Raw genomic sequence first — 57,671 nt, 5'->3', positions numbered from 1 at the left:
ACTCGATGCCCTTTTAAGTATCGATGCGGACTATATCGTTGGCCCCACTGGTTCATGTGTAGCAATGCTTCACGAATATAAGGATATTTTTAAGGATGATCCTGAATATGCTAAAAAAGCCCAGGTTCTCTATGATAAATCATTTGAATTAACCCAATTCATCTATCGTGTCCTTGGTATCCTTGATTGCGGAGCTGAATTAGATGATACCGCAACTTTTCACCGTTCATGCCATATGACCCGTCTGTTAGGCGAACGGACAGCTCCCATCGTTTTATTGGAACACGTTAAAGGCTTACAGCTAATCCCGCTCCATAATATTCAATTATGCTGTGGATTCGGGGGAACTTTCTCAGTCAAGGAACCACTAATTTCGGAAGCAATGGTTGACGACAAGGCGGATAATGTTCTTAAGACCAAAGCGCACGTTTTAATTGCCTGTGAACAAACTTGTCTGATGAACATCGGAGGCCGGATTAATCGGCGCCATGATGGCTCACACATTAAGATTATGCATATTGCCGAAGTCCTTAACCATAATGTTGATCCTAGTCGGATTACCTATGTTAAGGATACCGATCATGTAATGGTCCCAGCAAATGGAAACGGGGTGTTTTAGATGGGAATTGCAACAAGCGATAAGCCTTTTAACGAACGAATAACAGAAGCGGAAGCCGATAAATTTATGCGTGCTTCTGTTGCCAAAGCACAAGATGCCCAATTCCAAAAGCGGACTGAGGCACGGCGACAATTAGGGAATTGGGAAGGTTGGCGGGATCTTTCGGCTGAAATTCGTCAGCACGTCCTCAAACACCTCCCCGACTACCTTGAAGAATTTAGTGATAATGTTCAAAAAAATGGCGGGCACGTTTTCTTTGCTAAAGACGGCGATGAAGCAAGTACCTTCATTAAGGAATTAGCAATCAAGAAAAAAGCCCAACATATTGTTAAGTCAAAATCAATGGTAACAACCGAAATTGGCTTAGACAAAGATTTACTAACAATTCCTGGCGTTTCATTAATGGAAACTGACTTAGCTGAATTTATTTTACAAGAAGATAACTGGGATGAACCAACCCACATTGTTTTTCCAACGTTGCACAAAAATCGTAATCAAATTCAAAAAGTTTTTGAAAAACTCGGCTATGATGGTGATAATGATCCCGAGCATATGGCACGTTTTGTTCGTCATTACTTACGCAATTATTTCATGAAAGCTGATTTTGGAATTACTGGTTGTAACTTTGCAATCGCAAACAACGGGATGATTAACCTCGTTACTAACGAAGGTAATGCTGATCTGACCATGGCAATCCCCAAGACCCAAGTAGTTGTAATGGGGATGGAACGAATTGTTCCGAGTCTTAAAGAAGCTGAAACGCTTGATAACGTTTTATGCCGGAGTGCTGTTGGTCAAAAGTTAACCAGTTACTGTACCTTCTCCAAGGGCAAAGAGGCTAATGAAGCCGATGGTCCTGATGACTTTTATGTCGTAATCGTTGATAATGGCCGTTCAGAGATGCTTAATACTGATTTTGAGCCAATGCTCCAATGCATCCGTTGCGGTTCTTGCTTAAATGTTTGTCCCGTTTATCGTCAAGTCGGCGGGAAAGGATATGGCTCGATTTATCCTGGTCCAATGGGCGCCGTTCTTTCGCCAATTTTGGGTGGTTACCAGGAATTTAAGGAGTTACCATATGCATGTAGTTTATGTGCTGCCTGTACAGAAACATGTCCTGTTAAGATTCCGTTACATGACCTCATCCGCCACCACCGATATGTTGAAATGGATCAGCTTCACTTAGACCATAGTATGTCTAATACCCTCTTAAAAGCGGTTGGGAAAGGAACAAGTTCTCCAGTGCTCTTCAATGATGCAATGCGGTTCGCTCATATTGCTCTGGAACCATTTGGCAAGAAGACAACACCAGAAGATGTTAAGAACCTCTACCCAGAAGGTAAAATTAATCACTTACCAGCAGTAGCCCCTAAATTAGCTCAGGGCTGGGTAAATGTTCGTGACCTTGCTGTTCCGCCAAAATATCATCAGAATTTCCGCCACTGGTACCGTCATCATGAAGAAGAGGAGGGCCAAAAGAATGACTGATTATTTAAAAGATGCAAATACTAAGCAAAACCAAGAAGATTTCCTTAATCGAATCGCCAAAGCTGCTGATCGTCCCCGCCATACTTTAAAAGATGATCCTTTCGTGCCGGTAAATGATCTGCCAGAAAAGACTCTTTCGGGAAAATCACAAGATGAACTACTTGAAATTGCTAAAAAGAATAGTGAAGAAGTCCACGTTGATTTTCGGATTGTTAAATCCGCTGAGCTAGGACATACGTTAAATGATTTTATTCAAGAAAAAGATATTAAAAGCTTAATGCTTCCTTCTTTTGATGAGAAAAAATGGCAAGACTACTCACTAGGCAACTGGCAAGATAATCTTCGCGTCGATCCCGTCTACTATTGGGAAGAAGAACTTGGCCGGCAAAATATCGTTAATGCCAATAATAGTGACGGTGCAATTGGCTTTGCTGACTTTCTATTAGCAGAATCGGGAACAATCACCATTGCCACATATCCCGAACAAGGTCGGACGTTCCACTTCTTACCAACCCATTACCTTGCGATTATTCCAAAGAGTAAAATCTTACCACGATCGCGCCAAGCAATGGATTATTATCAAAAAGCAATCCAAGATGGAACATTAAAAACTTCAAATATCAACTTTATCACTGGTCCTTCTAATTCTGGGGACATTGAAATGGTTTTAATTGTTGGTGTTCATGGACCGTTAGATATGGAATATGTAGTTGTCGAAGATATGTAGAAATAGTAAAAAGCTGAGAAAAAACTTTTTTGTTTTCTCTCAGCTTTTATTATTTTAAATATGAAAATATCATAAGGCATTAGCTGACTAGCAGATTAACCACCATTTAACCAACCTTGCCTGCTGGACAAATCAGATTATTTCTTTGCCCCTTTTTGCTTATCTTCGGCAGATAATTTTGCGCCTAATTCTTTAATGTATTCGCGCAATTCATCTTTAACTTGTGGGTGTTCCAAACCATATTCAATATTAGTCTTAACCCAGCCGAACTTGTTACCAACATCGTAACGGTCACCCTTGTATTCGCGGGCAAATACTCGTTGTGTTTGGTTTAAGGTGTCAATTGCATCTGTTAATTGGATCTCGCCACCCTTACCAGGCTTCGTCTTTGCCAATACATCAAAGATTTCTGGAGTAAAGACGTAGCGACCAATAATTGCAAGATCACTAGGTGCATCTTTCGGAGCTGGTTTCTCAACAAAACTTGTTACATTGTAAAGTCCTGGAGTTACTTCCTTGCTTGGGTTAATGACACCATATTTTGCAGTATCTTCATGTGGCACCCGCATAACAGCTAGAGTAGAAGCACCTGTCTGGTTGTAGCTTTCGATCAATTGCTTAGTCAATGCTTCGTTCTTATTATTAATGTTATTAAGGTCATCACCAAGCATTACAACGAATGGTTCATCACCAATAAAGTCACGAGCGGTTAAGACCGCATCTCCTAAACCACGAGGGTGTGATTGACGAATAAAGTAAATATTAACGTCAGTTGTCTCTTCAACCATCTTTAACATTTCGTCCTTGTGCTTTGAACGAAGATTATCTTCCAATTCAGGATTGGAATCAAAGTGGTCTTCAATTGAGCGTTTATTCTTACCGTCAACAACAACAATATCTTCAATTCCTGATTTGCGCGCTTCTTCAACGATAAATTGAATTGTTGGCTTATCAACAATTGGTAACATTTCCTTTGCCAATGCCTTAGTTGCAGGTAGAAAACGGGTTCCTAAACCGGCAGCCGGAATAATGGCTTTTCTAACACGTTTCATAATTATAAAACCCTTTCCATATTTTCAATTTCTCTCAATATCCATCCTTTAGCATTTTACCATATTTATTCGTTTTCTGACGTAAGATCTCGACTCATTAATTGAGAAATTGCGGTCTTAATATCTTCGCCTTCGTATAAAACACGGTAAAGGGCTTCTGTAATCGGCATTTGAACTTGGCGCTTTCGACTTAATTCATAGGCTGCCTTAGTGGTATAAACGCCTTCAATCACCATGCCCATATTATCAATAACATCTTGGAGCTTCTTTCCTTGCCCTAATTGATAACCGGCCCGCCAATTACGTGAATTCTTACTCGTTGCGGTAACAACCAAGTCACCAACACCAGAAAGACCGATAAACGTCATCGGATTAGCACCAAACGCAACTCCTAATCGCCGAATTTCTGCTAATCCTCGGGTAATCAAAGCTGCTCTTGCGTTATCATGGTAGCCAAGTCCTTGGATAGCACCAGCACCAATCGCAATAATATTCTTCAAGGCAGCCCCAAATTCCGCCCCAATCACATCATCATTGGTATAAACCCGAAAATATGAATTACTGAATAGTTCTTGAGCTTTTTTAGCACTTTTAAGGTCTTCACAAGCTGCCGTTACTGCCGTCATGTCTTTTATTGCAACATCTTCAGCATGACTTGGACCAGAGAGAACCACAATTGCTTCTCGATTATTAGGAGAAATATCTTCGCTCAACATTTCAGAAGGACGCTTATAGGTATTTTGTTCTAATCCTTTGGTGGCATGAATAATCAACGGCTTTTGGTTCAATTCTGTTAAGATCGCATTTAGCTTTTGAGCAACTTCACGCAATCCCTTAGTGGGGATGACGATCAAGATAACGCTGGCATCTTTAACGGCTTCCTTCATATCAGTTGTCGCTACTAATTTATCAGAATAAACAAAATCTTTCATGTAATGCGGATTAACATGGTTAGTATTTAATTGTTCAACTTGTTCCTTATTGCGGGACCATAGCATAACATTATGCCCATTTTCAGTAAGCATATTTGCTAAAATGCTACCCCATGAACCTGCACCTAAAACAGCAATCTTTTCTGCCATAATCTTTCTCCTTAATTAGTTAATTTTACTTACGCCATATACCACGGTACGTTCTTTTGCCGACGACGAATAATCATTATTATTAACGCACCAATAAAAAAGACGACTGAGAGCATTTGCGAAACCCGAATTTGCCCTAGCATTAAACTATCTGTCCGCATTCCTTCAATAATAAAGCGTCCGCATGAGTACCACATTACATATGATAAAAAGATTTCTCCGCGCCGAAAAAGGTGCTTTCGGTGACGCAGGAGCATCAATAATGCAAAACCGGCAAAATCCCATAATGATTCATATAAAAATGTCGGAATTCGATAATGACCACCAATATACATTTGGTTAATTATCCAGTTAGGAATATGCTGGGCAACCAAGTTTGCACGCGTTGTAACTGCGCCAAACGCTTCCTGGTTCATAAAATTACCCCACCGGCCTATTCCTTGTGCCAAGATTAAGGTGGGTGCAATAATATCCATCATTAACCAACCAGAAATATGGCGGTAATGGCAAAAAATAAGCAAAACCGCAAATCCGCCAAGGATAGCACCATAAATTGCAATTCCACCATCCCAAATTGCAATAATCTCACTAGGATGTTGAGAATAATAATCCCATTGGAAAGTTACATAGTACGCCCGTGCGCAGATAATTGCGACTGGAAGCGCCCACAGTAGATAATCGTAAAAGTCATCTTCAGGAATGCCTTGCCGCTTTCCTTCACGCACTGAAAGCAGCAAGGCTAAAACAACTCCGCTAGCAATGATCACGCCATACCAATGAATCGTAAACGGACCACCTTGAAAGGCAATGGGGTTTAAAACCGCTTTTATTGCTACGTTAGTCATCTAATTCGCAGACCCTTCATTCTTTTTACTATCACGCTCTGAATTTTGCTTGATTAGTTGGTTAAGGTTGCGGTCAAACGTCTCGGTTGCATCATAACCCATCGTTTCAGCACGGTAATTCATTGCTGCCGATTCAATAATAATGGCTAAATTCCGCCCAGTCTTGACGGGAACTGAAACCTTAGGCACGATTACACCTTGAATAGTTTGAGTATCTCCACGATCACCTAAGCGGTCAAATTGAACATCTGGTGTCCACGTCTCAAGGTGAACAATTAAATTAATTTGATCTGATGGCATAATTGCCCCGGTCCCATATAACGTTGAAACATCAATAATACCAATTCCCCGAATCTCCATTAGATTTTTTAGAATTTGGGGAGCTGTTCCAACTAGGATTTGCTCATCCCGAGCATAAACTTCAACTCGGTCATCAGCAATCAGACGGTGTCCACGACGAACAAGTTCAAGGGCCGTTTCACTCTTACCGACTCCCGAATCACCAGTAATTAAAACACCGACCCCGCTAATATCGACTAGTACCCCGTGAAGAGATTTACGTGGAGCTAGCCTTCCCAGCAAATAGGAAGTCATATTACTTAAAATTTGTGAAGACGTAAGGTGCGTTCCTAAAATTGGAATTTTAGCATCATTTGCCGCCTTTTTAAGCTCTTTAGGAATTGGCAAGTTAGTTGAGATAACAAAACATGGTGTTTGTGGCATACACATTCTTGTCATATATTCTTCTCGTTGTTCATGAGTCAAGTCTTTGGCAAAGGAAGTCTCGGTGATTCCTAACAACTGAATGCGGACTGCCGGATAATGCTTAAAATATCCGGCAAATTCCAAAGCGGGGCGTGATATATCACTAGTTGTAATCTTACGTTGTAAATATTCTTCACCTTGTAAGACTTTTAATCGCACCTTCTCAACTAATTCTTGAACCGTAATACTGTTGGACACTTTTCTCCACTCCTTTACATTCTTTCCTCGTGACTGGTAATAATCGTGTTAAAGATTGCCATAATAATTGCAATCAATATTGCAGCACCAAATGACGAGAAATGAAAGTTCGCTGGACCGACAAGCAGCGATGTCAGTTGCAGCATTATTCCATTAATTACAACACTAAAAAGACCGAGGGTCAAAACATTTATCGGCAACGACAATATTACTAAAATGGGTTTGATGAGCACATTTAAGATTGCTAAAACAAAACTTGCTAGCGGTGCAATCCATGCACTAGTAATATAAAACATTCCTGTACCAGCAAATAAACCTGCCAGGGCAATAAAGAGGATCGTATCAATTAATACGCGTTTCCAAAATTCCATTATGATCTTCCATTTCTTTTAATGTCTTTTTCTTCTACATCCGTTAATGTTCGGCGAGAACGCTCTTGGGACTGATGGGACTTTGTTTGTGATTCACTAAATGATTTTAGTATTCCTAATAAATCAGGGTTTTGCGGGTCAGCAGGCATGATTATTACCAAGATAATATAGATAATGACCCCTGGAACAAAACCAGTGAAAATAGTTAATAGGACATATAAAATCCGTAAAATATTTGGTTGAATCTTAAAATATTGACCAATTCCGCCAAAAACACCAGCAACCATTTTATCTGACCCAGAACGCGTTAATCTTTTACGTTGACTCTCACGCATTCCATTCACTTCCCTTCTAAACGAAACCAATTATTGCGGATTCTTTTGACTAAGTTTCCATTGCAAAAAGGCATTAATAAAAGGATCAAGATCGCCATCCATCACCGCTTGACCATTATGCGTCTCATAACCGCTCCGATTATCTTTAACAAGGGTATAAGGATGGAAGACGTATGAGCGAATCTGAGAGCCCCAGCCAATATCAAGCTGTTCTCCTTCGATTTCCGCCCGCTGCTTAGCCTTTTTTTCTTCTTCTAATTCATAAAGCTTTGATTTTAGCATGTTCATTGCCGTTACCCGGTTTTGCAATTGTGATCGCTCTGCCTGGGATGAAGTGACAATTCCCGTTGGAAGATGGGTAATGCGAACTGCTGACTCTGTCTTATTAATGTGCTGACCACCGGCCCCGCTAGAACGAAAGGTATCGATTCGTAAGTCAGATGGATCAATCTCAACTTCAACACTATCATCTAATTCCGGCATTACATCAACCGAAGCAAAGGATGTATGACGACGACCCGCGGCATCAAAAGGAGAAATCCGTACTAAACGGTGAACACCCTTTTCGCTTCGTAAATAACCAAATGCATTATGACCTTTGATTAATAAGGTAACGCTTTTAATTCCAGCTTCTTCACCGGCTTCATAACTAGCTGTTTCTACCGTAAAACCATGTTGTTCTCCCCAGCGGACATACATCCGCAAGAGCATTTCACCCCAGTCCTGTGCTTCCGTTCCGCCAGCTCCAGGATGAATTTCTAAGATTGCATTTTTGGCATCATACTCACCAGCTAATAATTGGTTAAGCCGATACTGTTTAAGAGCTTGTTGCGTCTCATCAAATGATGTTTCAAATTCTTCTTGTAAGTCCGCATCAGGTTCAACGGTTAATAGCTCAATCGACGTCTCTAAATCAGCAATTTGATCGCGCAGATTGACAAACGTATCGCGTTTATCCTTTAAATTATTATTTTCGGTAATAATTTTCTGTGCTTTTTCATTATCATTCCAAAAGTCAGGTTGTGCCATCTCTTGTTCAATTTCAGCAATACGTTCATCTAACGCATCAAGGTCAAAGAGACCTCCCGAAGTGCGTAACTTCTTTTTGCATTGCTTCTACTTGTTTTTTTGCTTCGCTTAATTCCACAATAAAACCTCCGTAATACAACAATACGGCAGCGGTACCGCCATGGGTTACCTTACTGCCGTACCTAGTAGTAAATTTATAACTATCGGGTTACATTTTGCCGAATTTCGGACTTCATAAAGAGACGAGTCGTTTCATACTCAATATCCGCAATCATTTGCTCAAACATGTGATAACCTGCAGTTTGATATTCAACTAACGGGTTTAACTGACCGTAACCCCGTAAACCAACTGATTGACGGAATTGATCCATAATATCAATATGGTCTGTCCAGTGTGAATCCACCACCCGTAAGATAACAACTTTTTCAAACTCAAGCATTTGTGCTGGATCGTAGAGCTGTTTTTGCTTTTCCTTGTAGACACCCTCGGCAAAGGTCATTAAGTAGTCTACAATCTCGTCTGGTGTCTTACCTTCAAGGTCCTTAACCGTAATTGTATCAGGTTTGATCAAAACTTCTTCGGCAAAGTCAACAATTCCTTGTAAATCCCAATCTTTCTTTTCACCAAGAGTGTGCTGATCGACTTCACGTTTGATTGTACGCTTAAACATGGGCATCAAAACCCATTTCAGCGATTTATCTTCTGTGATAATCTCTTGCCGTTCTTTATAAATAATTTCACGCTGTTCACGCATTACGTCATCATATTGCAAAACGTTTTTCCGTGAATCATAGTTGTTACCTTCAACTCGTTTTTGAGCCGATTCAACTTGGTGAGTTAAGAAACGGCTACGAATAACCGCATCTTCATCATTAACTTTCATCCGCTCTAAGAATGACTTAATTCGGTCACCACCGAAACGTTTCATCAAGTCATCCTCAAGGGAAAGATAAAATTGTGATAAGCCAGGGTCTCCTTGTCGACCAGAACGTCCCCGCAGCTGGTTATCAATCCGCCGCGACTCATGACGTTCAGTTCCAATAACCGCTAAGCCGCCGATTTCACGAACACCAGGTCCTAATTTAATATCAGTTCCCCGACCAGCCATGTTAGTAGCAATTGTAACTGCACCTTTTTGACCGGCATTTTTAACAATCTCAGCTTCCTTAGCGTGGTTTTTAGCATTTAAGACAACATGAGGAATGTTTTCTTTATCAAGAAGTTGCGAAAGATATTCGGACGTCTCGACAGCCACAGTTCCGACTAAGATTGGCTGACCCTTGGCGTGGAGCTTTTTGATTCGTTCAACAACTGCCGCAAATTTGCTTTGCAAGGTTGGATATAATAAATCTGGCTCATCTTTACGCTGAACCGGACGATTAGTTGGGATCGTAATAGTTTCCATGTTGTAAATTTCACGGAATTCTTCTTGCTCCGTCTTAGCTGTACCAGTCATCCCTGCTAGTTTATTGTACATCCGGAATAAGTTCTGGTATGTGATGTTAGCCATCGTCTTGTTCTCTTCTTGAATTTCAACGCCTTCTTTGGCTTCGATTGCTTGGTGCAATCCATCAGAGAAACGCCGTCCTTCCATTACCCGTCCAGTAAAAGAATCAACGATCAAGACTTCACCATCTTGAACAACATAGTCCTTATCAAGAAGCATGATGTAATTAGCACGCAATGCTTGATCTAAGTGGTGCGTCAATGCAGTATTTTCAGGGTCGTAAAGGTTCTTTAAGTTAAAGTATTTTTCAGCCTTTTTAATTCCTTCATCAGTTAAAGAAACTGTCTTTGATTCAAGATCAACCTTATAATCGACATCCTTTTTTAATTGTTTAACAAACCGGTCTGTCTGTCGATATAGCTTTGATGTTCCTGTCCCTGGACCAGAGATAATCAATGGCGTCCGCGCTTCGTCAATCAAAATTGAATCAACCTCATCAACTAAGGCATAATTTAGTCCCCGTTGAACTTGATCTTCTTTGTAAACCGCCATATTATCACGAAGATAATCAAATCCGATCTCACTATTAGTTGAGTACATAATGTCAGCCTTGTACGCTTCCCGCTTTTGATCAGGGCTCATTTCAGAATTATTAACTCCAACAGAACAGCCTAACCAGTTATAAAGCTGTCCCATTTCTGTTGCATCACGTTTTGATAGGTATTCGTTAACCGTAATAACGTGAACTCCCTTGCCAGAGATAGCATTCAAGTACACTGGCATCGTAGCAGTCAAGGTCTTACCTTCACCAGTACGCATTTCCGCAATGTTACCTTCATGCAGAACGATTCCCCCCATAATTTGGACATGGAATGGATACAAGCCTAAAACTCGCTTAGCTCCTTCACGAGACACCGCAAAAGCCTCGGGAAGCATATGATCCAGTGATTCTCCTTTTTTGTAACGATCTCGGAATTCGTCAGTTTTTGCCTGAAGTTGTTCATCAGTCAATTCTGACATCTGCTTAGCATAACTTTCTACTTTATTTGCTATTTTATTAATTCGCCGTAACTCACGACGATCGCTTTCAATCCATTTTTTTAAAATATTGGCCATAAAAGCGTCCTTCCTACTTTCTGGCTTAAGTCCAATATCAATAAAAAAGTACTACTCAAGCCAATTATATTTTTATTCTAACCATAATATTTTACCACGTTCATAACGTAAATAAAAATTTTCAACACAATTATAACTACTAAAATAGCCGTCCAACCGATATCAGAAATAAAAAACGCCAATGATTTCTCATCCGCGCTTTTCTTAATTATTTAGCATTGACTATTCTGCTTCAATTAAGCCATAACGACCATCATTACGACGGTAAACAATGCTAATGCCATCAGTATCAGCATCTTGGAAGACAAAGAAGTCATGTCCTAACATGTCCATTTGAAGGACTGCTTCTTCTGGGTCCATTGGCTTTAATGAAACCTGCTTCGTCCGTACAATCTTTAATTCATCATCAGCTTCGTCTACAACATCATTGTCAGATGGGATGAATTCAAGGTTCTTTAAGCCCTTTTCACGTGACTTACGGTTTACCTTTGTCTTGTACTTCCGAATCTGCCGTTCAAGCTTATCTGTAACTAAATCAATGCTTCCGTACATATCATTAGAAGTCTCTTCTGCCCGCAACGTCAAGTATGGTAAAGGAATAGTTACTTCAACCTTGTACGTACGGTTTGGATAAACTTTTAAGTTCACGTGGGCGGTAGCTTCAACGCTATCTTCAAAGAACTTTTGAAGTTTGCTGATCCGTTTTACCACGTAATCACGGATTGACTCAGTAACTTCGACATTTTCACCACGAATATTGAACTTTAACATTGTACTTCTCTCCTTTCAGCCAAGCCATTGCTTGATCTGATATCAGAAGGACCACTCTTCTCATATCCTATCTTTATTATAGATTAGTTCTGATTAATTAACAAATTTTATTAACGGATCTTAAGAAGATTTTAACGTGCTAAAGAAACGCTTCCAACCCAATCACCGCCTGCTTGATGAAATAGTTCAGCAGCATGATAAAGTGTTCGTCCAGTGGTATAGACATCATCAATTAAAAGAATCTTTTTATGCTTAAATTTTGCTGGCGTTTTAAGGATAAAAGGTTGTGATGCCGCTAATCGTTCTTGTCTATTTTTACTTGATTGAGGCGCCTTTTTTTCTATTTTGGTTTGAAGTGCTGTTAGGTATGGAACTTCTCGTAATAACCCAACTACTTGATTAAACCCTCGTGTTTGCCACGTTGTCGTTGTTATCGGAATTGGAACTATATAGTCAGTAGGTATCTGCCGAATATATGTACTGAATTCACATTGAAATACTTTGCGCAAGCGATAATCACCATCAAATTTATAGCGACGCATGTATTCTTTCATCATCGAATTATAACGATATATTCCGTGGTGATGAAGATACCAGCCGTACATTTGCTTCCAATAATTACATTCACTGCATAACAGTTGTCCTTTTTCCATTCCTGATCTTCCGCATCCCCGACACCGATTTACCGTTTGCCAATGGACAAATTTATTCGTACATTCTGGACAAGTTGCTTGGTTTAAAATCTCGCTCGGCCAAAATATATCTCTTATTGTTAGCCGAACTGAAATTATCTTATTGCATAACAGACACTTCATCTTTTATCCGTTGTCCTTTCCGATTCATATAATTTATCTGTTGGGTTGCTTGTCGTACTTGTCGGCAATTACTGCTCACCCATAAGATTACATTTCCGGTCGGCCGGCTCTGTGCACGACCAGCCCGCCCCGCAATTTGGACTAGTGCCGAAGAAGAAAAAACGGCTTCGTCAGCTCCTAACACATATACGTCAATTTCAGGAAAGGTGACCCCACGTTCAAGGATTGACGTTGTAATTAAAAAGTCATACTCACCATCACGCATGCGCTGAACTTTTATTAGCCGGTCAGGGTCATTGGCATGGACCGTTGCGAAACGATAACGCGGAAAATATGCTTGGAGGGTTATGAAAACTGATGACAAATCAACAACGTGCGGTACAAATAATAGGAAACGGTGATGGCGAACTAAGCTTTTGTTCATTCTTTGCACACATCGTCTTGGCAGTTGCCGGTGCTTTAACCGTTGCCGCCAACAAACAAGCTGAACCTTTATCCGTGGTAAGAGATGACCATGATACCGTAACGGTAAATAACTAACCGCTAAACGGCGCTGCCTCACCTCACGTAATAAAGCATCACCAGGTGTTGCCGTCAAGTATAGGCAGCCGCCATCGGCCTTCAGAGCATGCTTAGTGGCATAAAGCAGTGATTTATCAGCCGCGTAGGGAAAAGCATCGACCTCATCAATAATTAAATTATCAAAGGCATGGTAGAACCGCAATAACTGGTGGGTCGTACAAATTGTTAATTGAGCATAATGGTATGGTAATTCTTGCCGCCCATGCAATAAGGCAATCTCGCAATTAGCAAAGGCCGCTTGCAGGCGCGGAAAAAGCTCCAGACAAACATCGACCCGCGGTGAAGCTATTCCAACGCGTTCACCACGGCGGATAGCTGCTGCAATCCCTGCAAACATCATCTCCGTCTTGCCAGCTCCTGTCACTGCCCATAATAACTGGTGCTCGTGGCGAGCCATTCGCTGGGCAACCGTCAGTGAAACCTGCTCTTGCAACGGTGATAACTTACCGTGCCATGTTAATATTGGTTGCTTAATTGGCAGAAATTGATTTGGTTCGGGAACATGATAAAATTTATTTAACGTTGAAACCCGCCCCAGGTTAATACAGTGAGGACAATAAAATTCGTTATGCGGTAAGGCAGCGATAGTTTTCGCTGTCAATTGGTTACAACGATAACACCGAATATTCCGTGACCTCACCTCAATTGTCGGTAAAACTCGAACACCGGCAGGAACCGGCGCCAAGCGATTTACCAAGACTTGCCGGCCATAATAATAACTAAGATCCATCATTTACTACCCCCCTATAAGTATATATACGTAAAAAAATTAAAAATGCACGAAGGAAGTTTAAAAATGACAGAACCCTATTTAACAATTGCTCACGATACCACCAACGAAAAAGTAATTAAGAAATCACGATTTATTTGTTCAATTGCTCGGGTATCATCTGACGAAGAAGCTCAAGCATTTATCAGTAAGATTCAAACTGAAAACCGCAAAGCAACCCACAACTGTTTTGCCTACATGATTGGCGACAACGACCAAGTTCAACGTGAAAGTGATAATGGTGAGCCAAGCGGTACCGCTGGGATTCCGATTCTTGAATCGCTAAAGCTTGCCAAAATTCATGACGTGGCAGCCGTTGTAACTCGTTATTTTGGCGGAATTAAACTTGGTGCCGGTGGTCTTATCCGTGCATATAGCAATACAACTACCGAGGCTATTCAGCAAGCAGGACTAATCCAACGCGTTAAACAGGCAACTCTCCAGATTACTGTTGCCTATTCCCAACATGACTCACTCTTGTACTACTTGAAAGAAAATAACCTAGAAGTCGCGGGCGAAGAATACGGTGTGAATGTTTTAACCACCGTCTATGTTAACGAGGACGAATTGGCAACTGTAAAGCAAGCGCTAACGAACCGGTTTAACGATCAATTACAGATTACGGAGGGACCTAAGCGATTTAATGAAATTCCATACCAAAATTAATGTACAGTTGAAAAATGACCCATTCAACAAGGTGATTGTGATTTAACTTTATAATATTTAAAAAGGGGCTGGCAAAAAATTTTTTCCAGTCCCTTTCGTATTTTTATTGTTTAACTGACCGGTAGTAACTAATCCATACAATAACCGCAAAAACTGTCAGTAATGCAAATGCTCCTTGTGTGCCGACCGCTGTCGAAATGCTGCGGTTAACGTGTAAGTGAGCCTGGCTTGTGGCAACAATCATCGCTACCAATGATGTTCCAATTGCACCAGCAAACTGTTGGAGGGTATTCAAGATTGCATTGCCTTGCGGGGAATTTTCCTTACCAACCACTGTTAAGGCACTGGTCATTACACTTCCCATACACATCCCCATCCCAGCCATATAAAAGATGTATACAATCGCAATAAACAGGTTACTCAAATGGCGGCTCATTACGGTAAAAAGCAGCAACGATAGCAAGCATAGCGTTATCCCTAATAATATTGGCTTTCGTGCACCAAAACGGTCTAAGATCCGCCCGCCTAACGGAGCAAAAAGAGCCCCGGCAAAACCTGCTGGCAAAACAACTAAGCCTGCCACCATTGCAGTATTACCATTAACTAGCTGAATATAGTTCGGTAATAAGAACGCAAATCCTAATGAAATCAACTGGGTAAGGAAAAATCCCAATACATGCCCAGTAAATAACGGATTTTTGAATAAGCGTAATTGTAGAATCGGTTGGTTAATTGTCAACGAACGCCAAACCAAGCCACTCATGCCAGCCAGTCCTACTAGGATCGCTCCACCGACGTTCAAACTAATAAATGGCTGGCTACCGAGATTACTAAATCCAGTTACTAAACCAGTGAAAAGGCAGATAATCATCAGCATACTAAACAGGTCAACATGTTGACGGCGAATAACAGACTTTTGCGTAATCCCCCATTCTCCTAGCAATAGTGAAATAAAGAGCAATGGAAGCAAGAGATAGAAAACCCAGCGCCAATTAAGCTGACTGGCAACAATCCCGCCAAAAGTCGGACCAATTGCTGGGGCAACTCCGGTAATTAAGTTACCAACGCCCATCATTAGGCCAATCTTACTTGCTGGAACCTGCTCCATAATAATATTAAACATTAATGGTAGGGCAATTCCCGTACCAATCCCCTGAATTGCTCGGCCAATCAATAACACGGTAAACGTTGGCGCTAGTGCATCAATCACTACTCCGCCAATAAAGAGTAAAATTGCTGCCGTAAATAAGCTTTTAGTTTTGAATGAGCTTTTTAAAACCGCCGACAACGGCACAATAATTGCTACTAGCAATAAATAAATTGAAGTAATCCATTGAACCGTATTCGTTGTAATCGCAAATTCACGCATCAAAATTGGAAACGTGACATTCATCGAAGTTTCCACAATGACGCCACAAAAGGACATTAACCCTGTTGCCACAATTGCTGCAATAACTTTTGGTGAAATTTTATCATTCATTATCCTAGTTCCCCCTTGATAATTGACGTTAAAAATTGCTCAATTACGGTAATTTCATCTTCACTAAATGTAGCTTTAATTCGGGCTTCATAATCTTTTAAATATTGACTGACAATCGGCACCAACTCTTTCCCAGCGGTTGTCAGCGCTACTACTTTTTGCCGATGATCGCTGGGGGAAATATCACGGGTAATAAGACCTTTTTTCGCCATCCGTTGTAATAGCACCGTTGTCGTTGACCGCTTAATCCCAAATTCAGATTCAATTTGGTGTTGGTCGCAACTATTTCCCGGGAAATGAGTTAAAAAATCAATAATTGACATTTGCGTTCCCGTCAAATCATATTGCTGAGCAAAGACGTTCATTTCGTGATTTATTTTATTATTGGCCTGTTTTATCAGGCGCCCCATCATCTCGTTCATTTTTTCTCCTTTTTGTTAGCAAGCTAACAAAATTATATAACATTCGCTTATAAAATCAATAAAAAAAAGAGCCTTAGCAGCTAGGAATCACCCTAAGCACTAACGACTCTTTGTTTAACTTAATACTATCTCAGCAATATCTAAAACTACTATTAAGGCTAAAATACAACTCAAGACTAGTAAAATCCGCCGAGTATGCTGATCTTTATTTTGGAGTTTTTTCCAGTTTAGCCCCGCATACGAACTAAGGATAAGGCCACATCCAATAATCCCGTATATTCCTGAATGAAAGCCCCGATTGTCAATGGAATAGCTGGCAGCGAGGAATAAACCAACTGCAAATAATAATCCCCATAGAACCTGTTTTTTATTCATAGTAATCAACGCTTTCTTAATTAATCTAGAAAGTATTATTCTTGCAAGTGGTAATTATAACTGGCAACAATAATATTTTCCCGGGAATTTAATAGTGCCCGCAACCGAACACTAGTCTGGTTATGGAGGGCTAATTGCCATGGCCGCTTAGGAATAAATTGCGGTACCAATACTGTCGTAGAGTAATTTCTTGCCTCTGCTCGTTTAGCAATCACATCGACAAACCGTAACGTTGGTTTAGCAATTGAACGGTAAGAAGAATGAATATCAACGAATCGTACATCTGGATATTCAGCTTTGAATTCGTTAGCGGTCTTATGCTCCTTACCAGGGTTCTCGTCAAACGAGACGTGCATAGCAATTACATAATCACCAATTGAGCGAGCGTAGTTGATTGCGCCGCGGGTCACTCGGGTAACATTACCAACAAGCACAATAACTGTTGCTCCATCATAATCATGCAATTGCACTTTTGTTTTCTCCGCAACTCTTAATTGTGCCGCAACCTTAACGTAATGACGATGGACCGTATGGAACATCCATAATAGTAACGGCATAATAATCAAGTAAGGCCACACATTAGCAAAGTGTTGCCAGAAAAGGCAGATAACAAGGGCAAATGAGATTAAAGCCCCCACAAGGTTGATGAAAGCCTTACCGAGCCAGAAACCTTCTCGTTCACGGAACCAGTGAATAATCATTCCTGACTGTGACAAAGTAAATGGCACAAATACCCCGACTGCATACAACGGAATTAACATGTTAGTCTGACCATGGAAAATTAAAATTAAAATAATCGCACCGATAGCTAATGAAATAATCCCATTGGAATATCCTAAACGGTCACCACGGTCCATAAATGCGTGGGGCATATACTTATCCTTTGCCATATTGAAGGCTAGAATTGGGAAAGCAGAGAACCCAGTATTAGCAGCGACTGCTAAGATCATAGCTGTTGACAACTGCAACATATAGAAGCCAAGCCCGTGACCACCAAAAATTTGCGCCGCCATCTGGGAAAGAATCGTCGTCCGCGAATTAGGAACCACTCCTAGATAAAAACTAAAGAAGATAACTGCAATAAAGAAGAAGGCCAAAATGGCACTCATAATTGCAAGCGTAGTTGACGCATTCTTTTCTTTAGGCTTGTTAAAGTTAGGAACAGCATTACTTACCGCTTCAACCCCCGTCAAGGATGAAGAACCAGCAGAAAACGCCCGAATCAGCAAGACAAATGACATTCCTGAAACCGGGGTACCATAATCAACAATTGCCTTGTAATGGATATGGCCCGTAGCTATATTATAGCCACCCCAAATGACCATGATAATCATCATAATGACAAAGAAATAAACGGGGATTGTCAAGAAATTAGCACTCTCACTCATCCCCCGTAAGTTCATAAACATAATTAACAAAACAATAATAATCCCAAGGGGAATCGAAAATTTATACAATGCTGGAACAGCTGAAGTAATCGCTTCAACTCCTGATGTCGTCGATACGGCAACAGTCAACATATAGTCAACCAACAAGGAGCCTCCAGCGAACAAGCCACCATTGCTCCCCCAGTTTCTTGTCGCAACAACATACGCACCCCCACCACTTGGATAGGCATGAATAATTTGCTGATATGATAACGTAATCGCCAACAATAGGATCAAAACAATCGCCGCAATTGGAATTGAATACCAAATTGCAGCTGCCGATAAAGTAACTAAAACAGTCGTAATCTGTTCCGGTCCATAAGCAACTGACGATATCGCATCAGATGAAAGCATTGCTAATGCTTTAAACTTGGTTAGATGTGTCTGCCCCTCATCAAGGGTTTTTAACGGTTTCCCGATCAAAACACGTTTTAAATAGCGCCACATACTATCCTCCTTCAATCTTTACAATTTTTATAGGTGACCATACTACAATTTCTGATCAAATTTTGCAATACACAAATGGCTAAATTAATCTTCTAATGGTAGTTTTACCTTTGCATTTACCTTTTCTGCCGCAGGATCAATCTTTTTCATGCGACTAGCAACTGCCCACCAATAAAAGCCAAGGGAACAAATAATAATTATAACAAAGTCCCATGGATATTTAAGCCAATCCTGACCACCAAAACCTTCACTACCAATATATGAAATGATTGAAATAAAAATTAGATAAGCCAACATCCAATAACAGTTGCGCAAGTCCTTTAATCCCCTTGCGTGTCGATAGCGAATTTCATAGTAAAGGTAGATTGGCAGTCCTAATAAAATAACGCCAATAACCTGAACAGTGGTCGGCCACATTGTCCAATATATTGACAAACTAGTCAAGACAAACGCAAACGGAGCTAGCCACGACATAAAGCGAGGGTTAAACGGCCGTTTTAAATCTGCCCGCATTTTCCGTAATGAAATCACTGTTACTGGCCCGGTGAGATAAGCAATCAAGGTCGACCCTGTGATAACTGTTGCTAATAAGCTCCAATTACGGAAAAGACTAACCATAATAACAGCTAAAATTAAATCAACGACCATGGCAAATCGCGGAATCATGTATCGCCGTTCAAGACGACCAAGCCACTGCGGTAAATGACCAGTATGCGTCATCGCTGCCAATGCCCGCGAGGCCGTTGCCACAAACGCAACACCGGTCCCAAATGGTGAAACAAAAGCATCCATATACAACAAAATTGCCAGCCAATTCATCCCCAGTAAAATCGCAATATCTGCAAAAGGAGATGTGTAGTTAATCCCGTGCCAGCCCTTTTGTGTTAATAATCCCGGGTCAATCGCCCCAATAAATGCAACTTGTAACATAATATAAATAACTGCAGTAATAATCATCGAGATAAGTACCCCACGGACAATATTTTTATGGGGATTGACCATCTCGCCACCCATATTTATTACTGTCTGAAAGGCATCATACGACATAATGATTCCTGATACAGCCGCGGCCTCAAAGATGGACCGACTTCCATATGGCATAAAAGTATTAACACTATGACCAAAATTTCCCGGATGAAAACCTGCTACAATCAGCATCACAATCGTCAGGGTCGGTAATAGGATCTTGAAAATTGATATAAGGTTGGTAAAACGCGTCATCAACTTCACTGACCAGAAATTTATCAACGTGAATACCAACATAAAACCAAATACGACCAATAATCCCGGAGTGGTAATATTACCATTTTTCATGAAATGGTGGGTCCAATTTGCCCACGCCCACGGCCATGAACTCATATATTGCACTGAGGCGACTGCTTCCATAGGGACAAGAGTTATCAACGAAATCCAATTTGCCCATGCCGCAATAAAGCCTAGTAGGGGGCCATGACTGTACTGCGCGTAACGACTCATTCCCCCGCTTTCTGGAAACATTGCCCCCAATTCAACATACGTGAGAGCAATACTGATAATAATTACTGCCCCTAAGATCCAAGAAATGATTGCCGCCGGACCAGCCACTTTTGCCGCCGTTCCCGCACCAAATAGCCATCCAGACCCGATCAATGAATTAAGGGCAAGCATTACTCCCGAAAAAAGAGTAATTTTTTGGAACTTTACCTTTTCCATCTCATAGTTCCTTTCAATATATATTTAGTTAAATTTTTACACTCATTTACTTTACCACAATTTAAGGTCTTTAGATTAACTTAATAATCAGGACATAAAAAAGAGCGGAAAACAAAACTAATTTGTTAGTTTGTCCGCCCTCTCTTAATAAAGGTAGTTAAGTTAATAAAGTTTGGATTACTTTTTGGTCTCAGGTTTTCTCTTCCTTATAAAGGAAGGATTTCAACCTGGTTGCCCCACTTTTTTATCAGCTGAACTAAATCGTCCACCTTAAGAATAACTGTTGCCGTATTATCGTTCGGGTGGCAGCCAATCAGTTCGTCATTTAAAATATCACGATCCAGAATAAAGGTAATATCGTGCGCAGCGTTATTCATCAGATTAAACGGTGAAACTGCACCGCTTCTTATTGCTAGCTTATTCGTTAAATCTGTTTGACTGGCAAAGGATAAACGTCCTGACTGCAAACTTAGTTTTAGCTTTTTCATGTCAAGCCGCTTATTTTCTAACACGGCAACAAGGTAATATTTTTCTTTACTTTTTAAAAATAGGTTCTTTGTCCGCCCAAATTGATATCCCTTAACATACCTATCTGCTTCCTCAGCAGTATAGACAGGTGGATGGGTAACAACTTGGTAGTTAATGTTAGCATCATCTAAATACTTTAATACTTGCTTATTACTAATCGCCATTTTTACTTCTTACAGCAAAAGAACGCGGTCCCGAACTGGCAATTCCACTGATAATTTATCAACGTTTGAAGTACCTGTCAGCTACTCCGCTGTAACATTTTCTGCTTGAAAATAATAAAGCGGCTGAGAAAACTCAGTCGCTTTAGCATCTTCAAGTTATTACATCATACCGCCCATGCCGCCTTGTGGAGCAGCTGGAGCTTGGTTATCTTTTGGATCTGGCTTATCAGCAACAACTGCTTCAGTAGTAAGGAGCAATGCTGATACAGAAGCTGCATTTTGAAGAGCTGAACGGGTAACCATTGTTGGGTCAACAATCCCAGCCTTAATCATATCTTCAAACTTACCATCAGCAGCGTTGTAACCGATACCTTCCTTTTCGTTCTTCAATTCGTTAACAATTACTGATCCTTCAACACCGGCGTTTTCAGCAATTTGACGAACTGGAGCTTCAAGGGCAGCCTTAACAATGTTAATACCAGTTAATTCATCGCCTTCAGCGTCAATCTTATCAAGAGAAGAAATAACATTGATTAATGCGGTACCACCACCAGGAACAAATCCTTCTTGAACGGCTGCCCGAGTAGCGTTTAAGGCATCTTCAATCCGGTACTTCTTTTCTTTCAATTCAGTTTCAGTTGCGGCACCGACCTTAACAACGGCAACCCCACCTGATAACTTAGCAAGACGTTCTTGAAGCTTTTCCTTGTCAAAGTCAGAAGTGGACTTGGCAATTTCTTGCTTAATTTGTTCTACTCGTTCTTGGATCGCTTCCTTTGATCCAGAACCGTCAACAATCGTAGTAGTGTCCTTAGTAACAGTAACCTTGTTTGCTTGACCTAATTGATCAACAGTAGCATCCTTCAAGCTCATGCCAAGGTCATCAGAGATAACAGTACCACCCGTCAATACGGCAATATCTTGAAGTTGAGCCTTACGACGATCACCAAAGCCAGGAGCCTTAACAGCAACAACATTGAATGTTCCACGAATCTTGTTCAAAACAAGAGTTGGTAATGCTTCACCCGTAATATCATCAGCAATGATTAAGAGGGCCCGGCCTTCTTGAACAACTGATTGAAGTAATGGCAAGATATCTTGAATGTTGCTGATCTTCTTGTCCGTAATCAAGATGTATGGGTTGTCAAGGTCTGCTTCCATCTTGTCGTTGTCAGTAACCATGTATTGTGACATGTAACCACGGTCAAAGCTCATTCCTTCAACAACGTCAACACTAGTGTCAACTCCACGGGAATCTTCAATGGTAATAACACCATCGTGACCAACCTTTTCCATTGCATCAGCAATCAACTTACCAACTTCTGGGTTAGCAGCAGAAATAGAAGCAATTTGTTCAATGTCATCCTTGGTCTTTACATCGTGTGACATCTTCTTTAATGCTTCAACAGCAGTTTCTGTAGCCTTATCAATACCACGACGAATGCCAACTGGGTTTGCACCAGATGTAACATTCTTCATTCCGGCATTTACAATTGCTTGGGTCAAAACAGTAGCAGTAGTAGTACCGTCACCAGCGATGTCGTTAGTCTTTGAAGCAACTTCGGCTACTAACTTAGCACCCATATTTTCAAATTGATCTTCGAGTTCAATGCTCTTAGCAATTGTAACCCCATCATTAGTAATAGTAGGTGTGCCATAGCTTTGTTCCAAAACAACGTTCCGTCCCTTTGGTCCCATCGTTGTCTTAACAGTATCAGCTAACTTATCAACACCACTGAGCATAGCGCTCCGTGCATCTTCAGAAAACTTAATTTCTTTTGCCATTTATGTCACCTCAAAATTGATTTCATTTTTCGAGACGGTGAAGGAAAACGATCCTTCAACCTCAATAATTTTCAAATAATAATTTTTTATTCAACAATTGCTACTAAGTCCTTAGCATGAACAACTAAGTACTTTTCACCGTCATATTCTACTTCGTTGCCAGCGTACTTATCAAATAATACGCGGTCGCCTTCCTTAACAGCTGGAGCAAGCTTTTGTCCGTTGTCTAAAGTACGACCTTCTCCAACGGCAATAACCTTTCCAGTAGTTGGCTTTTCCTTTACGTTAGAAGCAAGGACAATTCCACCAACTGTCTTTTCTTCTTCAGTTTCAGCTTTTAGAACAACGCGATCTCCTAATGGTTTTAACACGTTAATCCCTCCATCTTGTTAATAAATTTATTTTTAGCACTCAAAACGTTTAAGTGCTAACCACATATTTAAATATAACATGTTATTTCCAAAATGCAATAAAAACACTTTGACTTTTTTTGACCATCAAGTATTTTTAAATATTCTAGTTATAACTAAACGTTGATTTGATAGGCTATTAATATACAAAAAGCACTAGTTTAACGCTTCCATTAAACCAATGCTCTTTTAATAATTATTCAACTGAATCTTCACTATAATTTTTAATGAAGTAAATCAACGTCTGTAATTCATTTGTTAAATCTATATTTTGTACCTGAACATTCTTTGGCACGGATAACCGTACGGGAGTAAAGTTAAGGATTCCCTTTACACCTGCCTCAACCAATTGGTCAGCAACATGCTGTGCTTTGATCCCAGGAACAGTCAAAATAACAACATCAATCTGTTGTTCTTTTAATTGCTTAACCATGTCTTCAGAAGGATAGATTGGGATACCACTCTTAACAGTGTTAGCGTATTCTGGCTTAGTATCAAAGGCAGCACTGATCCGCAAATTTGTATCTTGATGGAAATTGAAGTTTAATAAGGCGCTCCCTAAACTACCAACCCCCACTAAGGCAACACTAACTAAAGAGTCCTGATGAAGAATTCCCTTAAAAAACTTCAACAAACTCTCCACATCGTAACCATAGCCCCGTTTACCAAGTTCACCAAAATATGAAAAGTCACGACGAATCGTTGCAGAATCAACCTGCACTGCTTCTGATAGCTCAGTCGATGAAACCCGTTGCTTATTTGCATCCTTCAATACATTTAAATAACGGAAGTAAATCGGCAACCGTTTGGCAGTTGCTCGTGGAATCTTTTTATTAACCATTCTACCTTTGTTCCTCCTAAAATTAGTTTTTTCTCCTGCCTAGTTTGCCAACTGATTGCTAGGTTTAATTATGGATAAACTTACTAATTTTTACTTTGTGAAATTTAAGTCTGTGTATATTCTAGCAATTAAACTATTTTTTGTGAACTAAAATACAAAAATATTTTCAAATTTTTATTTAAAATTAGAAATCTGCTAAAATAAAATCATATCAAATTAACGGAATTACAATGAGGTTTCAAAATGTTACTTTTACAAACAAATGACGTTACCCGGCGATTTGGCGCGGACGTTTTATTTCACAATATGAATTTACAAATCCAAGAGCACGGTCGGACTGCCCTCGTCGGCCGTAACGGTGCCGGCAAAACAACCTTTTTAAAAATGATTGCCGGCATTACTGAACCTGACGAAGGGACCATAACCAAAGCCAAGGACCTGACAATCGGTTATCTCGCCCAGGACCAGGGACTTGATAGTCAAAATAGCATTTGGTCTGAGCTTGACACAGTTTTTACGCCATTACATAAGATGGAAAAACAGATCCACGACCTTGAGCAGCAGCTTGGTGAACTCGATAGCAGCAGCGAGCATTATCAACAAATTCTGGCCTCCTATGATACATTGCAAACATCGTTTAAGAAGCAAGGCGGATATGAATATGCTTCCCGGATGCGGGGAATTTTACACGGGTTCGGTTTTGACGAAGATACTTATGATACCCCGATTAACTCCCTTTCTGGTGGACAAAAGACAAAATTAGCCCTCGCTAAGATTCTCCTTCAAGCGCCAGGACTATTAATCTTAGACGAACCAACAAACCATTTAGACATGAATATCTTAGCGTGGCTTGAAGACTACCTCAAAAGTTATCAAGGGGCCCTCCTCATCGTCTCCCACGACCGGTACTTCCTTGACCGTGTTGTTAATGACGTGTATGACCTTGATAATAAGACCCTTACCCACTATACCGGTAACTACACCCAGTTTGTTCAACATAAGCAAGAGCGGCTTCAAGCAGAATGGAAGCACTATGACCAACAGCAAAAAAAGATCGCTAAGCTTGAAGATTTTGTCAATCGTAATATCGTCCGCGCTTCAACGACTAAACGAGCCCAAGCACGCCGTAAACAATTAGAGAAAATGGAACGTCTCGACCGTCCAGAAACTGATGACAAGTCTATTCATTTCCATTTTCACGCAGATAAAGCAAGCGGAAATGAAGTCCTCGATGTGGAGCAGGCAAAAGTCGGCTATCATGAACAGGTACTTGCCGGCCCGCTCTCATTCACCGTTCGTAAGCCGCAACGAATCGGGATTGTTGGCCCCAACGGAATCGGCAAGTCAACCTTACTCAAATCAATTCTCCATAAAATCCCGCTTATTAGCGGAACAATCAAGATGGGGGCAAACCTTGAAATTGGCTACTACGACCAGGAGCAGCAACAATTGCACCCCCATAAGACTGTCCTTGAAGAAGTATGGGATGACCATCCAGAAGTGCCAGAAAAAGATATTCGTTCCCTGCTTGGCAGTTTCTTATTTGTGGGTGATGATGTTTATAAGGTTGTCCATGAACTTTCTGGTGGAGAAAAAGCCCGTCTTGAATTAACCAAATTATCATTCAAATCAATTAACTTCTTAATTCTTGATGAACCTACAAACCACCTTGATATTGATAGCCGTGAAGTTCTTGAAAGTGCAATTAATGAATTTGACGGTACTGTGTTGTTTATTTCCCATGACCGGTACTTTATCAATCAAGTTGCTACAGATATTTTGGCAATGCAGCAAAACGGCATCAAACATTACGAAGGGGACTATGACGACTACCTTGCCGCTAAGGATAAGGAAAATCCTACTATTGTCGAAAACGCCAATACTAATAAGGGAGCAGCTGGCAAGCAATCCTACCAGCAAAATAAGGAGCAGCAACGGGCACGGCGGAAAATCCAGCGACAAGTGGATAGCCTTGAAAAAGAAATGGCAGACTTAGAAAACCAGCAAAGTGCTGTTCAAGAGCAGATGAGTCAACCAGAAATTGCTACTGATATTGGTAAGCTAACCGACCTGCAAAAACAGCTCGATGCACTTGCGGCAAAGGCAGAAGAAGTTGAACTTGCTTGGACCGAAGCAGCAGAAAAGCTAGAGGACTTCGACCAGCAAAATTAATAATCACTTTAATTTTCATCGTTCCCACTACCAACCGCCTGTCATGCCTATTTTCTTCCAAGTTTATTTCGATGATTAATATTTCACTCTCCTGTATAATTAAGCTATAGCTTTTATAAATTAATTTATGCAGAGGAGGAAGGACCATGGGATTTTTAACTGGTAAAGTGGCCTTAATCACTGGTGGTGACCGTGCCGTTCTCAGTAATGGTCAAAGCGGCTCGATTGGTTATGGAATTGCAACCGCTTATGCCAAAGAAGGCGCTAATTTAGTAATTACAGGACGTAAAGAAGACAAGTTAGCTGGTGCAAAAAAAGAGCTGGAAGAAAAATATGGCATTAAGGTTATTCCGGTACAGGCAGATATTAATGCTAAAGCTGACAATCAAGCAGTCGTTAAAAATGTCGTCGACCAAGCAATTAGTAATTTTGGACAAATCGATGTTCTAATTAATGTTGCTCAAGGATCCGCCTCAGGGGTAACGTTAGCTGATCATACAAAGGATCAATTCGACTTAGCAATTTATTCCGGATTGTACGCGACCTTCTATTTCATGCAGGCATGTTATCCATGGCTAAAGAAATCCCAAGGTTCGGTAATTAATTTTGCTTCAGGGGCAGGACTTTTTGGCAATTATGGACAATCTGCATACGCTGCCGCTAAGGAAGGTATTCGTGGATTAAGCCGGGTAGCAGCTAATGAATGGGCCAAGGACAACGTTAATGTTAATGTTGTTTGTCCGCTTGCTTGGACGGTTAAGCTGGAACAATTTAAAACAGAATTTCCCGAGGCTTTCAAGGCCAACGTCCACGTTCCGCCAATCGGCCGGCTCGGGGATGCTGAAAAAGATATTGGTCGTGTCTGTGTTCAGCTTGCCTCACCTGATTTCAAATACATGACCGGTGAAACTTTGACCCTGGAAGGCGGCTTAGGGTTGCGACCATAAAAAACTAAACAAAAATACAGGAGTTGCGAAAGTTATTTTCCCAGCTCCTGTATTTTTTATTGACGGAATTTGCGGGTATTTTCCGCTAAGTGAACTAAATTACGCAAAAAATCATGAGTCGATGCTTCATAGTTATATTTCTTTCCTAAGTCATAAATATATCCATTAATATAGTCAACCTCAGTCGGCCGGTTCTTACTCATATCTTGATACATCGATGGATAATGAAGCGGATTGGTAACTTCACTAACGTACTTAATGGTTTGCCATTCTTCTTCGCGGGTACTTAATAATTGGATACCAGCACGTTCAGCAACATCAAAAGCTTCGTTAATTAACTGTTTACCAAGTTTTTCGGCTCCCGCGAAGTCGATAAACTGCCCCATTTGAATCTCAAAAAGGGTACAAATCGTATTGATAACCGAATTAAAGACCACCTTTGTTAATAAGGTTCCATAGAAATTATCATTTAAATGCGGATTAATATTAGCCGTCGTAAAATCCTCCACAATCGCTTTAACTCGTTCATCTGGTTCCCCCGCTTGCGGTGCTAGGTTAATTGAGCCGGCTCCGGGTTTACCGATAAAATCGACATCCCCGGCCTGGTTAAGAACGGTACCAATCAAGCACGTCCCGGCAACAACGTGTTCCGCCGGGAAATACTTGTTAATCTTTTCAATATGGCCCATCCCGTTCATTCCGGAAAAAACATATTGATGGTCAGGGTGAAAGAAGTGGGCGCTTCGTTTGAGGAGGTCACTTAGCGTCATTTGTTTAGCAAAGACAATGAAAACATCAGGATCCCCAGCGTATTCTTCTGGTGAATAGATATTAATTGGTACCAAGTGGCGATTTTCGTGGTCACGGGAAACATAAACGCCTCCCTGTTGCTTAATGGTTTCCACTTGGGGTGCCCAGTTATCAACAAAGTCAACTTGGGCGCCTGCTAGTTCTTGCAAAAGGACGCCAAACCGTAATCCCATCGCTCCTGCGCCTAATACTGTATATTTTAATGTCATAATGATTCCTCCTCTACCTACTTAAATAAATTTAACTTTGCAATCCGGTCTACTGCCTCCACTAAGCGGTCAGGCTCAATCAGCAAGCCGATCCGGACATAACCTTCACCATGCGTTCCAAAACCATTTCCCGGGGCAACAGCGACCCCCGCTTTATCCAATAGTAAATCGGCAAAACTTTCACTGGTATACCCGGCCGGCACTGGCATCCAAGCATAAAAAGTCCCCTTCGGCACAAATGGGTGCCAACCAATCTTATTTGCCGCTGCCACAAAGGCATTTCGCCGTTCTTCATACCGCTCAACAATTTGCTCAATTGCCGCATCACGTTGCGGATCTGTTAACGCCTCAACGGCTGCCTCTTGCAAAGCAGGAAAAAGACTAACAAAAAGGTGGTCTTGGATTAAGTTCAAAGCTCCAATGATATCTGGGTTTCCCACCGCAAAAGCAATTCGCCAGCCGGCCATGTTAAAGGTTTTAGAAAAGGTATAAAATTCAATCCCAACCTCCTTTGCTCCTGGTGTTTCCATGAAGCTAACCGGTGCCTGTCCATCAAATCCGAGCGCTCCGTAAGCAAAATCGCTAATAATGCCCACGTGGTACTGCTTTGCCCATGCTACTAATGCGGTATAAAACTCTGGGGTTGCAACGGCTCCCGTTGGATTATTAGGATAGTTAAGGTAGAAGAATTTTGCCCGTTTCGCAACGTCTGCGGGAATTGCTTCTAAGTCGGGTAAAAAGTTGTTTTCAGCAAGTAAGGGCACGGTTTCAAACTTAACCTTTCCCAAGGCAGCTCCTGAGAGGTAATCGGGATAACCCGGGTCAGGAAGCAACAAGGTATCCCCAGGATTCATCAACGCCCACGGGAGCTCAACTAACCCAATTTTAGAACCGCCTAAAATAGCAACTTCTTTTTCCGGATCAAAGACCGCCCCATACTTTTCATGATAAAAATTAGCCGCCGCCTGCTTAAAAGCCGGCAAGCCACGAAATAACGAATACTTATGTGTGCGGGGATCAGCCACCCATTTTTGAGTACTTTTTACAATATACTCTGGGGTTGGCTTATCTGGATTTCCTTGACCTAAGTTAATAACATCTACTCCGGCTGCAATTTTTTGGTTAACCTTTTTTACAAGCGTGGCAAAAAATTGTTTAGGCAGACTGGTTAAAAGTTGTGATTGTTGAAATTCCATTATTCTTCATTCCTTTCTTTAATGGTAAAGGTTTGGTTGGCGATCCTTAAAAACTGGAATCGGTCCCCGAACCGCTTGCAATTGCTGGGGATCAATCGTTGCATATGCAATTTGTTCTGTTTCACCAGCATCGACCAAGATTTTCCCCAGCGGGTCGACAACCAGCGAATGACCACCAAAATGGTTGGCATCATCATCACCAACCCGGTTCACGGCTACGACAAAAGCTTGATTTTCCACCGCGCGTGACTGGAGCATTATCTTCCACTGCGGAATCCGGCTGGCTGGCCATTCAGCCGGCAAGTATAATACCTCTGCACCGTGGCGGGCTACCGTCCGAACCCACTCCGGAAAACGCAAGTCATAGCAAATAAAACTGGCACTTGGTATCCCTGCTAACGTAAAATAATTTTCTTGCTGCCCAGCTGTTAAATACTGGTCTTCATTCATTAAGCCGAAAAGATGCACCTTATCATAGCTGCCTACTAATTCGCCAGTCCGCGAAAAAACATAAGTAGTATTAAAAAAGTGCTGATGACGTTGGATTGCTACAGAACCACCAACAATCCCAATTTGATATCGTTGGGCTAAGTCATGAAGAAAACGCTGGGTGGTTTCACCATCTTTATCGGCAAGGGTCGCCAGCTCGGGCAACGCATAGCCCGTATTCCACATCTCAGGCAACACAATAATATCGGCGTGGCGGGCAGCCGCCGTGGTTATTGCGCGTCGGACACTGGCATAGTTTTCTGCTGGAGATGCTAAATGAATATTGAGCTGGGCCAATGCAATTTTGATCTTCATTTTCTTTTCCTCCATAAAAAAATACTCATCCTTTAATCAAAGGACGAGTATTCCCGCGGTGCCACCTAAATTCGCCATCCATTCACATGAACAGCCTCTGTAAGTTCATTATAAACTTTGATACCTGATAACGGATACCAGCCGGTCGCAGTTTGGTCGTTCCTCACTACGACAGTAATTTTCTCAAGACCATCTTCAAAGCATCTTGTAATTTTCTCTCACCAGCCGAAAACTCTCTTAATACAACACTGCTTCTACTCATCTCGAACACTTCATATTAAATTGTTATCAGTATTCTAATTTTATTTTAATCTTTTGTCAACCACTTTTTAATTTAGCTTAAAAAATAATTAGCCTTGACAAAAGCTCCTCAACACGATTACAATTTTAGTGTAGATTAAAGTAAGCCAGTTCAGGAATGGAGGTCAGCGACTGAAAGCCCCCACGAGTGCTGAAGCCCTGCTACATATAATTAATTTTAACAATCATATATCTAAAAAGTGTAAAGCGCGTCTTTAAACGAGAATGGTACCGCCATGATTGGTGTCTCGGTTAAAGGCGTTTTTTGTTTTCTGAAAGGATTCTTATTATGACCCAGCATTTACGAAGAGTTGTCATTAAAATCGGGACTAGCAGCCTTGTCCTACCCAATGGCCGTATTAATCTCCGAACAATCGACCAACTATCCTTTACCCTTGCGACCCTCAACAACCAAGGCTATGAGCTCATTCTTGTTTCTTCAGGGGCGATGGGGGTTGGCCTTGCCAGCCTTGGGTTAAAGGAACGACCCGCAGAAATTGAGCAGCAACAAGCATTGGCATCAATCGGTCAAGCAGAATTAATGCGGATTTATTCGCAACGCTTCCTTGATTATCAGACCCATGTTGCCCAGCTCCTCCTCACTCGGGACGTTCTTAGCTACCCAGTCAGCCGCAACCACATTCTCAACACGATTACGACCCTGCTGGACCGCAACGTGATTCCAATCGTTAACGAAAATGACCCCGTTTCGGTTGATGAATTAGACCATCATACTACTTTTAGTGATAACGATGAGCTTTCTTCTCAAGTCGCCGTTGCAATCAACGCTGACCAGCTAATCGTATTATCAGATATTGACGCCCTTTACGATAAGGACCCGCATAAATATCCAGATGCAAAAGTAATTAAAGAAGTGCCAACGCTCACTGCGGAAATTGAAAAGGTCGCTAGCGGCACCAGCACCCGTTTTGGCACTGGCGGAATGGTCACTAAGCTCCGGGCAGCCGCAACCGTGATGAAGGCCGATAAACAAATGGTGCTTTGTAATGGCCGTGACCCCAAAATTCTCTTTGATGTTTTCGATGGACAAGATGTCGGTACTCGTTTTGGTAAATAGGAGGTTGTTATAATGATACAAGACTTAACAAGCATTGGTAAAAAAGCACAAGCAGCCGCAAGCAAATTAGCTCTGTTAAATACCGCTACTAAAAATAAGGCGCTCTTGCAATTAGCTGACGCATTAACGGCTAACCAAGATCAAATTATTGCCGCCAATAAACTAGATCTCGCCAACGCAACTGAAATGCCGGCTAAATTTACCGACCGGTTAATGGTTAATTCTCAACGGATTGCTGACATGGCAAGCGGTTTGCGGACGGTGGCCGACCTTAGCGACCCCACTGCTCAGATTGATAAGGGCTGGATTACAAAGGATGGTCTGCAGATTTTACAACGACGCGTCCCGCTAGGCGTGGTGGGGATTATCTTTGAAGCCCGGCCTAATGTCACCGTTGACGCAACCGGCTTAACCTTTAAGAGCGGGAACGCAGTAATTCTCCGTGGCGGTAAAGAAGCCCGCCAAACTAACATTGCCCTAGTAAAAATTCTCCGTCAGGCTCTTCAAAAACAAGGTCTGCCGGTCGATGCCGTTCAATTAATCACGGACACGAGTCATGCCGTTGCGGACGAGATGATGAACCTAACAGATTATATTGATGTCCTAATTCCACGAGGGGGACGCAACCTTATCCAACGGGTTGTAACGACCGCCACCGTTCCCGTAATCGAAACAGGTGCTGGTAATTGTCATATCTATATTGATAAAGATGCTGACTTGCAAATGGCTACTGAGATTGCCGTGAATGCCAAGGTACAACGGCCATCAGTCTGTAACGCAGCAGAAAAACTCTTGATCCACCAAGATGTCGCGCCTCAATTCTTACCGTTGATCGCGCAGGCATTAATTGATCACGGTGTCCAGTTAAGAGGCGATGCCACGGCCTGTGAATTAATGCCCGCAATTAAGCCGGCCACAAACGCTGATTGGGATACCGAATATAATGACTTGATCATGGCCGTCAAAGTTGTCGACTCCCTTGACGATGCTATTAAGCATATTAACGAACACAGTACCCACCATTCTGAAGCAATCATTACCAAGGATCTTAATCGGGGGCGGTACTTCCAGCAAGCGATCAATTCTGCCTGTGTTTATGTTAATGCTTCTACTCGGTTCACTGATGGTGGTGAATTTGGCTTTGGCGCTGAAATCGGTATTAGTACCCAAAAGCTCCATGCCCGCGGACCAATGGGGCTTCAACAATTAACCACGATTAAGTATGAAATCACAGGTAACGGTCAAGTCCGGAAATAAACTTAGGAGGTTTTGATGATGAAAATTACAGTTATTGGTGTCGGTAACATGGGCAGTGCGATTATTAAGGGGTTAGGTAATAGTAAAAAATTCACTCTGAGCGCGATGAACCCAGTTAACCCACGAGTTAGCAAACTTGCTGATACCCTAAAGTTTGAACTTGTTAATACCAATGCGGATGTTGCGGAATTAGCACCAGATGTTGTGATCCTAACGACCCCTGCTCCCGTTACTGTTGCGGTTGCCAAGGAACTCGCTGTGCTTAATGACCACACAATCTTTATTTCCGCTGCTGCGGGCATCAGTCACAATGACCTTCGCGCCGTCCTCCCGAATAAGATTATCGCTAACATCATTCCTAATACCCCCGTGGAGGTAAATGCGGGGACGATTGGGCTTGCTTTACCTCGTGAAATTACGGCTGATGATATCTCAACAATCATGACCGTTCTTGATAGTCTTGGCGATGTTATCGAAGTCCCTGAACAACAGCTCGATATTATCGGGGTAGTGGGGGGATGCGGTCCGGCATTCGTGGATGTAATGATGGATGCCATGAGTGATGCTGCAGTTAAACACGGCCTTGACCGTCAAACTGCCTACCAAGTCGTTGCTAGTATGGTGAAAGGTACGGGAACCCTCGCCTATGACAGCCAGCTTGCTCCCGCCCTGCTTCGTGATCAAGTAACCTCCCCTGGCGGCACCACGATTAAAGGCGTGGAAGCCCTAGAGAAAAACGGCTTCCGTTACGCTATTATGGATGCCGTCAATAAAGCAACTGGTGAAAAATAACGCGGAGAAATAACCGCCTTGTTGAGAAGATTATTTTCCGCGACTGGTTTTAGTAATATTTAAAATAAATCGGAGAGACTAGAAAAAGCTTTTATTTTTCCTAACCTCTCCGATTTTTCTTTTAAATTTTCATGCGATCAAACATCAACCCCGGCACAGCATTCAAGTCCAGCCCGGCCCGATCGCCATGGCGGTAATTAACATACCCAGCCGCCCCAATCATTGCGGCATTATCACCACACAGCTTAAGCGGGGCCTGGAGCATGGTTACCTCAGGGTGGAATTTTGCCATATCATGGTCAAGACGGGCCCGCAACCCGTGATTAGCAGCCACGCCACCTGCTAAAATCAATTGCTTTACCGGATACCGGTCCAAGGCCCGCATCGTCTTTTCGGCTAAAACATCGACAACACTTTGCTGAAAACTAGCAGCCAAGTCCTCCTTATTGAGTTCTTCACCGCGTTGGTCTGCATTATGGACCGTGTTGATAAAGGCACTCTTAAGGCCGCTAAAACTAAAATCATAGTTAGCCTCTTTTTCCATTGCCCGTGGGAAATGGAAGCTATCCTCACCTTTAGCTGCCCACTCATCAATCGTTTTTCCCGCTGGATAATTAACGCCGAGGACCCGGCCAATCTTATCGTAGGCTTCTCCTGCCGCGTCATCACGGGTTTCGCCAATAATTTGGTATTCATGCTCTGTTGGCATATAGACTAACTCTGTATGACCGCCAGATACTAATAATGCCATCTGGGGATATTTGAATTCATCCACAAAACGCGCGGCATAAATGTGACCAGCCATGTGGTTAACTGGTACTAGGGGCAGGCCATGAGCCCAGGCAATCGTCTTGGCTGCTGTCACCCCGATCAATAATGAACCAACTAAGCCCGGCCCATAAGTAACCGCCACCGCTGTAATGTCATTGTAGCTGACACCAGCCTGAGCTAGTGCCTCGTTAGTACACTTTGTTATCTGTTCAATGTGGTGCCGGCTGGCAACTTCAGGAACAACGCCCCCAAACCGCTGGTGGCTATCAATCTGCGTAGCAACAATATTTGAAAGGATTTTGTGACCGTCTTCAATCACGGCAACACTTGTTTCATCACAGCTCGATTCAAACGCTAATATTAATGTGCGCTCTGTCATAATAAAATAACTTCTCCTCTACCTAAGTAAATTTGCTTGCATATCAACCGCATCCTCGTGGTCATCAAGGTAGTAACGGGGCTTGATATGCTGATCACGAAAACCTAAACTCGCATATAATTTTCGCGCTGAAACATTATGAACCCGCACTTCTAAGCTCATTGAATGGAGCTTTAAGTGACGGGCATAATTTTTAAAAGTTGAAATCAAATAGGTACCAATTCCCTTGCGCTGGTAACTTGGCGTTATCCCAATATTCGTAATGTGGAGGTCATAATGGTACCAATCAACAGCTGTCCCGATGAAGCCCACAATCTGCTGGTCATCTTCAACTACCAAATAAAGGCGGTCATGAGGACGTTGCAATTCAATCTGAAAGGCCGCGTAACTCCACGGGGCCTTACCGTAAATCCGTTCTTCAATTTCTACTAATGTTTGAATGTCTTGGTCACAAGCCATGCGGACGCCATATTGGTGCCCCGAGATCATTACAACACGGCGGGTAAAATCAAGCGTCGGGCGTTTTGTCGGGGTAGTCGTATTGACCAGCCATTCTTTAAACTTCTCGAACATAATTTTTTCTTGTTTCTCCAGGATGAAGCTTTTGCCAGTTTGCCTCTGCTTCAGTAATCCGCAGGTAATGAGGGACAAAGGGGTCAATCTCTTTGACCGGAGCCTGCTGTTCACCAGCAAGTGCTAATTGATAAGTCGATGGGATGCTATAAGACGATGGTAATAAGGTCACGTTAGCCGGCAGCTGATCATACTTTGCCCGAATCTTATCTGTCATTTGACCGACTAGTACAACCGGCTGGTCCAACTTAGCTAACTGGTCTAACAAAACGTCAGCGCCAAGGTGTTGATCCGCGATCCGGCTTACTAAGGTCCCCTCTTCCCATTGGTACGCACCCGCGAAAACATTTCCGCGACGGGCATCAAAAAACGGTACGATAATGGCTGGTGAGGTCGGCACCACATTCCGAGCTAAGACGGCTAGACTTGAAACGCCAACTAAATCAATCTTTTCCGTATCTGCTAAAACCTTCGCGGTCGTTACTGCAATCCGCACCCCCGTGTAGGATCCCGGTCCCTGGGCAACGACAACCCGGTCAAGATCAGTCGGCTGCCATTGAACTAATTCAAATAACTTACTAATTGCTGGCATCAGGTAAATACTGTGATTACGAACCATGTTCAAGGTTGTCGTTGCCAGTAACTGCTCATCTTCAACTAAGGCCACGCTCATCGGGTGGTTGGATGTATCGATGGCAAGTATCTTCATTTTTATCAATCCTTTCAATCATCTTACATCTTATCACAACCGCTCCCGTTTGACCGCCTTTTAAGGCTAATCTCTGTAGTTAATAACCGAAACAAGGCAATCTCCCCGTCCTTGCAAGCAAAAAGAGGACTCGAGCATTCATTTTCTGAACACTAGAGTCCCGTTGTGTACTGTATTGCAGTATTTTATCTTGCTATCGTTCGTTAACGGACTAAGAGAAAAACTAAATTTTCTCTTAGCCCCTAGTTAAATCATTTTTAATTAATCACGATCATCATAACCCTTTGGGTGGGTAGAATGCCACTTCCAGGCAGTTGCGATAATATCATGAACATCATCATACTTAGGGTTCCAGCCAAGAATGTTGCGAGCCTTATCACTAGCCGCAACTAATGAGTCGGGGTCCCCTGGACGGCGTGGTGCCATCTTAGCAGGAATTGGTTCACCAGTAACTTCACGGGCCGCTTCAAGCATTTGCTTGTTAGAGAAACCAGTCGATGAACCAAGGTTAAAGGCGTTACTCTTGTTACCTTCTTTTAAGTACTTGATTGCCAGAATGTGCGCATCTGCTAAGTCCATAACATGAACATAGTCACGGACATTCGTTCCGTCTGGCGTGTTGTAGTCATCACCAAAGATGCTTAATTCATCCCGCTTGCCTTGCGCCACTTGTAAGATGATTGGTACTAAGTGCGTTTCTGGACCGTGATCTTCACCAATTGTTCCGTCTGGAGCAGCCCCAGCAACGTTGAAGTAACGAAGGGCGACAAACTTAATCCCGTAAGCCTTATCTGCCCATGCCATCATTTCTTCCATCATGAGCTTACTTAAACCATATGGGTTAATTGGCTTTTGCGGGTCCGTTTCCCTAATTGGCATATGTTCAGGAACACCATAAGTAGCAGCCGTTGAACTGAAGACAATGTACTTAATATCATGATCATGCATTGCTTCAAGCAAGGTAATCATTCCACCAGTATTGTTATCAAAGTACTTCAATGGCTTACTCATTGATTCTGGAACAATTGAGAAAGCAGCAAAGTGAACAACTGCGGTAATATCTTCATTATCAAAAATCTTGTCTAGGAATTGACGATCGCGAATGTCGCCTTCATAGAATTTCGCCTTAGGATTAATCGCGTCACGGTGCCCCGTTGATAAATTATCAGCAACCACTACATCTTCACCGTGTTCGATAAGGTCTTTTACCATGTGGGAACCGATGTATCCGGCACCACCAGCAACTAAAATTGACATCTTGTTTCCTCCTTGATCCAACTAAAGCTTTCATAGTGATTGTAGCACAGTTTCACGATTGAAAATTAGTAAAATTTAGTAAAAATAAGTAAAAGTTTAATGCTGGTATTACAAGAAGGCCCTTACAGGGAGGTCTTGAGCTCACCAAAGTCCACCTGCTGGTCAAGGTACTTAAATAACAGTCCTTCGCGTAAGCCGCTATTACTAAAACTAATCTCATTAATTGACAGCTGCCGCATCAACGAAATCAAGGGTAATAATCCGCCCACAATCACGTCTGCCCGGACTTTCGTAATTCCGCGAATCCCTGCCCGAGTCTGACGGTCAACCTCCAGCAACTGCCGCATAATCAGAAAAGCTTCTTGCGCCCGCATTGTTAAGCCGTGAACCGGCATTACTTCATTCGGACTAAGGGCTTGCTGCCACCGATAGACCTTGGCTAAGGCTCGGTTGCACCCTCCTAAAGCAATGATCTTCGTCTGGCGCATCCGGTTAAGCCATCGTTGTTGTAACAGGACTTCATCAATCCGGACCATCGCATCAAAAAGGTCGGCAGGGTTGATTTTGTCCTCAAGGTGGTAAGTCTGCGAAATCGTGACCGACCCGATCGGAATGCTGACCGTTTCTTCTGCTTCACCGTTATTAACGGAGATGAGCTCCATACTAGCGCCACCAGTATCAATAATTAGCCCCTTATCAAGGGGCAGCGTCCGACTGACCCCGACATAGTCAAGGTAGGCCTCCCGTTCTCCGCTAATGACATGGATATCAAAGCCCGTTGTCTGGCGCACTTTTTCTAAAAATTGACGCTGGTTTTGTGCTTGACGGACTGCCGCCGTTGCTACCGCCAAAATCGTCAAATCCTTATCACGGTAACGGTCACAAATCGCCCGAAATTCTTCTAAGGCCGCGATTGTCCGCTTCATTGGTCCTTGCTTAAGGAGCTTTTCAGGGCCGATATTGGAAGCCAAACGGACATACCTTTTCTCGTATTGAACCGTTTCATAATTTCCCGCTCCCTGAATCTTCGTTATCTTAAGCCGGACGGAATTGGAACCAAGATCAATAATTGCCAAGTGCTTTTCTTTGACCATTGTCTACTCATCCTTTCGATCATCGAGGTGGAGGTTGGAAACATGGCGGCTCAAGGTTTCAAAGACCGCCGAAAAATGCTTCTGCGCCTTTTTCTCTTTCTTTTCTTCTTTATTTAGTTTGACTGCCTGCGCAACAAAATACTCCTGCGAGTTAAACGGGGCCGCTGATCCGCGATCAATTCGCTCATAATGGTCGCCCACTAATTTGCGCGCCTTGACATTGTCTTTCCACATCATATCAAAAATATGGATTGCGTGCGCCTTGGTATCATTTTGGGTTACTGGATATAATTCCTCGACCCGCCGATTGAGGTTCCGCGTCATCATATCTGCACTGGCAAGGTAGACTTCTTCGTGCCCATTGCTCTTAAAGTAATAAATTCGTGAGTGTTCAAGGAACCGGCCAACAATCGAGTGAACTTCGATGTTGCCGTGGAGTTCCGGTAAATCATTCCGTAAACAGGTAATTCCCCGAATTAGCAGCTCAACTTTGACCCCGTTAGCTGCCGCGTCGTATAACCGGGCAATAATTTGCTTATCAGACAATGAGTTCATCTTCATCCGGATTAAAGCCGGATTACCGTTCTTGGCGTTTTCAATCTGCTCATCAATTTTAGCATTGATAAAACTCCGAATCCCATCGGGCGAGACCCGCAGTTCATTAAAGTAGGCTGGCCGGGCAAATCCCGAAAGCATATTAAATAAGTTGGTCATGTCAATCCCCAGTTCATGGTCACAGGTAAATAACCCCATGTCGGTATAGAAGTGGGCTGTTACATCATTATAGTTTCCAGTCCCGAGGTGCATGTACCGTCGCAAGCCATCTTCATCGCGCCGAATAACCAATGCAACCTTACAGTGGGTCTTCAAGCCGACTAACCCGTAGATAACGTGGCAGCCCATCTGTTCCAGCCGTTGGGCCCAGCGGACATTATTCTGCTCATCAAACCGAGCCTTAACTTCAACTAGGACGGTCACTTGCTTCCCTTGTTGCGCCGCCATTCCCAGATACTTAATAATTGGCGAATTACCAGAAACCCGGTATAAGGTCATCTTAATCGCCAAGACGTCCGGATCAACCGCGGCCTGATGGATAAAGTTGACTACCGCTTGAAAATTATCATAAGGATGCTGCATCAGGTAGTCTTTTTGGCGGATCGCGGTAAAAATATTATGCTCCATATCTAAGGCCGGGTCTAAGTACGGCTTGTATGGCGGGAAGCGTAAATCGTCATGACCATCAACCATTCCCGCTAGTTTTTTCAAAAATGTCAAATCAACCGGACCGTCCACTTCATAGAGGGACCGCTCACTAACATGCAGGTTATCGATTAATTGCTCCTTTAGCCAGTCGTCAATTGACCGTGGAACTTCTAACCGCATGACGCGGCCGTGTTCCCGTTCACGAAGCTGGTGTTTCACCGCCCGTAATAGGTCAGAAGTATCCTCTTCGGCAACGTCCAGATCCATATCCCGCATTACTCGGTAGGAAGCGGTGGCAAGAATCTCGTAACCGGGAAAGAGGGCGCTAAGAAATTCCGTAATAATTTCATCAATCAAGATAAAATTATTTTCCCCCGGCAGGCGGACCAGCCGCTTATAAATCTCTGGTACCCGCACGGTCGCAAACTTAATATCCGCTTCCTGCCGGTCATCATGCGGCTCTGTCTGGCGCCGATGGACTTCCTGATCGCCTTCTAGGATTTCTTCTTGTCGCTGGGTAGTTGGTCTTATTCGCCGCCGTAATTGGATGGCGATATTCAATGAATTATTTGAGATAAAGGGAAATGGTCGCGAGGCATCATCAGCCATCGGCGTAAGAACCGGCATTAATTCATCATTGAAATACCGTCGAATAAATTCATACTGTTTTTCGTTTAATTGCCGAATGTGCAGAATCTGAATATTATTTTCCGCTAGCTCGGGGATGATCTGCTGGTTATAGACCTCATAACGTTGTCTGACCATCCGGTGTTCTTTTTCGTTCACCGCATCGAGCTGTTCTTCAGGCGTTAATCCAGAAGCATCAGTCGTTGTTACTTTAGCGGCTGCTAATTTATGAAGGGAAGCGACCCGCACCATGAAGAATTCATCAACGTTACTCTGGGTAATCCCTAAAAAGTTAGCCCGTTCAAGCAAGGGATTCGCCGCGTCCGTTGCTTCGCCTAAGACGCGACCGTTAAAATCGATCCAGCTCAACTCACGGTTAACATAATTTTGTGGTTTGTAAAAATCCTTATACATGTTAATGATTACTCCTCTCAGTCAGCACTGGTTGAATGCCATATACATCCCTAAATAACTGCGACTTTTGGCTAAATGACCATTTCTCTAAGACGAGGTCATCGTTAGCCGTGGCCTTGATAATCAAACGGTCATCCCCCACCAGTGTCAGCTTAATATTTGAAATCTTTTGCAAGCGTGAATCATCCAACGCATCGACAAGCCGTAAAATCGCGGCCAGCTTAGCCACCGGCATCTGAATATCATTATCGAGGTGGCGGTAATGGGCCTGGCTAATATCTGGCGATTCGGCACTATGGTAGCGGGCAACCTCCGCAATAATCCGGTTATCCTTATCAGACAGGCCAATCAAGGGCGTTGCTTCCATAATGTAGGCCGAATGACGGTAATGGCCCCGCTGGTTAATAAAGTTGCCAATATCGTCAATCCGACTGGCTATCTCTAACAGCAAGCGCTCATGCTGGCCAAGGCGGTGGATCGGTCGTAACTGGTCAAATAATTGCAATGAAAATTGGGTCACAAAATCACGGTGGGCCGAGTCAACCCCGTACCGTTCCGAAATATTATCCGCCGCCGTCCTAATCATCCTATTGATCTGCCGCCGCGTCTGGTCATTGTTGACCCCGATACCATGGGAAATCCCATCCATCGTTGAAATATCAGTTACGTACAAGCCCGCGGGTTGGATTAAGCGTACAGTCCGGGCGGTTACCAAGTAATTAGGCAGAAGCAATTCAAACTGCTGGTCATCAATTTGAATATTTTTCACCAGCCCGTCCTTCGCCGGTGTCAAGATCTTTTGGTAATCATCATGGAATTCGGCCAGCGGTACTTCCGCGATCTGCTGACCATGGGGCAAAAAGAGCTTATTAAGGGCTAGCGCGTTTTGGACCATCATCACCGTGTGCTTTTTCTTCGTTAGCTCAGGCGTCAAGTATTCCAATTTGCTGCTGATATAGTCCTGAATGATCTCGGTCGGGTTAGTCGCCGTCTTCCGCAAACGGCTAACAAGGTGGCTGATCTTCGCATTGCCTAAGTCAATATCCCATGCCCGCTCAAAGCTCCCGTGATGGAAATAGGCCAGCGTCGTAGAACTCAGACCAATGCTAAGGAGGTACATATTATGCCTGCTCAGCTTGTCGAACTCCGGCAAGAGGGTCAGTAAGTAGCTCATTGACTGGGCCATTAACTGGTTGTTGTTGAGCCACTCGATTTGCAAACCGGTCCGCACTTCTAGCTGGTCAGTAACATACCGGGCAGTTACCGGATCGAGGTCTTCGAAATCCCCGTAAAATTTAACCGGACTAGCCTGATAATCCTTAATAACCTGTTTAAATCCTTCGATGTTACTAACAATCGCCGCCATATTTTCCGAATAATTAGCAACCTTTGCTTTACCAATATTTAAGAGGCCTGATCGAACATTGTTTACCACCGTTAATGTTGGTATTTCGACAATTCGCAAGCTTACTTGATCAGGCTCCAAGTAAATTATCGCCGTCAATGATCTTTTCACGTCAACTCACTCCTCATATTTACTACTATTCATAGAATACCATCTTCCCCCGCTCGGCTCTACAAAAAACGAGGCTGGTGAAAAAACTAAAGTTTTTTTCCAGCCTCGTGGTGGTTATTTCGTGACCTGCACGCAAGTTACAAAATAATTACTATATTTTAATACCATTTTATTTCTGCAATCGCGGCTACTTGGTCGCCCATGGCAATTTGGTGATAGCTTGTCGCTTCGTCTGCCGATGGTTGATTTACCCGACTCTTGATTGTTTCGCCGTCCCGTACTTCTTGGAGGTACTGCAGGCTAAAAGACCGGAGCTGGTGTCCTTGTAGGAACTCCCGCCCGAGCGGATCAAGGAGCCAATCAAAGTACCGCGCATTATTTACGTGGTGGTTAGCATCAAGGTCAAAGTACCGCACTCGGTATTCCTGCTCAACGACAGCCACTGTTTCCACCAGCTTATGTGGACGTTTCAAGCGAGGAATCCGTTTTACTAACGGCGATTTGAACGGCTCAATCAATGCTGGCGGGATTGATTCCATCCGGCGCGTCTTTAAGTTCATAAAGACAAAGATGGATTTGAAGCGCGCGTACTCGACCTGATGTTCCTTATCCATCACCCAAAACTCCCGAACCGCAAAGAAACGATTATAGGCTACTGCCCGGGTACCGAGGATAATCGTTTCCCCAAAGTGTGGCTGGTCATTATTGAGCTGACCTTCATACCCGCTGACGACCCAAGTGCCACCAGTCGTTTGAACTTCATCAATTCCCAGTCCCAGACTCATACTATGCTCATCGGAGACCATGGAGATCATGCTTAGCAGCATACTCATACTCGGATGACCAGTCTCATCACATTCATAATATGTTAGCAAGTGGGGCATTTCAAAAGTTTGGGCATCCTGTGTTAATTTCATTTTCTTCTCCTACAATTGGTGGTACTGCTTATATAGTTCTTGACGTTTGACATGGTTTTGCTTAGCAACAAGCTTAATTGCCGCGTTAGTCGAAAGGCCTGTAAGGATTGCCTGGTCGACCTGCTCTGTCAATGATAATTGGGAAGTTGCGGGCGTTGCATCAGCCGGCTGGTCATTTCCTGCGACGAGGATCACAAATTCACCGCGGGCTTGATGCTGGTCATACCATGCTAGTACTTCTGCGAGCGTCCCCCGCGTGAATTCCTCATATCGCTTGGTCAGTTCGCGGGCCAGGACAATGCGCCGCTGGTCACCAAAGACCTCGGCCATCGTAGCTAATGTTTTCTTTAAACGGTGGGGCGCTTCGTAAAAGATCATTGTCTCTTCACGATTTTTCAGCTTTTCTAAGGCCGTAACCTGTTGCTGGTGCTTGCGCTCTAAAAAACCAAAAAAATAAAACGGCTGGGGGACTAACCCCGAAGCAATTAAAGCCGTTAACCCAGCATTAGCCCCCGGAAGCGGGATCACCGGCAATCCTGCTTTTACAGCGGCTGCCACTAATTCCTTACCCGGATCTGAGATAGACGGCATCCCGGCATCGCTACACTGGGCAATTGAAAGGCCCGCTTTTAATTTTGCAATTAATTCGGGCACCCGTTGTTCTGTATTATGCTCATGAAAACTTATTTGCCGCGTAGGAATCTCAAAATGATTTAGCAACTGCTGGGTATGCCGGGTGTCTTCTGCTGCGATCAAGTCGACTTCCTTGAGAGTTTTAATTGCACGAAAAGTCATATCATCTAAGTTGCCGATTGGGGTCGGCACAAGATAGAGGCTCCCCGGCTGGTGTTCACTAAAACTACTAATTTGCTGCATGATTCCTCCTATTTCGCCATTCCTTGGTCGTGACCAAAAATAGCATCAAGACAGAAAGTACACGATTCATTCGGCGCTAACCGTTTGCCATAATATTCGCTGCAAACATGAAAGCCTTGTTGGTACAATTCTTTCAAATTTTGCCGTGACCCAGACAAGTGGTTATCGTTATGCTTTGGCTGCTGTTTCTTTACTACTTGACGGAGATGCTCGTTTTCAATCGACAACTCAACGTTTTCTTCGAGAATTGCGGTTATTTGGTCTTGCAGTTGCTCCATATTGCTAACAAGGTCACGCGTTTGTTGCATTACTTGAGCAAAACGTTCATAAATATTACTTGAATTATGCTGTTCACTCATTTTCTCGCCCCTATCTAGCACTTAATGTCTGTACAAGTTTGATTGTCAGTTGTTCGACAATATTTTGGAAATTAATGTTTTGCTCGAGCAGGTGGCGAGTCGCTAAGGTTAACTGACTCGCTGCTAATAATTGCTGAGCCGGGTGTTGGCTGACGACGGCCTGCATTTCACCTAAAATATTATTAAAGTGCAACCGATCGGGAGCATTAATCCCCGTTGCCAGCATTAACGTATCCCGCCAAATCAGCGTAATTAAGTCCAAAATAATCTGCTGTTTATCACGATCAGCCGCTACTTTTAGAAGCAATGTCTGCACATCAACGAACCCAAGCATATCACCCTTAGCAGTATCCTTATACCACTGCACAACTGCCTTAATAGCCTCGTCAAACCAGCCATCTTCTTGCCATTGCTCAATAGTTGCCACCGAATCGGTAATCCCAACTGCAATCTGGCGCTGGGTTGAGGAAATATCATGTTCGGCTAACACTTTTAAAAGAGCTTCTCTTTTTAATGGCGACAATTCAATTACCTGCGTCCGTGATCGAATCGTCGGAAGAACTGCACTCTTGTTAGTCGTCAACATTAGGATATAAACACCAGTGCCTGGTTCTTCGATGAACTTTAAGAGGCTATTAGCAGCTCCGTTGGTCATCTTGTCGGCATCTTGGATAATAAATATTTTTTTATTTCCTTCGACAGCGCTTTTAGTAAATTCTGCTTTAAGGCGCCGAATCTCATCAACCTTAATCTGACGGCCGGCCGGAGCTGCGTAGACAATATCTGGATGGTTGCCAGATAAAATCCGCTGACATTCAGGACAAGTCAAGTCCGGCTCATTATCTTCCGGATGAAGGCAAAAGAGCCGCAATGCTAACCACTTGGCAATTGACATCTTGCCTGCTCCTCCTGGCCCAACTAATAGGTATGCATGGGCAAGCTCCTTATTTGCTAAGATTTTTTGAAAACGGGCCACAATCGTTGGTTGTAATCGTTCAGCCCGTGTCCGTCCTTGTTCAGCCACCCATCTCACCTACTTTAAAATTTAATGAAATCCTCGATTGGTAAAACGAAGACCGTTGCGCCACCAATCTTTACGTTAACAGGGAAAGCCGAACCGCCCTCAACATCCATATGCATTTGCGAAGTAACGTATTGTTCACGCGATTCAGCGTTTTTCTTAATCACATCAAGAACTTCTTGAACCCGGTCATCTTCAATCCCGATTAAGAAAGTCGCGTTCCCTTCCCGAAGGAATCCACCAGTAGTAGCTAACTGCGTCATGTGAATCTCGGCCTTATTAAAGGCTTTCCGCAAGCGGTTGCTATCCTTTGATTGAACAATTGCAATAATCATTTTCATAATTAATCACCCTTTTCGTTAAAATAACTCTGAAAACCGGTCATGAATTGTTGTTTTTACATCGTTAATTACAGTTGGCAGCGGCTGGCTCGCGTCAATCAGCTTAATCCGCGCTGGATGTCGTTGCTGGAGACGTAAGTATGACTGGCGAACCGTTTGGTGGAAGGCCAGCTTTTCCTTGTCAAGACGGTTAACTTGGTTGGCGCGGTGCTCTGCAATTCGCTGCAAGCCTAATTCTGATTCAATATCAAGGTAAATCGTAAGGTCCGGCATCAAGCCGTCAATTGCAAACTGGTTAATCTGCCAAATTTCTTGTTCACCAAGTCCGCGTCCTGCCCCTTGATATGCAATTGAGCTATCGACATAGCGGTCGCATAAGATCGTCTTGCCTGCTTTTAACGCTGGAATTATCTCGGAAACAACCACTTGGCGTCGGGATGCTGCAAAAAGCAACGCTTCGGTTCGCGGGTCCATATCAGCGTTCTGGTTGTCAAATAACAACTGGCGAATTTCCTCTGAAATCCGACTCCCGCCCGGCTCACGAATGTACTTTACCGCTTCTTTGCCTAACTGTTGTTCAAGATCTTCTTGGATTTGCTGAATGACACTCGTCTTGCCAGCGCCATCTGGTCCTTCAAATGAAATAAATTTTCCGTCCATTATACTCTCCTAGCGGTCAATAACGCCTTGATTTAACGTTCCATGTACTTTAAATTTGCGGGCAATCTTATACAAGTACAAAAATTTCTGCTCTTGAATCCGTGAACGGTAGTGAAGCTCACTATTAACGTTTGCTTCGTATACGGCCCGCTCCGTCTCACGTGCATGGTCCCAGCTAGCCTTCGTAGAATAAACCGCATCGAGGAGCCGTTCATTTCGCTGGTGTTCAACTTCATTTGATGCTCGTCTAAAAAACATGCTCTTACATCTCCGTCCGCCCTTGAACTGCCTTAAATAGTGTCATCTCATCTGCATAGTCAATATCAGCACCAACAGAAAGACCGTGGGCCAACCGCGTCACCTTGATACCGGCCGGTTTGATCAGCTTAGCAAGATAACCGGCCGTTAACTCACCATCAGATGATGCATTCGTGGCAATAATGACCTCTTTTACTTCATCATCTTTCTGCAGCCGTTTGAGTAAGCTCGTGATATTAATATCCTCTGGGCCTGTCCCTGCGACTGGGGAGATTACGCCTTGTAGGACATGGTAGAGGCCATGGTATTCGCGCATCCGTTCCATTGCCATAATATCTTGTGACTGCTCAACAACCAAAATTTGCGAACGATCCCGTGTCTTATCCCGACAGATCGGGCACGGATCATCCTCGGTGATATTACCGCAGATGCTGCAATCATGCAGGTCGCGCTTTGCCGATAAAAGCGACTTAGCAAAATTTGTCACGTCATCTTCTTGCATACTCAATGTATAAAAGGCCAGACGGGTAGCTGTTTTTTGACCGATCCCTGGCAGCTTAGTATAGCTTTCGATTAACTTAGCTAATGGCTCTGGGTACTGAATCACTTTTTACAACCCCATACCTTGTGTGTACTTGCCAAGCTTTTGTTGGGTGGCATTGCTTACTTGGCTCATTCCGTCCTTAACAGCAGCAATAACCAAGTCTTGCAACATATCAACATCATCAGGATCAACTGCTTCTGGGTTAATCTTTAAATCAATTAATTGGTTATCCCCGCTAAAAGTAGCAGTTACCATATCATCGGGAGCCTTGCCAACAAATTCTTGTTTAGCAAGTTCTTCTTGTTCTGCCATCATTTTCTTTTGCATTGCTTTAGCTTGCTTCATCATTTGTTGCATATTCATTCCACGCATCATAATATCATCCATCCTTTTCTAATTATCTTCTACTTTTACTATCTCGCTGCCAAACATTTTTTGGGCAGCCGCCACCTGTTCGTCTTGAACGGGGGCTTCTTCAGTCGGTGCGTCCTCTTCTGATGGTAGCGGCGGTTCACCACTAGAAGCCGGAGCTGCCGCGCTAGCCTGACTCTGCGGCGTGCTAGACGGCTTGCCAGCTGACGAACTCTTTTTACCAAAGCCGTGACCCTGCAGAAAGTCCTTTCTGATTTGCGGCCACTTATCCTTCGGCACAAACACAACTTGGCGTTCGTTCCCCGTTAAGCGTTGCAAGGCATCTTCCATATTTTTTAAGAGGGTCATGTCATCCGCTGCTTGCTGGAACAAGAAGGGATAATCGAAGGCCACAATGATGCCCACCGCACTCGCGGCAACGGGTTGCGATACATGCAATAAGGATCGTTGCGGAACCGATAGCATATTTAGCATCTCGCCCCATAAGTCACGCACCTTAATCAAATCTTGCCGGGTTGCATTTTCAAGTACCGGGTAGACTTTATTAATATTAACATGAACTTTCTTTTGCTGAACTCGCGGCGGCTCATTTTTTTGCCGAACAGGGGTTGCTCGACCATTGTTAGCAGGTGCTGCTTGCAATTGTTTAACCGTCTGCTGTAATTGCTGGATCTCTTGTTGCAGGTGTTTGATGGTGTCATCTGCCACGTTAGGAGCGGCGGCAGGCTGGCTAGTAGCGGACGCCGGCGTTGCTACTGTTTGCTTGACCTGCGCTAACTTAATCGTTAAGACCTCTAAGTACACATCGGGATGAGTCGTAAACCGCATTTCTTCTTGAATATTGTTTAGCTCATCAATCATCTGGTAGAGGACCGCTGATGGCGCCAGCTGAGACAGTTGCTGAAAGTCAGCCTCTTTTAAGCCGGTACTTTCAACATTGATTAATGTCGGTGACTCTTGGTATAGCAAGACATCACGGATAAACGAGATCAGGTCTTCAATGAAACGCTGCCCATCCTTTCCTTCCGCCAAAATGTCTTTCATTGTATCTAAGGCCGTTGCCCCCTCATGCTGACAGACTTGTAAAAAGTACTGTTTTAACAATTGTTTGGTAACGCTGCCAGTAACTAACAAGGCGTCATCAAGGTTTACCGCATTATCACTAAAGGAAAGTACTTGATCCAGGATACTCAAAGCATCCCGCATCCCTCCTTCAGCGGCATTTGCAATCACCCATAGGGCTTTTTCATCGTATGTCACCTTTTTTTGATCGAGAATATACTTCATCCGGTCAAAGGCATCCTGAGACGAAATCCGACGAAAGTCAAACCGCTGTACCCGGGAAATAATCGTCAACGGGATCTTATGCGGTTCAGTCGTCGCAAGGATAAAAATCACATTGGCAGGCGGCTCTTCAAGTGTCTTTAACAACGCATTGAAAGCCCCTGTCGACAGCATATGGACTTCATCGATAATATAGACCTTATAATCGGCCTGCGTTGGCGCATACTTTGCCTTATCCCGAATATCACGAATCTCTTCGACACCATTATTAGAAGCCGCATCAATCTCAATAACGTCATTGAGCTGACCATTAGTAATCGCCTTACATGTGGCACACTCATTGCAGGGTTCCCCATCTTGGGAATGATGACAGTTAACGGCCTTAGCAAAAATCTTGGCTGCTGAGGTCTTCCCTGTCCCCCGCGGACCGGCAAAGAGGTATGCATGACTAATCTGGTGAGTAATAATTGCGTTTTTTAGGGTTCTTGTAACAACTTGTTGACCAATAAGATCATCGAATCGTTGCGGCCGCCAAACACGATACAACGCCTGATAGCTCATCGCCAGACTTCCTTTCTGAATTTAAAAATACTATACAATATTATACAAGGAATTAGTCCCATAAAGTAGGAAAAATATTTATTATTTATTTTAAGAATTGTTAAGCAGCGTTTGCTATAAAAAAAGACCTGCAGCGAAAGGCTGTAGGTCAGCTTGAATATCAATAAAACTTAGAGCACAAGGCACATCATACTTAGTGCTGCTTCCTTCCAGACCTGACACGGTTCGTAAGCATACCCTTGCTCTAAGGCCTTACGGCAAATAGTATAATACACTATTTTTCACTAAAATGCTAGGGGTTAGTTTTATTTTTCCGGCGCGCTTCCTTTCGGCGCCGTCTTATTTCCCGAAAAAAACTTTTTAGCATTTGACTGCACTCATCCCCGAGAATCCCAGAATAGACATTCACCTGGTGGTTCAGCCGCGTGTCATTTAACAAGTGATATAAACTATCGACAGCTCCTGCTTTAGGATCAGCTGCTCCGTAATAAACGTTTTCTATCCGAGCATTAATAATTGCTCCGCTACACATAATGCACGGCTCAAGGGTGACGTAAAGGTCACAATCTTCCAGCCGCCAGCTATGTAAATTCGTGCATGCTTCCATCATTGCGAGCATCTCCGCATGATAGGTAACATCTTGAAACTTTTCCCGCATATTATGTCCCCGCCCAATTACTTGACCATCATGAACAACAACGGCCCCAATTGGTACTTCATCTAAAACTTTTGCCTGTTGTGCTTCAGCTATCGCCATCCGCATAAATTTTTGCTGGGCTAGTAATGATGAATTATTTTTTTCCATTTATTTTCTCCATTTACTTAAAATTATCCTGCTTTTCAGTGTATAATATTAATTTGGTTTTTCAAATTGATTTAGGCTTGACCAATCACCTGCTTATAATTTTCACAAAAAAAGTTTCACAGGTGGCAATTCCAGTATTAAGCACTATATATTGTGTTTCACTATTTTCTCAGCACGAAATATAGTGCTTTTTTGATTGATTTTTTTAAATTCCCCGCTATACTAGAAAACATCGATTAACGTTTAGGAGGCTAATTAAAATGGTAACTGTCTTTTCCAAAAATAACTGTATTCAATGCAAAATGACCAAGCGTTTTTTAGAACAACACAAGATTGCATTCGTTGAACATAATATAGATGAACAACCAGAATATGTATCCCAATTAAAGTCTGAAGGCTTCATGGCGACCCCAGTAGTGAAGCTTCCCAATGGCAACGCATTTTCTGGTTTTCGTCCCGACCAACTAAACCAGCTTGCCTAATCAAATAGCATTGACAATCTTGCCAGGCAGCAATCCTCATTGTTGCGCTGGCTTCTTTATTGGCATAATTAAATTATCTTAGAAAGTGAGTTATTAACATGGCATTATCAGACATTGATATGACAAAGGTCAAATACTACGACTACAACAACGAGGTAAACATCCCGAAAAATGGGCAAATTCAGCTTGATAAAGATAAAATGGCCCTTGAAGATTTTATTAAAGAAAATGTTGAACCTAACACGAAACATTTTTCTTCTCTTCAAGAACGTTTTCAATGGTTAGAAGATAACGACTACATTGAAAAAGGGTTCATGAGCAAGTACAGCACTGAATTTATCGAAAAGCTGTACGACTACCTCAAGGATCAAGACTTCCACTTCCACTCCTTTATGGCCGCTTATAAGTTTTACGCTCAGTATGCACTACGGACTAATGATAAGGAATATTACCTCGAAAACTATATTGACCGGGTTGCCATGAACGCGCTGTATCTTGCCAACGGGGACGAAGAGTTAGCGATGCAACTGGCTGACGAGATTATTCACCAACGCTACCAACCCGCTACCCCGACTTTTCTTAATGTTGGCCGGAAGCGACGGGGAGAATTTGTTTCCTGTTTTGCAATCCAAACAACTGATGATATGAATACGATTGGACGGACTATCAATTCGGCCCTCCAGCTATCTAAAATCGGTGGCGGGGTCGGAATTAACCTCAGTAATCTTCGTGAAGCCGGTGCTCCGATCAAGAAAATCAAGGGCGCTGCTAGCGGGGTTGTGCCAGTAATGAAATTATTAGAAGATAGCTTCTCATACTCCAACCAATTAGGTCAGCGTCAGGGAGCCGGGGTTGTCTACCTGAGTGTTTTCCATCCCGACATTATTGAATTTTTGGGTGCTAAAAAGGAAAACGCTGATGAAAAGATTCGGTTAAAGACCCTTTCCCTTGGAATTACGGTTCCTGACAAGTTCTATGAGTTAGTCGAAAAGGATGCAGATATGTATCTCTTTAGCCCTTATGACGTAGAACGCGTCTATGGCGAGCCATTCTCCTACATCGATATTACGAAAGAATACGATAACTTAGTTGCAAATGATAAGATTCGCAAGAAAAAGGTTAACGCGCGGGATCTTGAAGACGAAATCAGCAAGTTGCAACAAGAATCCGGTTACCCATATATTATTAATATCGATACTGAAAATCGCGACAACCCAATTAATGGTAAAATTGTGATGAGCAACCTTTGTTCGGAAATTGCTCAAGTCCAAGTTCCAGCACGGGTAAACGATGACCAATCATACTCGGAAATGGGAATTGATATTAGTTGTAATCTTGGTTCAACTAACATTGCTAACATGATGGAAAGCCCTGACTTTGGTCAATCAATCAAGGCCATGATGCGCGGACTTACCCGTATCAGTGATGTTGAAGACCTTGATGTTGTCCCAACGATTCAAAACGGAAACCGGCTTGCGCACTCTGTCGGCTTAGGAGCAATGGGGTTACATAGTTACCTCGCCAAGCACCATATTCAATATGGAAGTCCGGTAGCAATTGAATTTACCGGAGTCTACTTCATGCTCTTAAACTACTGGTCCCTCGTTGCATCAAACGAAATCGCCAAGGAGCGGCACGAGACTTTCCATGATTTTGAAAACAGTAAGTATGCGGACGGTTCATATTTTGATAAGTACGTGACAAAAGATTGGGGACCACAATCTGATGTTGTAAAAGAATTATTTGCCGGTATCTTTATTCCTGGAATTAAGGATTGGCAAAAGCTCAAAGAAAATGTCATGCAAGACGGCTTATACAACCAATACCGACTTGCAGTAGCACCTAACGGCTCAACATCTTACATCAACGATTCCACAGCCAGTCTTCATCCGATTATCAACCGGGTAGAAGAACGGCAAGAAAAGATGATTGGGAAAATTTACTACCCAGCACCTTACCTTTCAAATGACACAATGCCTTACTACCGTTCAGCTTACGATATGGATATGCGGACGGTAATTGATACCTACGCTGCCGCTCAGCAACACGTCGATCAATCACTTTCCATGACGCTGTTCATGCGGTCAACTATTCCTGCCGGCCTCTATGAATGGAAAGACGGTCGGACTGATAAGATGACCACCCGTGATCTTAATATTTTACGGCACTATGCTTACAAGCGCGGAATCAAGTCGATTTACTATATCCGAACATTTACCGACGACAGTGATGAAATTGGGGCAAATCAATGTGAAAGCTGTGTAATTTAGGGCATGTTGGAATTTGATTTAAATGTAGTGCACTGGTAAACTTGATATTATGTATAATTGACTTCTTGGCAAGTTATTTCACCTGCCAAGAGTAACCTGTTTGGAGGAGCGCAATCAATGAAATTGGAAGAATTTAAACCTGTAAATCATTACGATGCGATCAACTGGAATGAAGTTTCCGATATGATCGATAAAGCAACTTGGGAAAAACTGACAGAACAATTTTGGCTTGATACACGGATTCCTGTTGCCAACGATATGGATGATTGGCGCGAACTAGATGACGATCACCAATGGACTGTTGGTCATGTTTTCGGTGGCTTGACCCTTCTTGATACTGTCCAGTCAGAAGCAGGATTGACTGCTCTTAAAGAAGACGTTAAAACTCCACATGAGACTGCTGTTTTAAACAACATCCAATTCATGGAATCAGTTCACGCCAAGAGTTATTCAACAATCTTCTCAACCCTTAATACTCCTGACCAAATTAAGGAAATCTTCGAATGGTCTGATACTGAAGAATATTTACAAAATAAGGCTGTTAAGATTGCTAATATGTACTTAGACCCAAGCCAGGACCCATTAAAGAAGAAAGTTGCTAACGTGTTCTTGGAAACTTTTCTATTCTATTCTGGTTTCTATACTCCTCTGTACTATCTTGGTCATAATAAATTAAATAACGTGGCGGAAATTATCAAGTTAATCTTACGTGATGAATCTGTTCACGGTACTTACATCGGTTACAAGTTCCAAGTTGGCATGCGTGACCGGACTGAAAAACAACAACAGGATATGAAGGACTGGATGTACAACTTCCTATACGAACTTTACGATAACGAAGAAAAGTACACCCACCTGCTTTACGATCAAGTTGGCTGGACTGACGATGTTTTAACCTTCATTCGGTACAATGCCAATAAGGCCTTGATGAACCTTGGTCAAGACCCGCTATTCCCTGATACTGCCTCTGATGTTAACCCTGTCGTTATGAATGGTATCTCTACTTCAACTTCTAACCATGATTTTTTTAGCCAAGTCGGCAATGGATATCGCATGGGAGCCGTTGAAGCGATGAGCGACAGCGATTATGACGTTAAAGATCCAAACGCTGGCAAAGATAAAAACGCCCGCGACTAATTAATAATAAGTTAAATAGCCATTATCCTTAACCGGGTAATGGCTATTTTGTTTAAATTTTTAAGTTGTGAAATCGATATATAACAAATTTATCTATCACTTTTTTATCATTGTGAAATACAATGCAAGTACATTGATTTAGCAAAAATCACTTATCAAGTATTCCAAAAATAATACCAATCTTTTTTACTATTCTACCAGTATTATCAGCTCAACAATGTAAGCGAATTCAATATTTATAACCATTGTTTAAAGGTTCACAAAGGTATTTACAACGCAAAAAAATGTAGTAATATTATACATGTTCAAAGGTTAACAAAAAAAGAATTGAAAAAGGAGATTTCAATTATGCCTGCTAACAACAAGAAACAAGTTGAAAAAAAAGAATTAACTGCTGAAGAAAAAAAGCAAAACGCTCAAAAGTTAGTTGACGATTTAATGGCTAAGAGCCAAGCTGCTTTCGAACAGTTGCGTTACTACTCACAAGAGCAAGTTGACAAGATTTGTCAGGCAATGGCCCTCGCTGCTGAAGAACACCACATGGACTTAGCCGTTGATGCTGCCAACGAAACTGGTCGTGGAATTGCCGAAGATAAGGCTATCAAGAACATCTACGCAAGTGAATACATTTGGAACAACATCCGTCACGATAAGACTGTTGGTATTATTGAAGACAACGATGAAGACCAAACTATCACAATTGCTGATCCTCTTGGTATTATTGCTGGTATCGTTCCCGTTACCAACCCAACCTCTACCACTATCTTCAAATCAATCATTAGTGCAAAGACGCGGAATACAATTATCTTTTCATTCCACCGTCAAGCAATGAAGTCATCCATTAAGACCGCAAAGATTCTCCAAGAAGCGGCTGAAAAAGCTGGTGCGCCAAAGAACATGATTCAATGGCTTCCTGAAAGTAGTCGTGAAAACACTACTGCCTTACTTCAACACCCTAATACCGCTACTATCTTAGCAACTGGTGGTCCTTCCCTTGTTAAGGCAGCCTACAGTTCTGGTAACCCTGCCCTCGGTGTTGGTCCTGGTAACGGTCCTGCCTACATCGAAAAGACTGCTAACATCGAACGGTCAGTTTACGACATTGTTCTTTCTAAGACTTTCGATAACGGAATGATTTGTGCTACTGAAAACTCAGTTGTTGTTGACGAAGAAATCTATGACAAGGTTAAGGAAGAATTCCAAAAGTGGAACTGTTACTTCTTAAAGCCAAATGAAATTGACAAGTTTACTGATGGCTTTATTGATCCAGACCGTCACCAAGTTCGTGGTCCAATCGCTGGTCGTTCTGCTAACGCAATTGCTGATATGTGTGGAATCAAGGTTCCTGACAACACTAAAGTTATCATTGCTGAATATGAAGGTGTTGGTGACAAGTACCCACTTTCAGCTGAAAAGCTTTCCCCTGTATTGACAATGTACAAGGCTACTTCTCACGAAAACGCCTTTGATATCTGTGCTCAATTATTGCACTACGGTGGTGAAGGACACACTGCTGCTATCCACACCCTTGATGATGACTTAGCTACTAAGTACGGTCTTGAAATGCGTGCTTCACGGATTATCGTTAACTCACCATCTGGTATCGGTGGTATCGGTAACATTTACAACAACATGACGCCATCCCTTACTTTAGGTACTGGTTCATATGGTAGCAACTCAATTTCACACAACGTTACCGACTGGGATCTCTTAAACATCAAAACAATTGCAAAGCGGCGTGAAAACCGTCAATGGGTTAAGATCCCCCCAAAAGTATACTTTCAACGCAACTCACTAAAAGAATTGCAAGATATTCCAAACATTGATCGGGCATTCATCGTTACTGGTCCTGGAATGAGCAAGCGTGGTTACGTTCAACGGGTTATCGACCAATTACGTCAACGTCAAAACAACACTGCTTTCTTAGTATTTGACGATGTTGAAGAAGATCCATCAACAAACACGGTTGAAAAAGGTGTTGCGATGATGAACGACTTCAAGCCAGATACAATCATTGCCCTTGGTGGTGGTTCACCAATGGATGCAGCAAAGGCTATGTGGATGTTCTACGAGCACCCAGAAACTTCATGGTACGGTGTTATGCAAAAGTACCTTGATATCCGTAAGCGTGCTTACCAAATCAAGAAGCCTACTAAGTCTCAACTTATCGGTATCCCTACTACTTCTGGTACTGGTTCAGAAGTTACACCATTTGCGGTTATCACTGACTCTGAAACCCACGTTAAGTACCCGCTTGCCGACTACGCATTGACACCAAACATTGCGATTGTTGACTCCCAATTCGTTGAAACTGTTCCTGCAACTACTACTGCTTGGACTGGACTTGACGTTTTATGTCACGCTACTGAATCATACGTTTCAGTAATGGCAACTGACTACACTCGTGGTTGGTCATTACAAACAATCAAAGGGGTAATGGAAAACCTTCCTAAGTCAGTTCAAGGTGACAAGTTAGCTCGTCGTAAGATGCACGACTTCTCAACGATGGCTGGGATGGCATTCGGTCAAGCATTCTTAGGAATTAACCACTCCCTTGCCCACAAGATGGGTGGAGCATTTGGCCTTCCTCACGGTTTGCTTATTGCTATTGCAATGCCACAAGTAATTCGTTTCAATGCGCAACGTCCACAAAAGCTTGCCCTCTGGCCACACTACGAAACTTACCATGCTACTAAAGACTACGCTGATATTGCTCGCTTCATTGGTTTGAAGGGTAACAGTGATGAAGAATTAGCTGAAGCATACGCTAAGAAAGTTATCGAACTTGCTCACCAATGTGGTGTTAAGTTAAGTTTGAAGGACAATGGTGTTAAGCGTGAAGACTTTGACAAGGCTGTTGATGATCTTGCCCGTCTTGCTTACGAAGACCAATGTACTACTACTAACCCAGTTGAACCACTTGTTAGCCAACTCAAAGAATTACTTGAACGTTGCTACGATGGTACTGGCGTAGAAGAAAACTAATTAACTAATTTAAGCCTAGTTTCACAGAATTGTGTGACTAGGCTTTATTAGTTTAATGATTTGATATTACTTAAATAACATAGTAAGCCAGTTATTAAATTCCAATAACTAATTCACATAGAAACGTGTTAGAAGCGTGTTTTGGACTTTATCTTCACGCCTCATCGATACGTGACCAATTTATACAAAGAACAAATAGAGCTCCAAAGTTCGGATTTTCCGAGCTTTGGAGCTCCTTTACGTAGTGTGCTTTAACTAAGAAATGCATTCAAGCTACAATTCCTTTTATCTACAAAATTAAATGATATAAAAACATATTATTATTTTTTGTACAGAAAGCGCTTGCATTTTATTCCATTGGCGCTATACTTTAAATTGAAATAAGAAATATAGTTTCTTATTAAGAAATGAATAAATATTACAAAGAAGGTATATTTATGGC

General features: G+C 42.6%; 54 protein-coding genes, 1 other RNA gene and 1 other annotated feature (1 of these 56 running past the window's edge). Of the genes, 13 read left to right on the top strand and 42 right to left on the bottom strand.

The annotated features are described in order from the left end of the window. The 3 genes in view from DTK66_RS07545 to DTK66_RS07535 are tightly spaced (each overlapping or abutting the next) and all read left to right on the top strand, a layout consistent with a single transcriptional unit that may run on beyond the window. Positions 1 to 619 carry the 3' portion of a (Fe-S)-binding protein gene (locus DTK66_RS07545; protein WP_172971264.1) on the top strand. 185 nt of this gene lie to the left of the window's left edge, so only the last 619 of its 804 coding nucleotides appear in the window; its start codon lies off the left edge, out of view; it ends in the stop codon at positions 617 to 619. Beyond that, positions 620 to 2,107, top strand: coding sequence for a LutB/LldF family L-lactate oxidation iron-sulfur protein (locus DTK66_RS07540; protein ID WP_153930352.1), 1,488 nt, complete (start codon positions 620 to 622; stop codon positions 2,105 to 2,107). Next, positions 2,100 to 2,834 carry a LutC/YkgG family protein gene (locus DTK66_RS07535; protein WP_153930351.1) on the top strand — a complete coding sequence of 245 codons (735 nt, stop codon included), beginning with the start codon at positions 2,100 to 2,102 and terminating at the stop codon, positions 2,832 to 2,834. The genes DTK66_RS07540 and DTK66_RS07535 overlap by 8 nt, the downstream gene beginning before the upstream one ends. 137 nt (positions 2,835 to 2,971) lie before the next feature. Here the strand turns inward: DTK66_RS07535 and galU are convergent, their stop codons facing one another. From galU to DTK66_RS07480, 11 genes are all read right to left on the bottom strand, one after another. After that, complete coding sequence (galU, locus tag DTK66_RS07530) at positions 2,972 to 3,886, bottom strand: UTP--glucose-1-phosphate uridylyltransferase GalU (RefSeq protein ID WP_153930350.1); 915 nt, start codon at positions 3,884 to 3,886, stop codon at positions 2,972 to 2,974. Positions 3,887 to 3,951: 65 nt separating this feature from the next. Further along, on the bottom strand, positions 3,952 to 4,968 hold the full coding sequence (locus DTK66_RS07525; protein WP_153930349.1) for an NAD(P)H-dependent glycerol-3-phosphate dehydrogenase: 1,017 nt from the start codon (positions 4,966 to 4,968) through the stop codon (positions 3,952 to 3,954). A 29-nt stretch (positions 4,969 to 4,997) separates the two neighbouring features. Then, positions 4,998 to 5,813 (bottom strand): prolipoprotein diacylglyceryl transferase, encoded by an 816-nt coding sequence (lgt, locus tag DTK66_RS07520; RefSeq protein ID WP_191668273.1) that lies wholly within the window; start codon positions 5,811 to 5,813, stop codon positions 4,998 to 5,000. After that, entirely contained in the window at positions 5,814 to 6,776 is a 963-nt protein-coding gene (gene hprK, locus DTK66_RS07515) for an HPr(Ser) kinase/phosphatase (RefSeq protein WP_191668272.1), read from the bottom strand. Positions 6,777 to 6,790: 14 nt separating this feature from the next. Then, positions 6,791 to 7,147: a phage holin family protein gene (locus tag DTK66_RS07510; protein WP_153930347.1), complete on the bottom strand. Its 357-nt coding sequence runs from the start codon at positions 7,145 to 7,147 to the stop codon at positions 6,791 to 6,793. Further along, positions 7,147 to 7,482, bottom strand: a complete 336-nt coding sequence (locus DTK66_RS07505; RefSeq protein WP_191668271.1) for a PspC domain-containing protein — start codon at positions 7,480 to 7,482, stop codon at positions 7,147 to 7,149. Before DTK66_RS07505 ends, DTK66_RS07510 begins: the two co-directional genes overlap by 1 nt. Positions 7,483 to 7,512: 30 nt before the next feature. Then, positions 7,513 to 8,629 (bottom strand): peptide chain release factor 2 gene (gene prfB, locus DTK66_RS07500; RefSeq protein WP_370649443.1). Its coding sequence is split into 2 segments (ribosomal slippage): positions 7,513 to 8,556 and positions 8,558 to 8,629, totalling 1,116 coding nucleotides; the frame shifts between segments, so codons are not numbered across the junction. Positions 8,630 to 8,711: 82 nt separating this feature from the next. Next, positions 8,712 to 11,075, bottom strand: a complete 2,364-nt coding sequence (gene secA, locus DTK66_RS07495) for a preprotein translocase subunit SecA (RefSeq protein WP_153930345.1) — start codon at positions 11,073 to 11,075, stop codon at positions 8,712 to 8,714. A gap of 222 nt (positions 11,076 to 11,297) precedes the next feature. Beyond that, positions 11,298 to 11,846 carry a ribosome hibernation-promoting factor, HPF/YfiA family gene (gene hpf, locus DTK66_RS07490; protein ID WP_153930344.1) on the bottom strand — a complete coding sequence of 183 codons (549 nt, stop codon included), beginning with the start codon at positions 11,844 to 11,846 and terminating at the stop codon, positions 11,298 to 11,300. Between the two features lie 131 nt (positions 11,847 to 11,977). Then, entirely contained in the window at positions 11,978 to 12,499 is a 522-nt protein-coding gene (locus DTK66_RS07485; protein WP_225209038.1) for a ComF family protein, read from the bottom strand. Between the two features lie 139 nt (positions 12,500 to 12,638). Then, a complete protein-coding gene (locus DTK66_RS07480) occupies positions 12,639 to 13,973 on the bottom strand; it encodes an ATP-dependent helicase ComFA (RefSeq protein WP_191668309.1) in 1,335 nt (444 codons plus the stop codon). Between the two features lie 66 nt (positions 13,974 to 14,039). Between DTK66_RS07480 and DTK66_RS07475 the strand changes: the two genes are divergently transcribed. Next, entirely contained in the window at positions 14,040 to 14,678 is a 639-nt protein-coding gene (locus tag DTK66_RS07475; protein ID WP_153930342.1) for a YigZ family protein, read from the top strand. Positions 14,679 to 14,781: 103 nt separating this feature from the next. Here the strand turns inward: DTK66_RS07475 and DTK66_RS07470 are convergent, their stop codons facing one another. From DTK66_RS07470 to DTK66_RS07430, 9 genes are all read right to left on the bottom strand, one after another. Continuing rightward, a complete protein-coding gene (locus tag DTK66_RS07470; protein WP_191668269.1) occupies positions 14,782 to 16,158 on the bottom strand; it encodes an MFS transporter in 1,377 nt (458 codons plus the stop codon). Further along, positions 16,158 to 16,580, bottom strand: a complete 423-nt coding sequence (locus DTK66_RS07465) for a MarR family winged helix-turn-helix transcriptional regulator (protein WP_225209037.1) — start codon at positions 16,578 to 16,580, stop codon at positions 16,158 to 16,160. The genes DTK66_RS07470 and DTK66_RS07465 overlap by 1 nt, the downstream gene beginning before the upstream one ends. A gap of 114 nt (positions 16,581 to 16,694) precedes the next feature. After that, positions 16,695 to 16,955, bottom strand: coding sequence for a hypothetical protein (locus tag DTK66_RS07460; protein ID WP_153930454.1), 261 nt, complete (start codon positions 16,953 to 16,955; stop codon positions 16,695 to 16,697). A gap of 35 nt (positions 16,956 to 16,990) precedes the next feature. Further along, the gene (locus DTK66_RS07455) at positions 16,991 to 18,829 is read right to left on the bottom strand and encodes an APC family permease (RefSeq protein WP_153930455.1); all 1,839 of its coding nucleotides are present in this window, start codon (positions 18,827 to 18,829) and stop codon (positions 16,991 to 16,993) included. 84 nt (positions 18,830 to 18,913) lie between these two features. Continuing rightward, the gene (locus DTK66_RS07450) at positions 18,914 to 20,521 is read right to left on the bottom strand and encodes an APC family permease (protein WP_153930456.1); all 1,608 of its coding nucleotides are present in this window, start codon (positions 20,519 to 20,521) and stop codon (positions 18,914 to 18,916) included. 206 nt (positions 20,522 to 20,727) lie between these two features. Further along, positions 20,728 to 21,213 (bottom strand): prolyl-tRNA synthetase associated domain-containing protein, encoded by a 486-nt coding sequence (locus tag DTK66_RS07445; RefSeq protein WP_191668268.1) that lies wholly within the window; start codon positions 21,211 to 21,213, stop codon positions 20,728 to 20,730. Between the two features lie 159 nt (positions 21,214 to 21,372). After that, positions 21,373 to 22,998 (bottom strand): chaperonin GroEL, encoded by a 1,626-nt coding sequence (groL, locus tag DTK66_RS07440; RefSeq protein WP_153930458.1) that lies wholly within the window; start codon positions 22,996 to 22,998, stop codon positions 21,373 to 21,375. Positions 22,999 to 23,084: 86 nt separating this feature from the next. Further along, the gene (groES, locus tag DTK66_RS07435) at positions 23,085 to 23,369 is read right to left on the bottom strand and encodes a co-chaperone GroES (RefSeq protein ID WP_191668267.1); all 285 of its coding nucleotides are present in this window, start codon (positions 23,367 to 23,369) and stop codon (positions 23,085 to 23,087) included. 235 nt (positions 23,370 to 23,604) lie between these two features. Then, complete coding sequence (locus DTK66_RS07430) at positions 23,605 to 24,249, bottom strand: redox-sensing transcriptional repressor Rex (RefSeq protein ID WP_153930459.1); 645 nt, start codon at positions 24,247 to 24,249, stop codon at positions 23,605 to 23,607. 243 nt (positions 24,250 to 24,492) lie between these two features. On the opposite strand from DTK66_RS07430, the gene DTK66_RS07425 reads away from it, so the two are divergent. Both DTK66_RS07425 and DTK66_RS07420 read left to right on the top strand, forming a co-directional pair. Next, a complete protein-coding gene (locus DTK66_RS07425) occupies positions 24,493 to 26,421 on the top strand; it encodes an ABC-F family ATP-binding cassette domain-containing protein (RefSeq protein ID WP_191668266.1) in 1,929 nt (642 codons plus the stop codon). 146 nt (positions 26,422 to 26,567) lie between these two features. Next, complete coding sequence (locus DTK66_RS07420) at positions 26,568 to 27,368, top strand: SDR family NAD(P)-dependent oxidoreductase (protein WP_191668265.1); 801 nt, start codon at positions 26,568 to 26,570, stop codon at positions 27,366 to 27,368. A gap of 56 nt (positions 27,369 to 27,424) precedes the next feature. Here DTK66_RS07420 and DTK66_RS07415 read toward each other — a convergent pair whose 3' ends face one another. Genes DTK66_RS07415 through DTK66_RS07405 form a run of 3 tightly spaced genes read right to left on the bottom strand, consistent with a single transcriptional unit; the run spans position 27,425 to position 30,387 of the window. Further along, positions 27,425 to 28,387 carry a ketopantoate reductase family protein gene (locus tag DTK66_RS07415; RefSeq protein WP_191668264.1) on the bottom strand — a complete coding sequence of 321 codons (963 nt, stop codon included), beginning with the start codon at positions 28,385 to 28,387 and terminating at the stop codon, positions 27,425 to 27,427. Positions 28,388 to 28,404: 17 nt separating this feature from the next. Next, positions 28,405 to 29,583, bottom strand: a complete 1,179-nt coding sequence (locus tag DTK66_RS07410; RefSeq protein ID WP_191668263.1) for a pyridoxal phosphate-dependent aminotransferase — start codon at positions 29,581 to 29,583, stop codon at positions 28,405 to 28,407. An 18-nt stretch (positions 29,584 to 29,601) separates the two neighbouring features. Next, a complete protein-coding gene (locus DTK66_RS07405) occupies positions 29,602 to 30,387 on the bottom strand; it encodes a carbon-nitrogen family hydrolase (RefSeq protein WP_191668262.1) in 786 nt (261 codons plus the stop codon). Between the two features lie 36 nt (positions 30,388 to 30,423). Beyond that, positions 30,424 to 30,667 (bottom strand) — a binding site (T-box leader). A gap of 309 nt (positions 30,668 to 30,976) precedes the next feature. On the opposite strand from DTK66_RS07405, the gene proB reads away from it, so the two are divergent. Genes proB through proC form a run of 3 tightly spaced genes read left to right on the top strand, consistent with a single transcriptional unit; the run spans position 30,977 to position 33,814 of the window. Further along, positions 30,977 to 31,765: a glutamate 5-kinase gene (proB, locus tag DTK66_RS07400; protein ID WP_153930465.1), complete on the top strand. Its 789-nt coding sequence runs from the start codon at positions 30,977 to 30,979 to the stop codon at positions 31,763 to 31,765. A 12-nt stretch (positions 31,766 to 31,777) separates the two neighbouring features. Next, on the top strand, positions 31,778 to 33,022 hold the full coding sequence (locus DTK66_RS07395) for a glutamate-5-semialdehyde dehydrogenase (protein ID WP_191668261.1): 1,245 nt from the start codon (positions 31,778 to 31,780) through the stop codon (positions 33,020 to 33,022). Positions 33,023 to 33,040: 18 nt separating this feature from the next. Beyond that, positions 33,041 to 33,814: a pyrroline-5-carboxylate reductase gene (gene proC, locus DTK66_RS07390; RefSeq protein ID WP_191668307.1), complete on the top strand. Its 774-nt coding sequence runs from the start codon at positions 33,041 to 33,043 to the stop codon at positions 33,812 to 33,814. A 121-nt stretch (positions 33,815 to 33,935) separates the two neighbouring features. Here proC and tsaD read toward each other — a convergent pair whose 3' ends face one another. The 19 genes from tsaD to tadA all read right to left on the bottom strand — a co-directional run bounded on the left by tsaD (position 33,936) and on the right by tadA (position 50,355). Then, positions 33,936 to 34,964, bottom strand: a complete 1,029-nt coding sequence (gene tsaD / locus DTK66_RS07385) for a tRNA (adenosine(37)-N6)-threonylcarbamoyltransferase complex transferase subunit TsaD (RefSeq protein WP_191668260.1) — start codon at positions 34,962 to 34,964, stop codon at positions 33,936 to 33,938. An 18-nt stretch (positions 34,965 to 34,982) separates the two neighbouring features. Continuing rightward, positions 34,983 to 35,537, bottom strand: coding sequence for a ribosomal protein S18-alanine N-acetyltransferase (gene rimI, locus DTK66_RS07380; RefSeq protein ID WP_191668259.1), 555 nt, complete (start codon positions 35,535 to 35,537; stop codon positions 34,983 to 34,985). Then, positions 35,521 to 36,246 carry a tRNA (adenosine(37)-N6)-threonylcarbamoyltransferase complex dimerization subunit type 1 TsaB gene (gene tsaB, locus DTK66_RS07375; protein WP_191668258.1) on the bottom strand — a complete coding sequence of 242 codons (726 nt, stop codon included), beginning with the start codon at positions 36,244 to 36,246 and terminating at the stop codon, positions 35,521 to 35,523. The genes rimI and tsaB overlap by 17 nt, the downstream gene beginning before the upstream one ends. A gap of 261 nt (positions 36,247 to 36,507) precedes the next feature. Continuing rightward, positions 36,508 to 37,503, bottom strand: a complete 996-nt coding sequence (gene galE / locus DTK66_RS07370) for a UDP-glucose 4-epimerase GalE (protein WP_191668257.1) — start codon at positions 37,501 to 37,503, stop codon at positions 36,508 to 36,510. A 122-nt stretch (positions 37,504 to 37,625) separates the two neighbouring features. Then, positions 37,626 to 38,597, bottom strand: coding sequence for a Ppx/GppA family phosphatase (locus DTK66_RS07365; RefSeq protein WP_153930471.1), 972 nt, complete (start codon positions 38,595 to 38,597; stop codon positions 37,626 to 37,628). A gap of 3 nt (positions 38,598 to 38,600) precedes the next feature. Further along, positions 38,601 to 40,841 (bottom strand): RNA degradosome polyphosphate kinase, encoded by a 2,241-nt coding sequence (locus tag DTK66_RS07360; RefSeq protein WP_153930472.1) that lies wholly within the window; start codon positions 40,839 to 40,841, stop codon positions 38,601 to 38,603. Position 40,842: 1 nt separating this feature from the next. Continuing rightward, positions 40,843 to 42,357 (bottom strand): exopolyphosphatase, encoded by a 1,515-nt coding sequence (locus DTK66_RS07355; protein WP_191668256.1) that lies wholly within the window; start codon positions 42,355 to 42,357, stop codon positions 40,843 to 40,845. A 158-nt stretch (positions 42,358 to 42,515) separates the two neighbouring features. Next, a complete protein-coding gene (locus DTK66_RS07350; protein WP_153930473.1) occupies positions 42,516 to 43,274 on the bottom strand; it encodes an acyl-[acyl-carrier-protein] thioesterase in 759 nt (252 codons plus the stop codon). Between the two features lie 9 nt (positions 43,275 to 43,283). Then, on the bottom strand, positions 43,284 to 44,150 hold the full coding sequence (gene rsmI / locus DTK66_RS07345) for a 16S rRNA (cytidine(1402)-2'-O)-methyltransferase (protein WP_191668255.1): 867 nt from the start codon (positions 44,148 to 44,150) through the stop codon (positions 43,284 to 43,286). An 8-nt stretch (positions 44,151 to 44,158) separates the two neighbouring features. Next, the gene (locus DTK66_RS07340) at positions 44,159 to 44,509 is read right to left on the bottom strand and encodes a DNA replication initiation control protein YabA (RefSeq protein ID WP_153930475.1); all 351 of its coding nucleotides are present in this window, start codon (positions 44,507 to 44,509) and stop codon (positions 44,159 to 44,161) included. A 10-nt stretch (positions 44,510 to 44,519) separates the two neighbouring features. Continuing rightward, positions 44,520 to 45,533 (bottom strand): DNA polymerase III subunit delta', encoded by a 1,014-nt coding sequence (gene holB / locus DTK66_RS07335; RefSeq protein ID WP_191668254.1) that lies wholly within the window; start codon positions 45,531 to 45,533, stop codon positions 44,520 to 44,522. 14 nt (positions 45,534 to 45,547) lie between these two features. Continuing rightward, positions 45,548 to 45,871 (bottom strand): cyclic di-AMP receptor DarA, encoded by a 324-nt coding sequence (gene darA / locus DTK66_RS07330; protein ID WP_153930476.1) that lies wholly within the window; start codon positions 45,869 to 45,871, stop codon positions 45,548 to 45,550. Positions 45,872 to 45,889: 18 nt separating this feature from the next. Continuing rightward, positions 45,890 to 46,531 (bottom strand): dTMP kinase, encoded by a 642-nt coding sequence (gene tmk / locus DTK66_RS07325; protein ID WP_153930477.1) that lies wholly within the window; start codon positions 46,529 to 46,531, stop codon positions 45,890 to 45,892. Between the two features lie 9 nt (positions 46,532 to 46,540). Beyond that, entirely contained in the window at positions 46,541 to 46,789 is a 249-nt protein-coding gene (locus DTK66_RS07320; protein WP_191668253.1) for a YaaL family protein, read from the bottom strand. A gap of 4 nt (positions 46,790 to 46,793) precedes the next feature. Beyond that, positions 46,794 to 47,396, bottom strand: coding sequence for a recombination mediator RecR (gene recR, locus DTK66_RS07315; RefSeq protein ID WP_191668252.1), 603 nt, complete (start codon positions 47,394 to 47,396; stop codon positions 46,794 to 46,796). A gap of 3 nt (positions 47,397 to 47,399) precedes the next feature. Further along, positions 47,400 to 47,708 carry a YbaB/EbfC family nucleoid-associated protein gene (locus DTK66_RS07310; protein WP_153930479.1) on the bottom strand — a complete coding sequence of 103 codons (309 nt, stop codon included), beginning with the start codon at positions 47,706 to 47,708 and terminating at the stop codon, positions 47,400 to 47,402. Between the two features lie 18 nt (positions 47,709 to 47,726). Continuing rightward, a complete protein-coding gene (gene dnaX / locus DTK66_RS07305) occupies positions 47,727 to 49,550 on the bottom strand; it encodes a DNA polymerase III subunit gamma/tau (RefSeq protein ID WP_191668251.1) in 1,824 nt (607 codons plus the stop codon). A 159-nt stretch (positions 49,551 to 49,709) separates the two neighbouring features. After that, positions 49,710 to 49,807, bottom strand: an RNA gene (ffs, locus tag DTK66_RS07300) — signal recognition particle sRNA small type. A 35-nt stretch (positions 49,808 to 49,842) separates the two neighbouring features. Continuing rightward, positions 49,843 to 50,355: a tRNA adenosine(34) deaminase TadA gene (gene tadA, locus DTK66_RS07295; RefSeq protein ID WP_153930481.1), complete on the bottom strand. Its 513-nt coding sequence runs from the start codon at positions 50,353 to 50,355 to the stop codon at positions 49,843 to 49,845. 260 nt (positions 50,356 to 50,615) lie between these two features. Here tadA and nrdH point away from each other — a divergent pair, with 260 nt between their 5' ends. From nrdH to adhE, 4 genes are all read left to right on the top strand, one after another. Beyond that, positions 50,616 to 50,837, top strand: a complete 222-nt coding sequence (nrdH, locus tag DTK66_RS07290; protein WP_153930482.1) for a glutaredoxin-like protein NrdH — start codon at positions 50,616 to 50,618, stop codon at positions 50,835 to 50,837. A 98-nt stretch (positions 50,838 to 50,935) separates the two neighbouring features. After that, positions 50,936 to 53,107, top strand: a complete 2,172-nt coding sequence (nrdE, locus tag DTK66_RS07285) for a class 1b ribonucleoside-diphosphate reductase subunit alpha (protein WP_191668250.1) — start codon at positions 50,936 to 50,938, stop codon at positions 53,105 to 53,107. 117 nt (positions 53,108 to 53,224) lie between these two features. After that, positions 53,225 to 54,244, top strand: coding sequence for a class 1b ribonucleoside-diphosphate reductase subunit beta (nrdF, locus tag DTK66_RS07280; RefSeq protein WP_191668249.1), 1,020 nt, complete (start codon positions 53,225 to 53,227; stop codon positions 54,242 to 54,244). Positions 54,245 to 54,592: 348 nt separating this feature from the next. Further along, positions 54,593 to 57,229: a bifunctional acetaldehyde-CoA/alcohol dehydrogenase gene (gene adhE, locus DTK66_RS07275; RefSeq protein ID WP_153930485.1), complete on the top strand. Its 2,637-nt coding sequence runs from the start codon at positions 54,593 to 54,595 to the stop codon at positions 57,227 to 57,229. Positions 57,230 to 57,671: the final 442 nt, after the last annotated feature.

The organism is Limosilactobacillus walteri (assembly GCF_014830205.1).
GTDB classification, from domain to species: Bacteria; Bacillota; Bacilli; order Lactobacillales; family Lactobacillaceae; genus Limosilactobacillus; species Limosilactobacillus walteri.
The sequence above is the reverse complement of the archived record's forward strand: the minus strand, read 5'-3'. Positions and strand labels throughout refer to the sequence as shown.

Coding starts and splice junctions, on each gene's coding strand:
- DTK66_RS07540 (WP_153930352.1), top strand. CDS start 620: ATGGGAATTGCAACAAGCGATAAGCCTTTTAACGAACGAATAACAGAA.
- DTK66_RS07535 (WP_153930351.1), top strand. CDS start 2,100: ATGACTGATTATTTAAAAGATGCAAATACTAAGCAAAACCAAGAAGAT.
- galU (WP_153930350.1), bottom strand. CDS start 3,886: ATGAAACGTGTTAGAAAAGCCATTATTCCGGCTGCCGGTTTAGGAACC.
- DTK66_RS07525 (WP_153930349.1), bottom strand. CDS start 4,968: ATGGCAGAAAAGATTGCTGTTTTAGGTGCAGGTTCATGGGGTAGCATT.
- lgt (WP_191668273.1), bottom strand. CDS start 5,813: ATGACTAACGTAGCAATAAAAGCGGTTTTAAACCCCATTGCCTTTCAA.
- DTK66_RS07510 (WP_153930347.1), bottom strand. CDS start 7,147: ATGGAATTTTGGAAACGCGTATTAATTGATACGATCCTCTTTATTGCC.
- DTK66_RS07505 (WP_191668271.1), bottom strand. CDS start 7,482: ATGCGTGAGAGTCAACGTAAAAGATTAACGCGTTCTGGGTCAGATAAA.
- secA (WP_153930345.1), bottom strand. CDS start 11,075: ATGGCCAATATTTTAAAAAAATGGATTGAAAGCGATCGTCGTGAGTTA.
- hpf (WP_153930344.1), bottom strand. CDS start 11,846: ATGTTAAAGTTCAATATTCGTGGTGAAAATGTCGAAGTTACTGAGTCA.
- DTK66_RS07485 (WP_225209038.1), bottom strand. CDS start 12,499: ATGGAAAAAGGACAACTGTTATGCAGTGAATGTAATTATTGGAAGCAA.
- DTK66_RS07480 (WP_191668309.1), bottom strand. CDS start 13,973: ATGGATCTTAGTTATTATTATGGCCGGCAAGTCTTGGTAAATCGCTTG.
- DTK66_RS07475 (WP_153930342.1), top strand. CDS start 14,040: ATGACAGAACCCTATTTAACAATTGCTCACGATACCACCAACGAAAAA.
- DTK66_RS07470 (WP_191668269.1), bottom strand. CDS start 16,158: ATGAATGATAAAATTTCACCAAAAGTTATTGCAGCAATTGTGGCAACA.
- DTK66_RS07465 (WP_225209037.1), bottom strand. CDS start 16,580: ATGAACGAGATGATGGGGCGCCTGATAAAACAGGCCAATAATAAAATA.
- DTK66_RS07460 (WP_153930454.1), bottom strand. CDS start 16,955: ATGAATAAAAAACAGGTTCTATGGGGATTATTATTTGCAGTTGGTTTA.
- DTK66_RS07455 (WP_153930455.1), bottom strand. CDS start 18,829: ATGTGGCGCTATTTAAAACGTGTTTTGATCGGGAAACCGTTAAAAACC.
- DTK66_RS07450 (WP_153930456.1), bottom strand. CDS start 20,521: ATGGAAAAGGTAAAGTTCCAAAAAATTACTCTTTTTTCGGGAGTAATG.
- DTK66_RS07445 (WP_191668268.1), bottom strand. CDS start 21,213: ATGGCGATTAGTAATAAGCAAGTATTAAAGTATTTAGATGATGCTAAC.
- groL (WP_153930458.1), bottom strand. CDS start 22,998: ATGGCAAAAGAAATTAAGTTTTCTGAAGATGCACGGAGCGCTATGCTC.
- DTK66_RS07430 (WP_153930459.1), bottom strand. CDS start 24,249: ATGGTTAATAAAAAGATTCCACGAGCAACTGCCAAACGGTTGCCGATT.
- DTK66_RS07425 (WP_191668266.1), top strand. CDS start 24,493: ATGTTACTTTTACAAACAAATGACGTTACCCGGCGATTTGGCGCGGAC.
- DTK66_RS07420 (WP_191668265.1), top strand. CDS start 26,568: ATGGGATTTTTAACTGGTAAAGTGGCCTTAATCACTGGTGGTGACCGT.
- DTK66_RS07415 (WP_191668264.1), bottom strand. CDS start 28,387: ATGACATTAAAATATACAGTATTAGGCGCAGGAGCGATGGGATTACGG.
- DTK66_RS07410 (WP_191668263.1), bottom strand. CDS start 29,583: ATGGAATTTCAACAATCACAACTTTTAACCAGTCTGCCTAAACAATTT.
- DTK66_RS07405 (WP_191668262.1), bottom strand. CDS start 30,387: ATGAAGATCAAAATTGCATTGGCCCAGCTCAATATTCATTTAGCATCT.
- proB (WP_153930465.1), top strand. CDS start 30,977: ATGACCCAGCATTTACGAAGAGTTGTCATTAAAATCGGGACTAGCAGC.
- DTK66_RS07395 (WP_191668261.1), top strand. CDS start 31,778: ATGATACAAGACTTAACAAGCATTGGTAAAAAAGCACAAGCAGCCGCA.
- proC (WP_191668307.1), top strand. CDS start 33,041: ATGAAAATTACAGTTATTGGTGTCGGTAACATGGGCAGTGCGATTATT.
- tsaD (WP_191668260.1), bottom strand. CDS start 34,964: ATGACAGAGCGCACATTAATATTAGCGTTTGAATCGAGCTGTGATGAA.
- rimI (WP_191668259.1), bottom strand. CDS start 35,537: ATGTTCGAGAAGTTTAAAGAATGGCTGGTCAATACGACTACCCCGACA.
- tsaB (WP_191668258.1), bottom strand. CDS start 36,246: ATGAAGATACTTGCCATCGATACATCCAACCACCCGATGAGCGTGGCC.
- galE (WP_191668257.1), bottom strand. CDS start 37,503: ATGTCAATTTTAGTTGCTGGTGGTGCCGGATACATCGGTTCCCACATG.
- DTK66_RS07365 (WP_153930471.1), bottom strand. CDS start 38,597: ATGGTCAAAGAAAAGCACTTGGCAATTATTGATCTTGGTTCCAATTCC.
- DTK66_RS07360 (WP_153930472.1), bottom strand. CDS start 40,841: ATGTATAAGGATTTTTACAAACCACAAAATTATGTTAACCGTGAGTTG.
- DTK66_RS07350 (WP_153930473.1), bottom strand. CDS start 43,274: ATGAAATTAACACAGGATGCCCAAACTTTTGAAATGCCCCACTTGCTA.
- rsmI (WP_191668255.1), bottom strand. CDS start 44,150: ATGCAGCAAATTAGTAGTTTTAGTGAACACCAGCCGGGGAGCCTCTAT.
- DTK66_RS07340 (WP_153930475.1), bottom strand. CDS start 44,509: ATGAGTGAACAGCATAATTCAAGTAATATTTATGAACGTTTTGCTCAA.
- darA (WP_153930476.1), bottom strand. CDS start 45,871: ATGAAAATGATTATTGCAATTGTTCAATCAAAGGATAGCAACCGCTTG.
- tmk (WP_153930477.1), bottom strand. CDS start 46,531: ATGGACGGAAAATTTATTTCATTTGAAGGACCAGATGGCGCTGGCAAG.
- DTK66_RS07320 (WP_191668253.1), bottom strand. CDS start 46,789: ATGTTTTTTAGACGAGCATCAAATGAAGTTGAACACCAGCGAAATGAA.
- DTK66_RS07310 (WP_153930479.1), bottom strand. CDS start 47,708: ATGATGCGTGGAATGAATATGCAACAAATGATGAAGCAAGCTAAAGCA.
- dnaX (WP_191668251.1), bottom strand. CDS start 49,550: ATGAGCTATCAGGCGTTGTATCGTGTTTGGCGGCCGCAACGATTCGAT.
- tadA (WP_153930481.1), bottom strand. CDS start 50,355: ATGGAAAAAAATAATTCATCATTACTAGCCCAGCAAAAATTTATGCGG.
- nrdH (WP_153930482.1), top strand. CDS start 50,616: ATGGTAACTGTCTTTTCCAAAAATAACTGTATTCAATGCAAAATGACC.
- nrdE (WP_191668250.1), top strand. CDS start 50,936: ATGGCATTATCAGACATTGATATGACAAAGGTCAAATACTACGACTAC.
- nrdF (WP_191668249.1), top strand. CDS start 53,225: ATGAAATTGGAAGAATTTAAACCTGTAAATCATTACGATGCGATCAAC.
- adhE (WP_153930485.1), top strand. CDS start 54,593: ATGCCTGCTAACAACAAGAAACAAGTTGAAAAAAAAGAATTAACTGCT.